Genomic DNA, 56,826 nt, shown 5'->3' with positions numbered 1-56,826 from the left:
GCGGCCAGTGCCACATCCAGCGCAACCGCGATCACCAGCAACGCCGCCAGGACAGCGAAAGCCGTTGCGGGCCAAGGGGAGAGCGCGACCGGCAGGGTGCAGACCAGGGCGACCAGGCCGGCGCGACCGGTGAGGATCACTAGCGTGGTACCGGGACTGACGCCAGGATGCCGTCGAGCACACCGTCCGGATTCGCACCTTCGAGTTCGGCCTCGGGCCGCAGCGAGATCCGGTGCCGCAGCGTGGAGCGCGCCATCGCCTTGACGTCGTCGGGGGTGACGTAGTTGCGTCCCGACAACCACGCCCAGGACCGGGCCGTGGCCAGCAGCGCGGTCGCACCACGCGGTGACACACCCAGCTGCAGCGACGGTGAATGCCTTGTGGCGCCGACGATGTCGACGATGTAGCCGAGCACTTCGTCGGCGACCAACACCTGACGGACGGCCTCCCGTCCGGCGGCGAGCTCCGCCGCACCGGCAACGGCCGCCACCGCCGACAGGTCGCGGGGATCGAAGCCGCGGGCGTGCCGGTCCAAGATCGCGATCTCCTGCTCCCGCGGCGGCAGCGGCACATTGAGTTTCAGCAGGAACCGGTCGAGCTGCGCTTCGGGCAGCTGATAGGTGCCCTCGTACTCGATCGGGTTCTGCGTTGCGGCGACGATGAACGGGTCGGGCAGCGGTCGCGGCTGGCCTTCGACACTGACCTGACGCTCCTCCATCGCCTCCAGCAGCGCCGCCTGCGTTTTGGGTGGGGTCCGGTTGATCTCGTCGGCCAGCAAGAGATTGGTGAACACGGGGCCTGAGCGAAACTCGAACTCCGCGGTATGGGCGTCATACACCAGTGACCCCGTGACGTCGCCCGGCATCAGGTCGGGCGTGAACTGCACCCGTTTGAACTCGAGCTGCAACGCCGCCGCCAGCGTGCGCACCAGCAGCGTCTTGGCGACGCCCGGCACGCCTTCGAGCAGCACGTGGCCGCGGCACAGTAGCGCGATCACCAGACCGCTGACCACCGCATCCTGACCGACCACCACCTTGGAAATCTCGCCTCGCAAGGCCAGCAACGCATTTCGGGCCGTGTCGGTTGTCTGTGTCGCTGGTCCAGTCACGACTGTGCGACCTGCCTTTCGATGTTGTCGAGTTCGTGCGCAAGGTTTACCAGGTCGGAATCGGTGGCCGGTGGCGGACCGAACAGAATGTGACCGACCGCGGCGGGATCGCGCCCGGCGCGTTCGGCGACCGCCTGCGCCACCGCGGGCGGCTGCGCATTGGGCGCCAAACCCAGCCGGGGCAGCAGCCGCTGCAGCGTGGCGGTACGCAAGGCGTCGGCCGCACGGTCGCGGGCGCGGTGCGACCGGTACAGCCGGCCACGGCCCTCGACGGTTTCGGAGGCCCGCACCACCACCGGCAGCCGCTCGGCGACCAGCGGACCGAGGCGTCGGCCTTTCCAGATGGCGAACAGCAGCACCGCCAGCACCAGCTGCCACACGATCCATATCGCACGGTCGGGTATCAGATCGGAAAGTGTTGCCGTGCCTTCGAATCCGGCTTCCTCGCGTTGCGGGGCATACCAGACGACATGTGGCCGGGTGCCGGCGAGGTTCATCGCCAGCGCCGCGTTGCCCTGCTTGAGCAGGCCGGAGTTCGTCATGAAATCAGCTGTGCCGACGACGGTGACGGTGCGGCGGTCATCGGTGTAGCGCACCACGGCGCCCTCGTAGCAACTGGTGACCGGTACTTCGGCCGTCACCTCGTACGTGTCGCTCGCACCGAGCTGGACTTCGCCCGCCCGGTTGGCCTCCCGCATGTCGCAATCCGGTTGTGCGCCAAAGGTAGCGGTCCCGGCGACACTGACTTCGGGGGCCAGGGCTTCGCGGGTCTTGGCGACCGGTTCGACCAGCAGCAGGTCCGCGGGCAGCGCGGCCAGGCGCTGCAGCTGTTCGTCGTCGACCAGATAGAACGTCTGGGCGATAACCACCAGACTGTCTGCGGTCGCGGCCTTCTCGACGTCCTCGAGGCTGTCGGCGACGGTCACGTCGACGCCGTAGTCGCGCAGCAGGGAGACGAGCGCGCGAGCGCCGTCGGCGGACGTCGCGTCGGCATCCATCCGGCCGCCGTCCCGGGGCGCGGTGAGATAGACACTGAGGGCACCGACCAGGGTGATGACGATGAGGGCCAACACCACCCAGCGCGCGGTTCGCCACCGCTGCCTGATCGTCGTGCCGACAACAGAACCGCTCATCGCACTTCCGCCCAGCCATCGGTGACCGCGGGCGCGGTGTCGGTGATGCGCGCCGCTGTGTGGAACCGCAGGTGGTCATCGAGGTCGGCGATCATCCGGTAGGCGTCCGACGTGCCCGGCCGGTCACCGTAGGTGACGTCGTTGAATGTGTTTGCCGCCGTGAGCAATTCCGCTGCGAGTTGGGGCAGGGCTGTGCCCGCGTCACGGGCCAGCTCGGTGGCCGTACGGCCCGGGACCGGGTTCAGCACACCGGTCTCCTCCAGTTGGCGCGCGACGGCTCGGAGCCGATGCCGGATCGCGGCGGCCCAATCACCCGCTGCCGCGGACTGTTCGGCGACCGCGCGGTGCTCGGCGGCGCTGAGCTCGCGCCCGTCGAACAACGAGTAGTCGGTGCCGCGGTCGGTTCGCATGGCACGGCGGGCGATCCGGATTGCCACCACCACGGCGACCGTGAGCAGGATCAGCAACACCGAGATGGTGAACCAGCCGCCGGGCAGGCTGGCCCCCTCGGCGGCCAGTCGGTACAGCAACTCGTCGAGCCAGTTGCTGAAGCGTTCAGTCAGGGAAGCCTTGGGATAGATCGGTTTTGAGAGCTCACGCTGCGCGGCCTCGTGGGCGGCATCCCGGTCGATGTCTACTGTCGGCACGTCAGGGATATCTGGTCAGCCACAGGTGGTCAGTGGAATCGGCGGGTCCGGGTGACGACGCGCCGGTCTGCAGCACCAGGTCGAACGCCTCGGCCCGGATCCGGCGATCAGTGTAGAGCAGCACCACGACACCGGCGGAGAACGGTGCGGTGATGATCTGGCCGATTGCGCTGCCGACGGCGGTGAGGATCAGTGCGAACACCGCGCCGGCCGTGGATCCCGCGGCGGCCAAGAGGATTTGGCCGCCGAAACTGAACGGCACCGACACCGCACCGGCGATCACGGCGGCGACGAGTCCGCCGAGCAGCCGGATGCCGAGCACCCGCCAAAAGTCGTTGCGCACCAAGGCGAACGACCGCGCGATCGCCGGGAACACACCGAGCCGCTCCAACACGATCAGCGGCGGCGTAAAGCTGAGCATGGTGACCAGGTAGATCAACAGCGCGATCAGCAAGAGCACCAGCGGGATACCGAGGACGGCCGCCACCGCACCGCCGGCGGCGGCCGCGATACCGATGATGATCAGCACGACGATTGCGACCAAGGCAATCGCGCCGAGCCCTTCGAGGACGGTGAAGCCGATCAGCGCCCAGAGTCTGCCCTTGAGCCGCTGCCAGGCTTCCCCGATGGTGATGCCGGCCCCGAACACGGCGCGCCCGATGACGACGGTGAGCAACCCGCTGAGCAGGATCGCCGACAACCCGGTGGCGATAGCGCCCGCCAGGCTCGACGCCGACGAGCCGACCAGCGCCGCCGTCGACGCCTCCTCGCCGCGCAGGGCCGGTTCGAGTTGGCCGGTGGCAGCGAGCGGGACGACCTGCAGGATGAGCGTGATGATCTGGGCGGCCACCACGACGATGGTGGTCAGGCCGAGCGTGGCCTTGGGGTTGGCGCGGATGTAGGCGACCGCGCCGTTGAAGATGTCGGCGAGGGTCAGCGGCCGCAGCGGGATGACACCGGGTTTGAGCGCCGGCGGCGGCGGGGGCGGCGGGTAGCCCCGGTAACCGGTCGGCGGATAGCCCGGCGGAGGGCCATAGCCGGGTGGAGGCATGTAGCCCGGCGGGGGCGCGTATCCAGGTGGTGGGTAGCCGGGAGGCGGCGCGTAGCCCGGTGGCGGCGCGTATCCGGGTTGGTATCCCGGCGGTGGATATCCCTGATAGCTGGGAGGTGCATAGCCGGCGGACGGCTGGCCCGGCGGCGGCGGGCTCGTCGGACCGAACCCGTCGGCGTCGTTGCTCATGGCCACCATCCTGTCGATCACCACACGAATTGACAACGTGTCCCGTCGTGTCGGTGGGCAACGTTACGGTGGCCGCATGTCGACCGAGATCACCGTGCGCGGGTCCTTCAAATCGTTCGAGGCGCCCGAACGCGGCACCGTGCACGCGACCATTTCCTACGAGGGACCGGAGATGGCACCTGTATACGAGCGGACGGCGCGTGATCTCGAGACGGTGAAGGAGTCAATCACGCCGCTGCACAACACAACTGACGGGCCGATCACGTGGTGGTCGGCGCAGAACATGCGCACCTGGTCGAATCGGCCGTGGAACCAAGACGGTAAGCAGCTGCCGCTTGTGCACCACGCCAGCGTCACCGTCGAGGTGAAGTTCGCCGACTTCACCGCGCTGTCGCGCTGGGTGGGTGGGCACACCGCGTCCACCGAGGGATTCCGGGTGTCACATGTGGAATGGGCGCTCACCGAGAAACGGCGTGACGAGCTGGCTCGCCAGGTTCGCACCCACGCCGTCGAAGATGCCGTCACCCGCGCGCAGCAGTACGCCGATGCGCTCGGGCTGGGCCAGGTTCGGCCCGTGGCCGTGGCCGACGCCGGAATGCTGGGCAACCGTCCCGAGGGCGGGTCCGGCGGCGGCTCCTACCTGGCAGCGGCGCCGATGGACCGCGGCGTCCCCGACGTCGAGCTGCTGCCTGAAGACATCGAGGTCTCGGCGACGGTGGACGCCCGCTTCGTCGTGGACACCGCGGCCCCGGCGTAGCGTTTTGAACCATGGCGGAACTCAAGGACCGACTGCGGGCTGACCTGACGGCCGCGATGAAGGCGCAGGACAAGCTGCGCACCGCGACGCTGCGGCTGTTGTTGTCGGCGATCCAGACCGAGGAAGTGTCGGGTAAGCAGGCGCGCGAACTCACCGACGCCGAGGTGCTCAAGATCTTGGCCAGGGAATCGAAGAAGCGCGGTGAATCCGCCGAGATCTACACCCAGAACGGGCGCGGCGAGCTGGCCGCGGAGGAGCACGCCGAGGCGCGCATCATCGACGAGTATCTGCCCACACCGCTGACCGACGCCGAGTTGGCCGACGTCGCCGACACCGCGATCGCCCAAGTCGCCGAGGACCTCGGTGAGCGGCCCAGCATGCGTCAGATGGGCCAGGTGATGAAGGCCGCCACCGCGATCGCGGCGGGCAAGGCCGACGGCGCCCGGCTCTCGGCGGCGGTCAGGGCGCGCTTGTAGCCGTTTCGGTGTGATGCGCTCGGGTACCCGGTGGGCATGACGCGTTTTGGCTACACCCTGATGACCGAACAGAGCGGGCCTAAAGAGCTTGTCCGCTATGCCGTCTCGGCGGAGGACGCCGGTTTCGATTTCGAGGTGTCCAGTGATCACTACTCGCCGTGGCTGGCCGCCCAAGGTCATTCGCCCAATGCGTGGACGGTGCTGGGCGCCGTCGCGCACGCCACCGAGCGGGTCGAGCTGTTCACGTACGTGACGTGCCCGACGATGCGCTATCACCCGGCGATCGTCGCTCAGCAGGCTGCGACGTTGCAGATCCTCGCCGACGGACGGTTCACCCTCGGGGTGGGCAGCGGCGAGAACCTCAATGAGCACGTGGTCGGCATGGGCTGGCCGACGGTGGCGCGGCGACACGACATGCTGCGCGAGGCCATTCAGATCATTCGCGAGCTGTTCACCGGTGAGGTCGTCGACTGGAAGGGCGAGTACTACGAAATCGACTCCGGCAGGTTGTGGGATCTTCCCGACGTGCCGGTCGCGATCGCGGCGGCGGTGTCGGGGGAGCGCTCCGTCGACATGTTCGCCCCGCTGGCCGACCATCTGATCGCGGTGGAGCCCAATAGGGATCTCGTCGACGCCTGGCATGACGCGCGGCGCGCGACGGGGCTGGCCGAACAGGCGCGGGTGATCGGCCAGATTCCGATCTGCTGGGATCCCGACCGGGACAAGGCCGTCGAACGCGCCCACGACCAGTTCCGCTGGTTCGCCGGCGGCTGGGCGGTCAACTCCGACCTGCCGACGACGGCCGGATTCGCCGGTGCGACGCAATTCGTCCGGCCGGAGGACACCGCCGGCGCCATCCCGTGCGGACCCGATCTCGATGCCATCGTCGAGGCGGTCAGCAAATACTGGGAGGCCGGATTCACCGACATCGCGCTGGTGCAGATCGGCGACGAGGCTCAGGAGCTGTTCTTCAAGGAAGCCGCCGAGCCGCTTCTCGCCGCGTTGCGCGCGGCGGCGAATTAGGCGGAAGCGAGTTCGCGGTCGCCGTCTCGCAGCCGTGCCAGCTCACTGGCCACCCGTCGCTCGACGAGCAGTGGCACGAAGTCGCGGATCACACTGTCTTCGAAGCGGGCATGAGCATCCTCGACTGCGGCGGCAACACGTTGCGGGGGCACCGCGGTGAACTTCGCCACAAGGCGACGCTCGACCTCGGCGATCAACTCGGGTTCAGTTTTCTTTGCCATGCTAACAAGTGTCGAATGCCCCGATACGCTGCGTCAACGAGGTCTTCGTCACAAGAGTTGACGGGTGTCAACCAGCGCCACAGCGTGGCGGCGGTTGAACCGATGCCAGGCGGGGAACCCCCGTCGTGACGAAAGGTGGACACCATGCCGCGTGGAAAGGCCATCAGCGACGACGAAGACGGTGACGAGCCCAAGGGCGGTCGTCCGGGCCCCACAGACGAGGGTCGTGACGGCGGCATGGCGACCCGCGAAGTGGCGCCCGACGTCGCCACTCCCGACGCCAACGCGGAACCTCCCGATTAAGGCCTCGATTAAAGCCCTGCCGAAAGTCGGTTTCAGCGGCGGCAATTCGGGGCACTATTCACCGCAGCGCTGTGACAACACAGCGACGGACGTCGAAAGGCCGATGTGACAGCCGCATACACCGACCTGCGCGATCGTTCGGTCGCAGCGGAGGGCGTACGTGCCGTATATGCCCCACAGCAAGATTCGCACCTCCTCATCGATGCGATGCGGACAACCGAGTTGGCGCTGGGCCGCCGCGTCGTTGACTTGTGCACCGGCAGCGGCGTGGTGGCGATCGAGGCAGCGGTGATGGGCGCGGCTCAGGTGACCGCTTTCGACATCTGTCCACGCGCGGTGCGCTGTGCCCGGGCCAACGCGCTGGCGACGGTCGTGGACGTCGATGTGCATCTCGGATCATGGACGCGCGCAATCGAATTCGGGCCGTTCGACCTCGTGGTGTGCAATCCGCCGTACGTGCCGCATGCCTCCGACGCCGATGCCGAGGCGATTCTCGGTCCGGCGTGGGCGTGGAACGCGGGCGAGGACGGCCGCCTGGTGCTCGACCCGTTGTGTGCCTCTGCGCCTGAACTCCTGGCTGATGGCGCCGCCATGTTGATCGTGCAATCCGAATTCGCCGGGATCGAGCATTCGCTGACCGCGCTGCGAACCGTCGGCCTCGATGCGGAAGTGATTGCCCGGCAGCGAATTCCGTTCGGCCCGGTGTTGTCGGCGCGAGCAGCGTGGCTGGAGCGCACCGGCCGGTTGGAAGCGGGGCGTCGTGACGAGGAGCTCGTGGTGATCAGGGCGGACAAACGGTGAACTACAACGAATTCCGTGTGGTCCGGCGGGTGCCGAACGGACCCCTGATGGTGGAAGGCCCGGTCCGCATCGAGATGCCCGACGGCAGCGTCGTTGAATCCGATCGCTTCATGGTCGCGATCTGTATGTGCCGGCGCAGCAAGAACTTTCCGCTGTGCGACACCAGCCACCGGCTCCGGCGCCGAACCGACGAACCGTCAGGACAGCGGTCGGCGTAGCGACGAACGGCCCGACGTCCAGCAGTCCATGAGATGTGCAGCCAGTCGGTCCTCGACCACGTCACGCGCCCGGATCCCGAACACCACATCGCGATCGAGCTGCGGTTCCCGCGCGACCAGATCGCCGACCACATCGGTGCGGACCACCTGCTCGTGCACCGCGTCGGCCTCGATGTGCTCGCGGTAGAAGCCGATGCACGGCTCCGGTGCATCCAGCCGCTCAAGCGCCTCCACCAACCGCCGCGAGCCCGGCGACGACGTGATCTCGGTCGACGCGAAATGCCCGATCGCCGCGCCGCGCAGGTCGCGGTGCAAACCGAACATCGACATCAGGTTCACCACCGAAAGTGCCTCTGCTGGAACGTCGTTGAGATAACGCAAATACGTCGAATCCAGCCCGGCGGCTTCCATCAGATCGGCGAACAGCTGTTGATGGAGCTGGTTTCCGCGACCGCCGCCGTACTCGTCGAACTCGACCGCCACGAACGACGCCTTGGCCTGGCCGATCAGCCGGGGGATGGCCCAGGCGTGCGGATCGCCTTCCTTGAGGTGATACAGCGACCGGTGCACGAAGTACTCCCGCATCTGCTCCCAGGTGCCGGTGTCGCGCAGATAGTAGGACGGCCCGGAGCCGTCGACGGGCTCCACCGACAGCCGGTCCGTCTCGTCGGCGGCGCGCGCGTCCGGCTCGATGTCGCCGACGTCGCGGCGCACCGCGGTCAAGAACTCGGCCTCCAGCTGATTGCGCAGGTGCAGCAGCCCGGGGTTCCATTCCCACCCGGGATCGACGCCGGCAAAGCCGCGGTAGTGCAGTTCGTAGCAGACATACAGCGCCAGCTGCAGGTCGAGGCCGTAGGGGTCGGCGTCGCCGAGCGAGGCTTCGACGCGGGTGAGATGGCTGCGCGGAGCGCGCTCGGTGAGCAGCTCGAGTACGGCCATCGACAGCGGGCCGCGGGCGTTGGGCAGCCGGGGTTCCACCAGAATCGGTGCGGATGTCACGGGTAGATCTTTACCCAGAATCCGGGCGGTCGAACCTACAAACGCCAGAGTGCTTCCTGGGTCATGCTGGCGATCAGCGAGCCGTCCGCGTCGTAGAGGGAGCCGACGACGAGACCGCGCGAGTCGCTGTTGTTGCGTGAGTCGACCTCGTAGCGATGCCAGCGATCGGGTTGGAACGGCCTGTGGAACCACACGGAGTGGTCGAGGCTCGCGGCCATCCCGACACCGACCTTCAGGGGTGTGCCGGGCGGGCGCGCCACGGGCACCGGACCGAGATCGGACATGTAGGTCAGCGTGCACGCGCGGATCAGCGGATCGTTCTCGATCGGGTGGCGCGTCTTGATCCAGAACGGTGGCACCGCGAACACGGAGGTGTCGCCGGGGTTGACGCGGATGTCGAACCATTCGGCTGATTCGATGCCGGGCCGCTTTTCGATGGCGTCGGTGAGCTCGACGCCCGGCGTGCGGTGCGGGTGCCAGTCGGCGCCGGGCTCCGGGCGATGGAAAGAGGCGATCATCTCGAGGATGACGTCGTCTCGCTGTGTCGCGGTGACGCGTCGGGTGTCGAAGGACCGGCCGTCACGGGTGCGTTCGACGTGCAGTTCGACGTCGACGCCGTAGTCGCCGCCGCGCACGAAGTAGGCGTGCAGCGACTGCGGGTGTTTGTCGGGTTCGACGGTCGCGCCGGCGGCGCCGAGCGCCTGGGCCGCGATGAGCCCGCCGAACAGGCGATTGCCCGGGCCGGTGGACTGCGGGGCGATGAACGTGTCACCGTCGCGGTCGAATTGCAGCAGCTGTGCCATCCAGCTTTGCCCTTCGGTTCCCGCGCCGTCGGCGGCGGCATCTTTGACAGCGGTCATCGATAGCCAGCCTATCCACCGCTTGGTTGGGAACGGTGCTCAGGTCTGCTTGGCGAAATAGCGCTGGCCGTCGGAGGCCAGCCGGCCGAACGCGGCCTTGACCACCGGCGCGAGGACCCTGAACGGGACCTTGAACGCCGGCTTGGGTTCGATGGCGACGGTCCAGGTGAACAACGTGCCGACGCCGCCGTCGGGTTCGACGGTGTAGTCCTCGGCCATGCGGCGAAACATCGGGGCATTGGCCTTGGTGACCTCGAAGGAGTAGCCGCGGCCCTCGTCCCACCGGAAGAAGCGCTCCTGCACCCGGGGTCCGCCGACGAGGGCCACCTCGCGGGTGGTGCCGACGCCGAACGGGCGCGGTGAGGTCCATTTCACCTCTTTGACCGACGGGCCCCACGCCGACAGCGAAGCGTCCGAGGCCAGCGACTCCCACACTTTCTCGGGTGGGGCGGAGAACCGTTTGTGAAAGCGGAAGATGTGCGGGGCCGAGGCCAGGAAGTCGGCGTCGGCCGATTCGACGGGAAACCAGCGCGTCATGGTGTGAGCATGCCAAACGATCGCTGGCCGCGGTGTTGGGTACTCGGCGCGCGCTGCCCGCGACTTGTCGCTCGGGGCGTTGAGATTGCGGGCACGGCTGTTGTTTTCGCGTGGGCACAAACCTTCATTGCGATCTCAAGCTCACTCGGCCACTAGAAGGATTGAGCCGTGGCCGGCCGCGCGGAGCTAGCGTCACCGCGGTTCGTCTTCGTCGGACACGCTGATCTCGATCCGCGTGCTGCTCTAGACCCATTGCCCGTCGTCAGGGTCCCAGCTCATGTCTGTGAGATCGTGGGTGAACGCGGCTCCGCGAACGCGATCACGTCGGTGAGAAGGTCGCCGAATTGGGCGGACAGCCCCTCACGGTTCTGCCGGCGCCGCCACGCCACCTCGCCTGCGCCAGTTCGGCATATCCGTCAAGGACGTGACTGAGTGGACGATGGGATCGCCGACGTTGACATCGACGTGAAACCTGTTCCGTGACGTCGCTATGTTGGCGTTCGAGCTAGAAAGGCCCAGCCGGATCGACCGGCCAGGCCCTCTGAAATGCTCGCGAGTCGGGGTACTCGGCGTTGTGCGCCTACGACCCATTCCATCGCCTCGGGCGAGCGAGCAAGCTCGCTTGCCTCTCTGATGCTGTCGGGGTGGCGGGATTTGAACCCACGACCTCTTCGTCCCGAACGAAGCGCGCTACCAAGCTGCGCCACACCCCGCGTGAAGCCATGACAGGGTATCGCACTGCGAGGCCGCGAAGCCAAACGGCTTTTCCCGCGATTTCTGCACCAGGGCTGTGATCCACGCCGGGAACGAACGACCCTGATGCAGAAATCGGCGAAGGGTGCGAAGGAGAGGTCAGCGGCGGGTATCGCGCAGCACGGCCAGGCGCTCGCGGTACTCGGACTCGTTGACCTCGCCCTTGGCGTACGCATCGCGCAGTGTGCGGATGCCGTGGCTGCCGCGGAACCGCCGGACGGCATAGACGATGCCGACGATCACCAGCGTCCAGAACGTCAGCGGGATGAGCAGGAACCACGGGTTCCAGTCGTGCTCGGCGAACCGGCCGCCGTGCTCTGCAAGGAAAGTGGTTGCAGCTGGGGTGATTTCGTAAATGTTCATGTCTCAAGCCTGCCGCCGGCCACCTAGAACCACATCGGCCCGCAGACGTCAATTCCGATACGCGCCCACGCGTACTCACTCCTGCCACCCGGGCCGCACCAGTCCGCTTTCGTACGCCACCACCACCAACTGCGTACGGTCCCGCGCGCCCAGTTTGGTCAAGATCCGGCTCACATGCGTGCGCGCGGTGGCCGGGCTCATGAACAGCCGCTCGCCGATCTCCGCGTTCGTCAGGCCCTCGGCCACCAGCGCCATCACTTCACGTTCGCGCGAGGTCAATTCCGATAACGCGGGTCCGGTGGCTGGTTTGGCCCGCGCGGCGAACTCCGCCACCAGTCGACGCGTCACCGACGGGGACAGCAGCGCATCGCCGTCGGCCACCACCCGCACCGCCCGCACCAGTTCGGCCGGCTCGGTGTGCTTGACCAGAAAACCGCTCGCACCGGCGCGCATCGCCTCGAATACGTACTCGTCGAGCTCGAACGTCGTCAACACCACCACGCGCACGCCGGCCAGCGCCGGATCCGCGACGATCGCCCGGGTCGCCGCCAGGCCGTCCATTTCCGGCATCCGGATGTCCATCAACACCACGTCCGGGTGCAGCTGTTGCGCTGACGCCAGTGCCCGCGTCCCGGTGGACGCCTCGTCCACTACCTCGATACCGTCCTGCGCGTCCAGTAGCGCGACGAAGCCCGCCCGCACCAGCGCCTGATCGTCGGCGACCAAAACCCGAATTGTCATGAGCCATCACCGCTTAACGGAAATGACGCCCGCACACTGAAACCACCGCCGGGATGTCGTCGCACCGACAAGTCGCCGCCCAACGCGCGGGCCCGTTCGCGCATCCCGGTGATACCGCTGCCCCCGGACGACGGGCTGGAGTTCAGCGGCCGACCGTCATTGTCAACGGCCACAACAAGTTCCGACGACCCGTAGGTCACCGTGACGGTGGCCTGATCAGCTGTCGAATGGCGCACCACATTGGTCAACGACTCCTGCACGATGCGCGCGGCCGCGACGTCGACGACGGCCGGCAGCGTCCGCGGCGAGCCCTCGATCGACGTCTTCACCGTCAACCCCGTCGCCCGAGCCGCGCTCACCAGACTGTCCAGGTCGGCGATCCCCGGAGTCGGCGCGGTCGGTTCTCCGGCATCGGTGCGCAGCGCGGACACCAGCGAATGCACATCCGAAATCGCTTGTCTACTAGCATCTTTGATGGCGGCCAGTGCGGGAGCCGCACGCTCCGGATGCTCGGACAGCAACTCCAACGCCACCGACGATTGCACGTTGATCATCGACAAACTGTGCGCCAGCACGTCGTGCAGCTCCCGCGCGATCGACAGCCGCGCCTGCGTGGCCTGCCGCTCCTGCTCCGAGGCGGCTTCCCGGGCCATCGCGGCCCTGCGCTGACGCCGCGCGACGATCACCGCCCGGCGCTGCCGGATGCCCTCGGCGACGGCGATCAACACCAGCAGCCACGCCGCGAGGCCGGTGCTGACGGCCACCGGCGGCCCCGGCTCGCCGCGCAGCCACGGCAGCAGCCACACCACCGCGGCCCAGCCCAGCACCGGCAGCGGGTACGTCCACCACCGCGAGCCGACACAGGCGGCGGTCAGGAACGCAACCACCAACGACAAGAAGACCGGCCCATACCCGAATCCCGCAGCAACGTAGACGAACGTGATCACCAGGACGACGAGCAACACCGCGTAGGGGTAGACGGTTCGCAGCAGCAGTGCGATCGGTCCGGCCACCAGCAGCAGATAGCCGAACCAGTTCAGCGGCACCCAGTCGATGTCCGGACCCCCACCGGGACCATGGCGCGGCCCGACGCTTCCCGCCAGCTGGATCGCGGCCACCACCAGCGGCACCAGCCACACCACGGGGCGGCGCAGCGCAGCTCGTACCGCGTCCATATCCGCACGGTAGTAGGCGCCGGCCCACGTTGACGTCCGCCGGGAGGCGTACGTCACGACACGCCGCGGGATGGATGTGGGTTGTCGGTGGCGTTATGCACACTGACGGCATAAGACGATGAAACGAGGCACGCGATGACCGGGTTAGGGGCGTCGATCTACCTGGGATTCTTCGCCCTGGCCGCGTTGTGGTTGTTCCTGACCTCCGACGGACCGCTGACCGGCGACTCCGACGACGATCAGGGCCAGCGCCCGGAGCGCTCGAATTCGACCAACACCTCGGCGAACGAGGAGGGGTCCAGCCCCTGGCTGGTCAGCCACTCGTCGCAGAAGTAGGTGTCGGCGTAGCGGTCGCCGCTGTCGGCCAGCAGTGTGACCACCGAGCCGCTGCGTCCGTCGGCAATCATCTCGGCGAGCAGGCCGAACGCCCCCCACAGATTCGTTCCGGTGGACGGACCGACGCGTCGGCCCAGCACCTCGCTGACGTGCCGCGCGGCCGCGATCGACGCCGCGTCCGGCACCGCCACCATGCGGTCTACCACGTCGGGCAGAAACGACGGCTCCACCCGCGGGCGCCCGATGCCCTCGATCCGTGACGACGCCCCCGTGACGATGTCGCGGCGGCCCTGGGCGTAGCCGGGGAAGAACGCGGAGTTCTCCGGGTCGACGACACACAGCCGGGTGGCGTGGCGGCGGTAGCGGATGAACCGGCCGATCGTCGCGCTGGTGCCACCGGTGCCCGCGCCGACGACGATCCACTCCGGGATGGGGTGGGCCTCGTCGCGCATCTGCTCGTAGATCGATTCGGCGATGTTGTTGTTGCCGCGCCAGTCAGTGGCGCGCTCGGCGTTGGTGAACTGGTCGAGGTAGTGCCCGCCCGTCTCGGCGGCCAGCCGCTCCGCCTCGGCGTACACCTGCGACGACTCCGCCACGAAATGGCAACGGCCGCCTTGTGATTCGATCAGCTCGATCTTTGCGGCGCTGGTCGAGGCCGGCATCACCGCGATGAACGGCAGACCCAGCAGCGCCGCGAAGTACGCCTCCGACACCGCCGTCGAACCCGACGACGCCTCGATGACGGTGGTGTTCTCGCCGATCCAGCCGTTGCACAACCCGTAGAGGAACAGCGACCGGGCCAACCGATGCTTGAGGCTGCCGGTGATGTGCGTCGACTCGTCCTTGAGGTACAGCGCAACGTCGACGCCATCGCACCAGGCCGTCGGCAGCGGGTAGCGCAGCAGATGGGTGTCGGCGCTGCGCCGCGCGTCGGCCTCGATCAACCGGACCGCGTTGTCCACCCAGTCACGCGGCTGGCTGCGGCTGGCGGTCGTCGACACTCGACGCGGCTACCGAACGGAGACGCTCGGGTGGGACAACCCCGCCCGCGCGCCGACGTGCCCGCCGCCGGTGGGCGCGGCCACCAGGGTGAGCAGCGTCGCCTCGGGGCGGCAGCAGAACCGTAGTGGCGCGAACGGCGACGTGCCAATGCCCGCCGACACGTGTAGCTGCATGCGCGCGCCCCAGCGTGAGGCGCCCTTGGCCCGTGACCGGTCCAGGTCGCAGTTGGTGACGATGGCGCCGTAGAACGGTAGGCACAGCTGCCCGCCGTGGGTGTGGCCTGCCATCACCAGCTGGTAGCCGTCGGCGGCGAAGCGGTCCAGCACCCGGGGCTCGGGCGAATGCGTCAGGCCCAGTGTCAGATTCGCGACCGGGCTGGCCGGCCCGGCGATGGTCTCGTAGCGGTCGCGGGACAGGTGCGGATCGTCCACCCCCGCCGCCTGGATGACCAGCCCGGCGACCTCGAACTCGCGGCGGGTGTGCGTCATGTCCAGCCAGCCGCGCTCGGTGAACGCCGCCCGCAGGTCCTGCCACGGCAGCGGCTGACCATGCACCCGATGCCCGGGGTTGGTCAGGTAGTTGGCGGGGTTCTTCAGCCGCGGGCCGAAGTAGTCATTGCTGCCGAACACGAACACGCCTGGCACCGACAGCAGGTCACCCAGCGTCTGCACGACGGCCGGCACCGCTTTCGGATGCGCGAGGTTGTCGCCGGTGTTGACCACCAGATCGGGCTCCCAGCGGGCCAGCTCGCGCAGCCAGGCCTGCTTGCGCCGCTGCTGGGGCCGCATATGGATATCGCTGAGGTGCAGCACCCGCAGCGGCGTCGATCCCGGCGTGAGCACGGGCATGGTCACTTCGCGCACCACGAATGCGTTGCGTTCGATCAGCGACGCATAGCCGACTCCGGCGGCGACCGACCCGAGGGCCACCGCGGCGCTGTTCTTCAGGATCGTTGAAGCGGCGGGCATGGGGGCAGCCTACTGCCAGTCGGCTGCGGCCACGGGGCCTCACCCGCTNCACCGCGGCGCTGTTCTTCAGGATCGTTGAAGCGGCGGGCATGGGGGCAGCCTACTGCCAGTCGGCTGCGGCCACGGGGCCTCACCCGCTCAGCGTGCGCAACTACACAATTACGGAGGCGGGGGTGCCGGCGGTGGCGGGCCCAGCACCGGCACGGTGATCGGCGGCAGACCGGGGATCTGCACCACCGTCTGGCCGACCTCGACCGGCGGTCCGCCCGGCATCGGGATCGACACGGGCGGTGGCGGCGGTGGCGCGGGCGCCACGCCATTGCTGACCAGGATCGTCACGATCGAACCCGGGATGGTCTGACCGCTGGGCGATGTGCCCACCACGGTGCCGTACCGCGAGCTGCTGTTCACCGAACTCGTGCCGTCGGCCACCTGGAACCCGGCATCGCGCAGTCGTTGCCGCGCGACGTCCTCGGACAGCCCGGACACGCTGGGCACCTGCGAACCCGGGCCGCCGTCGACGAAGCGGGGGTCGGTGGGCGGCAGGGCGACGGGTCCGAAATTGTTGGCGATCGGCTTCATCGCGGTGAACCACGTACGGGCAGGTTCGTTGCCGCCGTACAGGTTCCCGTCATAGCACTGGCGCAGCGGATAGGAGCACAGCTCGCCGGGGTCCGCCGAGTCGTCGTAGATGTAGTTGGCCGCGGCGTACTGATTGGTGAAGCCCAGGAAGCCCGACGACCGGTGCGCCTCCGTCGTCCCGGTCTTACCGGACATCGGCAGATCCCAGCCCACCGAGCCGGCCGCGCCCGCCGCCGTGCCGGCGCCCTTGTCGTCCTTGCTCAGTGCGTTGGCCAGGGTGTTCGCCAACCCTTCGGGCACCACCTGTTCGCAGGTCTCGGTCGTCACCGACACTTCTTCGCCGTGCCGGTCGAAGACCTTGTCGATGGGATTCGGCGGGCACCACACGCCGCCAGAGGCCAACGTGGCGGCCACATTGGACAGCTCCAGGGCGTTGAGTTCGAACGGGCCGAGCGTGAACGAGCCGATGTTCTGGCGCTTGATGAAGTCGGCGAGGCTCTCGTTGCTTTCGGGGTCATAGTCGCGCGCGGTGCCGGGCAGCGCGTAGGACCGCAAGCCCAACCGGACCGCCATGTCCACGGCCCGTGGCACACCGATCTGCGAAATCAGTTTGGCGAACGCGGTATTGGGTGAGGTGGCCAGCGCGTCGGTGACGTTCATCGAGCCGCGGTAACCGCCCGCCGCGTTCTTCACGCACCAGGTCGCCGGCGGGCAGCCCGGGGTGTCGCTGCTGCCCAGACCCTTGGCCTGGAAGAACGCGGGCACCTGCAACTGAGCGTTGATGCCCATACCCATCTCCATCGCCGCGGCGACGGTGAAGATCTTGAAGATGGAGCCCGCGCCGTCGCCGACGAGGGAGAACGGCTGCGGGTGCATCGTCTCGTGGGCATCGAGGTTCAGCCCGTAGGTGCGGTTGCTGGCCATCGCCAGCACCGGGTGAGATTCTTTACCCGGCCTGATCACGCTCATCACACTGGCGACGCCCGGCACGGTTGGGCCCGCGATGCTGTCGATCGCCGACTTGACCGGAGCCTGCACGTCGGGATCCAGCGTGGTCTTGATCAAGTAACCGCCGCGGGCCACCTGCTCCTTGCTGATGCCCGCACGGGCCAGGTACTCCAACGCGTAGTCGCAGAAGAACGCGCGGTCGCCCGCGGCGATGCAACCGCGAGGCAGCTCATTGGGCGTCGGCAGTATGCCCAGCGGCTCCTCCTTGGCCGCCCGCAGCTCCTCGGCATGCTCGGGCAGGTTCTCGATCATGGTGTCCAACACCAGGTTTCGACGGGCCAGCGCGCCGTCGGGATTGGTGTATGGATTGAGCGTGCTGGTCGACTGGACCAGCCCGGCCAGCAGTGCGGCCTGCTGCCAGTTCAGCTCCGACGCATTCACACCGAAGTACGTCTGCGCGGCGTCCTGAACACCGAAAGCGCCGTTGCCGAACGACACCAGATTCAAGTAGCGCGTGAGGATTTCGGGTTTGGTGAAGGTTTTGTCCAGCGTGAGCGCCATCCGGATCTCGCGCAGCTTGCGGGCAGGAGTGGTTTCGATGGCGGCGCGGCGCTCGGCGTCGGTCTGGGCGACGACGAGCAGCTGGTAGTTCTTGACGTACTGCTGTTCGATGGTGGAGCCGCCGCGGGTGTCGAGGTCCCCGCGCATGTAGCCGGCCAGGCCGGTGAGGGTGCCCTGCCAGTCCACACCGTTGTGCTCGGCGAACCGTTTGTCCTCGATCGAGACGATCGCCAGCTTCATGGTGTTGGCGATCTGCTCGCTGGGCACCTCGAAGCGGCGCTGCGAGTACAGCCACGCGATGGTGTTGCCCTTGGCGTCCACCATCGTCGACACCTGCGGCACCTCGCCCTCGACCAGCGCCGCGGATCCGTTGGCAACCACGTCGGAGGCGCGGTTGGACATCAGACCGAGCCCGCCGACCACCGGAAACATGAGCGCCGCAGCAAGTACGGCGGCCAACAGGCAGCACCAGGCGAGCTTGATGACCGTGACCGTCCGCGGCGGTTGCGCGGGCGGTTGCGGCGGCGGGCTCTCCGGCATGCCCTACAGAGTAACGACGCCGTCGACCTCCGCGGAGCGGCGTGATTGCCGGGCTCAGCTGGGGCACTGACCCGCGGATGCGTCAATTTTTGGCGATGACGGCACGGTCGTCCCAAAAAAGTGGGCGGCAAACTGTTGCGTAAATGGCCCCTGACCACCTAGCTTGGACACACAGTGCGATGCAGGTCACACTCGACCCCCGCAATGTGGCGTAGATCGCATCAGCGTTCTACACCGGAGGACTGTGCCGTCGCTGACGGCTGGAACGAAGGGATCGCTGGTGTCAGGTACACGGCCCGCCGCTCGCAGGACAAGCACTAACTCCCCGGCGCACAGTTTGGTCCACGGCGCGGACGCCGAAGCCCGTATCGCCTGGGTTTCCCAGGCCCGGTGTCGGCAGGCCGACCCCGACGAACTGTTCGTCCGCGGCGCCGCGCAGCGCAAAGCCGCGGTGATCTGCCGCCACTGTCCGGTGATCCTCGAGTGCGGCGCCGACGCCCTGGACAACCGCGTCGAATTCGGCGTGTGGGGCGGCATGACCGAGCGGCAGCGCCGCGCGCTGTTGAAACAGCATCCAGAAGTGGTGTCCTGGGCCGACTTCTTCGCCTCCCAGCGCAAACACCGCAGCGCGGTGTAGCTAAGCAGCTTCTGCTCGATTAGCCGCTACGCGGCGGAAGCGACGCCGGTGATCTGGTCGGCGATCGCGCGCAGCGCTTCCAGATCCGACACATCGAACGGCAGTGACGGCACCCCGACGATCGCGACATGCGGGTTCGCGCCGGTGAACCGCGACAGCAGCCGAATCTCCCGCTTGGCGGTCTGCGCCCGGTCGGCGTGAATTTGCAGCACCGCCGCGGCCACCGAATCCGGTTCGTCCTTGCCGAGTTCCTCGGCGGCCTCCTCGGCCTTGTCCGCGTGCAGATCGCACAGCGTGGGATGAGTGCGGTTGAGGATCAGCCCGGCCAGCGGCATATGTTCTTCGGAGAGCCGGTCGACGAAGAACGTCGCCTCCCGCAGCGCGTCGGGCTCGGCCGTCGCCACCACCACGAACTGGGTGCCGCGCCGCTTGAGCAGATCGTAGGTCCGCTCCGCCTTCTCGCGGAAGCCGCCGAACGTTGCGTCCAGCGACTGCACGAAAGCCGCTGCGTCGGAAAGCATCTGCGAACCCAGCACGGTGGACAGCGCCTTCATCGCAAGTCCTACGGCGCCCGTCACCAGTTTGCCGAAGCCCCGGCCGGGGGCCAAGAGCAACCGCCACAGCCGGCTGTCCATGAAGCTGCCCAACCGTTTCGGCGCGTCGAGGAAGTCCAGCGCGTTGCGCGACGGCGGGGTATCCACCACGACCAAGTCCCACTTGTCTTGGGCCAGGAGCTGGCCCAGTTTCTCCATGGCCATGTACTCCTGTGTGCCGGACAGCGACGTGGCGACGGTCTGATAGAACTGGTTGTCCAGAATCGCCTCGGCCCGTTCGGGTCCGGAGTACTGCACCACCATCTCGTCGAACGTGCGGCGCATGTCGAGCATCATCGCGTGCAGTTCGCCGGACACCTCCGGCGCCAGCGGCACCCGTTGCGGGGTATTGCCGAGGTCGTTGATGCCCAGTGCCTGAGCCAGTCGCTTGGCCGGGTCGATGGTCAGCACGACGACCGTGCGGCCGTATTCGGCTGCGCGCAACGCCATCGCCGCTGCGGTGGTGGTCTTGCCCACGCCGCCGGCACCGCAGCACACCACGACGCGGTTCGCCGTATCGGCGAGGATGGCCTCCATATCCAGCGCGGGCGGAGTAGTACTCACTAGCGGGGCTCCATTCGCTTCTTCACTGCGTTCATCAGCGGGGCTCCATTCGCTTCTTCACTGCGTGCATCAGCGGACCCCCTGTCGTTCAAGCGCTTCCGCCAGCTCATACAGGCTGCCCAGGTCGACGCCGTCGGGCAGCGCGGGCAGCTCCAGTCTCGGCACATCGATCTCTTCGAGCTGCTCGGCGCTTTCGGCGCGTGCAGTAATCCGGGTGGCGTGCTGGATCGCCTCGGTGAGCAATCCAGCAAAGTCTGTGTCGGACAACGTGATTCCCGCTTTAGCCAGGCCGGCCCGCACCGCGTCGGCGTCGATGTCGCCTTCGGCGGCCTTGGCCAGATCCTCGGCACTCAGGTAGGCCGGGATGTTGCGGTTGACGATGACGCTGCCGATCGGCAGGCCCAGTTCGGTGAGTTCGTCGATCGCCTCGACGGTTTCCTGCATCGGCAGCGCCTCCAGTAGCGTCACCAGATGGATCGCCGTCTGATCCGAGTGCAGCAGCTTGACCACACCCTCGGCCTGCGAATGCACCGGGCCGCCCTTGGCCAGATCCGACACCGCCTTGGTGACGTCGAGGAAGCGGGAGATCCGCCCGGTCGGCGGCGAATCGACCACGACGGCGTCGTACGCCTGGCGCTTGTCCTTCTTGTCGCGCGTGACGATCTCTTTGATCTTGCCGGTGAGCAGGACGTCACGCAGGCCCGGCGCGATCGTGGTGGCGAACTCGATGGCGCCGATGCGCCGCATCGCCCGGCCGGCCAGGCCGAGGTTGTAGAACATGTCGAGGTATTCCAGGAACGCCGCTTCGATGTCGATAGCCAGCGCGTTGACCTGTCCGCCGCCGTCCGCGGTGGCGATCTTGACTTCCTCATAGGGCAGCGGCGGCACATCGAAAAGCTGCGCAATCCCTTGGCGCCCTTCGACTTCCACGAGCAGCACCTTGCGTCCACCGGCCGCCAGGGCGAGTGCCAGCGAGGCAGCAATGGTCGATTTTCCGGTGCCGCCTTTGCCGGTGACGAAGTGCAGCCGCGCCTTGGTCAGACGCGACGGCCAGCCGACCGGTTTGGGGCCGTTGGGTTCGGGAGCCACCAGTGCATGCTAGCCAAGTCATATCAGCCGCCCGATAAGCTCAGCCATATGAGCGAACCGACCCGGTGGGAGTACGCCACGGTCCCATTGCTGACGCACGCGACCAAACAGATCCTCGATCAGTGGGGCGAAGACGGCTGGGAGCTGGTGTCGGTGCTGCCGGGGCCGACGGGTGAGCAGCACGTCGCGTATCTCAAGCGCCCGAAATGACCGCATCGCAGCGCCTCGCCGAACTCGGCATCGAGCTGCCTCAGGTCGTTCCACCGCTGGCGGCCTACGTGCCCGCGGTGCGCACCGGGAACCTGGTCTACACCGCCGGGCAGTTACCGATGGTGGCCGGTGAGCTGGCCCAGACCGGCAAGGTGGGCGCGGACGTCAGCCCCGAGCAGGGCAAGGCGCTGGCGCGTACGTGCGCCCTCAACGCGCTGGCCGCGGTGCACGCGCTGGTCGGCATCGACGCCGTTACCCGCGTGGTCAAGGTGGTCGGGTTCGTCGCCTCGACCCCCGGCTTTCACGGCCAGCCCGGCGTGGTCAACGGCGCGTCGGAATTACTGGGTGAGATCTTCGGCGACGCCGGCACGCACGCCCGGTCGGCCGTCGGGGTATCGGAGCTGCCGCTGGACGCACCGGTGGAGGTCGAGTTGATCGTCGAGGTTTCGTGACGGCTTCCCAGCACCCCGCCTACGGGTTGCTGCGGCCGGTGACCGACACGGCCTCGGTGCTGCTGTGCAACAACCCCGGATTGATGACGCTGGACGGCACCAACACCTGGGTGCTGCGCGGGCCGGGCAGCGACGAGATGGTGGTCCTCGATCCGGGCCCCGATGACGACGAGCACATCGCCAAGCTGGCCGAGCTGGGCACGATCTGCTTGGTGTTGATCAGCCACAAACATGGCGACCACACCGATGGCATCGACATGCTCGTCGATCGCACCGGAGCCGTCGTCCGCTCTGTGGGCAGCGGGTTTTTGCGCGGCCTCGGTGGCCCGCTGACCGACGGCGAGGTGATCGACGCGGCCGGCTTGCGCATCACCGTGATGGCCACGCCCGGGCACACCGCCGACTCGCTGTCGTTTGTGCTCGACGATGCCGTGCTCACCGCGGACACCGTGCTGGGCCGCGGCACCACCGTCATCGACAGCGAGGACGGCAGCCTGCGCGACTACATGGAATCGCTGCGTCGGCTACACGGTCTGGGCCAGCGCAGGGTGCTGCCCGGGCACGGGCCGGAACTCGACGACCTCGAGGCCGTCACCGCGATGTATCTGGCCCACCGCGAGGAGCGACTGGATCAGGTGCGCGGGGCGCTGCGAGAGCTCGGCGAGGACGCCACCGCACGCCAGATCGTCGAACACGTCTACACCGACGTCGACGAGAAACTCTGGGATGCGGCCGAGTGGAGTGTGCAAGCCCAGCTCGACTACTTGCGCAGTTGAGCCGCCGCGAGACTGTAGTTATCGGGCTCGCTTCTCGAACTTTCGCTCGCTAACGACAGTCTCGCGACCGATGGCTGTGAATCGGGCGTCAGCGGGCGCGACGGGCCAGGCGCTCCGAATCGGAGATGAGCACGCTCTTGCCCTCAAGGCGGATCCAGCCGCGGTGGGCGAAGTCGGCCAGCGCCTTGTTGACGGTCTCGCGCGACGCGCCGACGAGCTGCGCGATCTCCTCCTGGGTCAGGTCATGGGTGACGCGCAGCGCGCCGCCCTCCTGCGTGCCGAACCGCTGCGCCAGTTGCAGCAGCTGCTTGGCGACACGGCCGGGCACGTCGGTGAAGATCAGGTCGGCCAGGTTGTTGTTGGTGCGGCGCAGCCGGCGGGCGAGCACCCGCAACAGCTGCTCGGCGATCTCCGGCCGGTCGGCGATCCAGGCGCGCAGCGCGTCGCGGTCCATCGAGACGGCCCGCACCTCGGTGATCGTGGTGGCGCTCGACGTCCGCGGGCCCGGGTCGAAGATCGACAGCTCGCCGAACATGTCCGACGGGCCCATGATCGTCAGCAGATTCTCGCGGCCATCGGGTGACCGGCGGCCGATCTTGACCTTCCCGGAAATGATGATGTACAGCCGGTCGCCGGGTTCTCCCTCGGCGAACACGGTGTGCCCGCGGGGGAAGTCGACGGGCTGCAACTGCTTGGTCAGCGCGGATACGGCGCTGGGTTCGACCCCCTGGAAGATTCCGGCCCTGGCCAGGATCTCGTCCACGTTGCCCCTCTTAAGCTGGTGGGTGATATGACATGCGCAAGCCGACCTCTTACTGGTTAGCGAGATCAGTCTAGAGGTAGGCCTCCGCCGACGCCGTCGGCAACATGCCTGAAGCGCGACAGCTCACGCTACACAGAATTGACATGCCGAGTCGGCTGAAATTGCGGATTGGGCCGGTGGTGCACATATCCCCGGGTAGGCAAACTGAGCACCGGCTCGGGCTCGGGTAACCGCCGGCGCACGCCATCGACGCTGGCTGCCGTGGCCTGTTGCAGGAGCTCATCCACGTCTTTGGGCGAAACGGCGTCGCGGGTGAGCCCTGCTTCGAGCCGCTCCAGCCCGAACGTTGCCAACATCAGCAACCCGGGTATGAACGCCACGAGCAACCAAGACACAAGGCTGAAGTAAACACGGCGAAGGTCTCAGCGGGATCACGAATTGTCACCGGTCTGCGCGTGGGCCGGCCCGTGGTTGTCGCAGGTCGTCAGTACGCTGGCATCCGTGACAGTGCGGGCCCGCGCGCGGAAATGGGACACCGAAACCCACCTCGGTCTGGTTCGGCGTGCCCGGCGGATGAATCGTGCACTGGCGCAAGCGTTTCCACACGTGTACTGCGAGCTGGATTTCACCAATCCGCTGGAACTGACGGTGGCCACCATCCTGTCCGCGCAGAGCACCGACAAGCGGGTTAACTTGACCACGCCCGCGCTGTTCAAGAAGTACCGCACCGCGCTGGATTACGCCCAGGCCGATCGCGCCGAACTCGAGGAGCTGATCCGGCCCACCGGGTTCTATCGCAACAAGGCCAATTCGCTGATCCGGCTGGGCCAGAAACTGGTGGAGCGTTTCGACGGCCGGGTGCCGGCCACCATGGAAGAGCTGGTGACGCTGCCCGGCATCGGCCGCAAAACCGCCAACGTCATCCTGGGCAATGCCTTCGGAATCCCCGGCATCACCGTCGACACCCACTTCGGCCGGCTGGTGCGGCGGTGGCGGTGGACCACCGAAGAGGACCCGGTCAAGGTCGAACACGCCGTCGGTGAACTCATCCCGCGCAGCGAGTGGACGGACCTGAGTCACCGGGTGATCTTCCACGGGCGACGGGTGTGCCACGCGCGCAAGCCCGCGTGCGGCGTGTGCGTACTGGCCAAGGATTGCCCCTCGTTCGGCACCGGGCCCACCGACCCGCCGACCGCGGCGGCGCTGGTCAAGGGGCCCGAAACCGAGCATCTGCTGGCCCTCGCAGGGTTGTGAGCACCTCAACTCGCTGGACCGTCGCGGTGCTGGTCGTCGCCGTGGCGCTGGTTACCGCGCTGTGGCTGCAACTGGGTGACGACGGGGCGTCGACCGGCCCCCGCGGGCCGGGTGTGGCCCGCGAACACCGCGCCGCCGACACCCCCGAAGCGCTGGCCGGTCCGCGGGCACGCGCCGATTTGCACCCGTGCCCACCGGCGTGGCCGGCGCCCGGCCCGGAGGCGCTGCGCGGGATCGACGTCGAATGCGCCGGGGACGGCTCGCGCGTCGACGTCGCCGCTGCGGTGGCGGGTCGCGCGGTGGTGCTGAATCTGTGGGCGTATTGGTGCGCGCCGTGCGCGGAGGAACTGCCCGCCATGGCGGAGTATCAGCAGCGGGTCGGGCGAAAGGTGACGGTGCTGACGGTGCACCAGGACGAGAACGAGACCGCGGCGCTGCTGCGGCTGGCCGAACTCGGCGTGCGGCTGCCGACGCTGCAGGACGGCCGTCGGCTGATCGCCGCCGCGCTGAAGGTGCCCAATGTGATGCCTGCAACGGTGGTGCTGCGTCCGGACGGTAGCGTGGCCGAAATCCTGCCGCGATCATTCGCCAGCGCCGACGAGATCGCAGCGGCGGTGAACCCGAAGATAGGAGTGGCCGGGTGAGCTGGCTCAGCGCAGCGGGTCCGCTGACGCCCGACGCTGCGCCGCCCTGGCTCAAACCGCTCGTCGACAACGCCCACCATGTGCCACGCGCTTACCGGCGGCGGGTACCGCCGGATGTGTTGGCGATGGTGATGGCGGCCCATACGAAGGCGGCGATGACGGGCAGCGGCCGGGACGCCGCCGTGCTGGTGCTGTTCTCCGGCCCGCCCGACTCCCCGACGGGTGGCCTGCCCGATGACGCCGACCTGCTGTTGACGGTGCGGGCCTCGACCCTGCGTCACCACGCCGGCCAAGCCGCGTTCCCGGGCGGTGCGGCCGACCCCAGCGACCGCGGCCCGGTGCACACCGCGCTACGCGAAGCCAACGAAGAGACCGGCCTCGACACCGACCGGCTGCACCCGCTGACCACACTCGAGCGGATGTTCATCCCGCCGTCGGGCTTCCACGTCGTGCCGGTGCTCGCCTACTCGCCGGACCCCGGGCCGGTGGCCGTTGTCGACGAATCCGAAACCGCGATCGTGGCACGTGTTCCGGTGCGGGCGTTCATCAACCCGGAGAACCGGATCATGGTGTACCGCAAGGCGAACACCCGCCGGTTCGCCGGCCCGGCGTTTCTGCTCAACGAGATGCTGGTCTGGGGATTCACCGGCCAGGTGATCTCGGCGATGCTCGACGTCGCCGGGTGGGCCAAGCCGTGGGACACCGACGACGTGCGAGAACTTGACGACGCAATGGCCCTCGTCGGGCATGAAGACGGATACGGTGAGGCTCAACAATGACATCGTCTCAATGGGTCGACATCGCCGTGCTGGCCGTCGCGTTCGTCGCCGTCGTCTCGGGCTGGCGGTCCGGCGCGCTCGGCTCGCTGCTGGCGTTCGTCGGGGTGGTGCTCGGCCTGGTGGCGGGCGTGCTGCTGGCGCCGCACGTGGTGGACAACATCACCGGCCCGCGCACCAAACTGTTCGTCACGATTTTCCTGATCCTCGCCCTCGTCGTGATCGGGGAAATCGCGGGCGTGGTGCTCGGCCGCGCGGTGCGCGGCGCCATCCACAATCGCGGGCTGCGGGTCTTTGACTCGGTGATCGGGATGGCCCTGCTGCTGGTTGCGGTGCTGGTGGCCGCGTGGCTGCTGGGCAGCCTGCTGACGTCGTCGGATCAGCCGAACCTGGCCGCCACCGTGCGCGGCTCCAAGGTGCTCGCCCAGGTCGACGAGGTCGCACCGAGCTGGCTGAAGTCCGTGCCGGCGCGGCTCAAAGCGTTGGTCAACACCACCTCCGGGATACCCGAAGTGCTGGCGCCCTTTGGCCGCACACCGATCGCCGACGTCGAGGCGCCCGACGCCGCGCTGGCCGTCGACGCGGTGGTGGCCGCGACCCGGTCGAGCGTGGTGAAGATCCGCGGTGTCGCGCCCGGCTGCCAGAAAGTGTTGGAAGGCACCGGTTTTGTGGTCGCGCCCAATCGGGTGATGTCCAACGCGCACGTCGTCGCCGGATCCGACAGTGTCACCATCGAGGCCGACGGACAGACTTACGACGCCAGCGTGGTGTCCTACGACCCGGACGCCGACATCTCCATCCTCGACGTACCCAACCTGCCGTTGCAGCCGCTGACCTTCGTCGACTCACCGGCACCCAGCGGTACCGATGCCGTCGTGATGGGATACCCCGGCGGGGGTGACTTCGTTGCCACCCCGGCCCGCGTCCGCGAGATCATCGAACTCAAGGGCCCCGACATTTACCGCAGCACCACCGTCACCCGTGAGGTGTACACGATCAGAGGTACTGTGCGCCAAGGCAATTCGGGTGGCCCGATGATAAACCGCAGCGGCAAGGTGCTCGGCGTGGTGTTCGGCGCCGCCGTCGACGATGCCGATACCGGATTCGTGCTGACCGCCAACGAGGTTGCCCGGCAGATGGCCAAGGTCGGCAACACTCAGCGCGTCGCGACGGGGACCTGCGTCGGCTAGCGGTACGCCTGCTCGAGGAACCGGGACAGTTGTTCGTTGACCTCGTCAGGTGCTTCCTCGTGAGCGAAATGCCCTGCACCGCTGACGGATACGTAACGGCCGTGTGGTGCGTAGCGCTGCGTGCGATACACCGGGTCGGCGAGCACGTACGGGTCGGCGTCCCCGCGTAGGTGCAGCACCGGCACCCCGATCGGGCGTTTCATCGCCGTCATGAATCGTCGGCCTTCACCACGCAGTTGGCTGCGCACCGCCCAGCGCTGGTACTCCAACGCGCAGTGCGCGGCGCCGGGGATCTGGATGGCCAGGCGCATGTGCGCGATCGTTTCGGAGAAATCTTCGCTGGCTTGCCATTTCACGCTTGCGCGGCTGCGTACCACGCGTTCCAGCTCGTCGGCGTTGTTGCGGGTGAGGGCGCGTTCCGGCCAGATCGGCACCTGGTAGCGCAGCAGCCACGGAAGCAGCGCCAGGCCCTGGTCACGTCGGCTCAATGCCGAGGCGCGCAAGGCCACCGGATGCGGCGAGCTGACCACCGCGATGGCCTTGACGACACGCGGATGCAGCACCGACGTCGCCCAGCAGACCAGGCCGCCGTCGGCGTGGCCGACCAGCGTGGCGGTTTGGTGTCCGAGCGCGCGGACCAGGCCCGCGGTATCACCGGCCAGCGTCCAGCCGTCGTAGCCGCGGGGCGGTTTGTCGCTGCCGCCGTAGCCACGCAGGTCGACGGCGACCACCCGCGCCCCGGTCAGCCCCTTGAGCTGGTGTCGCCACGACCACCAGAACGAGCCGAATCCGTGCAGCAGGATGACCAGCGGCCGCTCGGTCTCCGGAGCCGCAGCGGCGGCGACATCGAACTTTGTGTCGGCGTCTTTCTGGATGGCCTCCACCACGTGGAAGCGAATCCCGTTGGCGTGTACCTCGAGATGTCGCCACGGACCGTCGATGCGGGTCACCGACGGATCAGGTGGCTGCACTACCAGCCTGACGGATCGGCGGTCGCGGCGCCGGGGCCGGTGAGCGCCTTCTCGTCGGCCTTGTCGTGGCCGGGCGTCAGCGCCTCGCGGGTTTCCTTCACCGACTCGATGGTCTGCTGCGGCCCGCGGATGCGGCGCACCTTGAGATAACCGAAGAGCGCCAGTGCCGCGGTGGTCAGCACCATGAATCCGAACACGATCAGAAACGCCACCCACCGCCACAGCCAGGTGTCGAGCAGCTCGGCGACGAAGAAGAAGAAAAAGAAGGTCGAGTAGAACAACACCACCAGCGCGGCGATGAAGAAGACGCTGCCGGTGAGCCCCTTCTTCACGTCACGGGTGATCTCGGCCCTGGCCAGCTCGACCTCGGCGCGCACCAGCGTCGACACCTGTGCAGTGGCGTCCTTGACCAGGTCGCCGATGGACGGGTCGGGCTTGGGTGCGTGCGGATCCACCAGCGGAATCGATGTCACGGTCGTCGGCACGCCACTCTTGCGCTCGCCAATGCTCACGGACGCTCCCTCCCGCTGTCGCTGTCGTCGCGGCTTCATGTTGCCATGCGAGCGTTTCCTAAACGATTCCGGTCGACGCTCTAGACTGATTACGTCTTGAATACGCGGGTCGGGCCACGTGATGGGGAGGCATCTTGACCGGATTCCGCCGGCACCTCGGGGTAGCGGCGGCGATCGTGGGCCTGGCCGTGGTGCTCGCTCCGAAGGCCGGCGCGGTGGAACCCGTGACGCTGGGCGGCGGCTCGGGCATCGTCGTCGACGGCGGCACGCTGTGCACACTGACCGCCATCGGACACGACAATCGCGGCAAGCTCGTCGGGTTCACCTCAGCTCACTGTGGCGGGCCCGGCGCTCCGGTGGCGGTCGAGGGCGCCGATGCGGCGGGCGTGGTGGGCGTGATGGTCGCGGGCAACGAGGCGCTCGACTACGCGGTCATCGAGTTCGACCCGCAGAAAGTCCGGCCGATCAACAATGTCAACGGGTTTCAGATCGACGGCCTCGGCCCGGATCCGGCGTTCGGCGATGTCGCGTGCAAGTTGGGCCGCACCACGGGGTATTCGTGCGGCGTGACGTGGGGGCCCGGTGAAGACCCCGGCACCATCGTCAACCAGGTGTGCGGTCAGCCGGGCGACTCCGGTGCGCCGGTCACCGTCAACAACCGACTGGTCGGCATGATCCACGGCGCGTTCACCGAAGAGCTGCCGACGTGCGTGGTGAAGTACATCCCGTTGCACACGCCCGCGGTCACGATGTCGATCAACACGCAGCTGGCCGACATCGTCGCCAAGAACCGTCCCGGTTCGGGCTTCGTCCCGATCGGCGCCCGCTAGTCGGGCTCTCGGAGAGCCTTATGCCTAGGATTTGAGGCCACCAGGTGGCTCGAATCCCAGGCATGAGCGACTACTTGCTGGCGCGGATGGCCTCGAACACGCTGGGATCCACCAGCGTTGACGTATCGCCGAGCTCGCGGCCCTCGGCCACGTCGCGCAGCAGCCGTCGCATGATCTTGCCGCTGCGGGTCTTCGGCAGCTCGGGCACGACGTGAATCTCCCTGGGGCGGGCGATCTTTCCGATCTCCTTGGCGACCTGCTCCCGCAGTTCCTCGACCATATCCGCGCCGCTGTCCTTGGCGTGCTTTTCCAGGATGACAAATGCGCAGATGCCCTGGCCCGTCGTCTCGTCGCTGGCGCCCACGACCGCGGCCTCGGCGACGCCGGCGTGTCCGACCAACGCCGACTCCACCTCCGTCGTCGAAATCCGGTGGCCTGAAACGTTCATCACGTCGTCGATGCGTCCGAGCAGCCAGATGGACCCGTCGGAGTCGACGCGCGCGCCGTCACCGGCGAAGTACCAGCCCTTCTCGGCATACCGCGACCAGTATGTCTCCTTGTACCGCTCCGGGTCGCCCCAGATGCCGCGCAGCATCGACGGCCACGGCTGATCGAGCACCAGGTAACCGGTCACATGCTCGTCTTCGTCGGCGCCGGGGACGAGCTCGTTGCCGTCCTCGTCGACAATCTTCGCCGAGATCCCGGGCAGCGGTGTCATCGCCGAACCCGGTTTGGCCACCGTCACACCGGGCAGCGGCGAGATCATTATCGCCCCGGTCTCGGTCTGCCACCAGGTGTCGACGACGGGAGTCCTGTTGCCGCCGAAGGCATCCCGGTACCACCGCCACGCCTCGGGGTTGATCGGCTCACCGACCGACCCGAGCAGCCGCAGGCTCGACAGGTCGTGGGCGTCGGGGTATTCCCGGCCCCACTTCATGAACATGCGGATCAGCGTCGGCGCGGTGTAATAGATTGTCACGCCGTACTTTTCGATGACCTGGAAGTGACGGTGCTCATCCGGTGACGCCGGGGTGCCCTCGTAGACCACCTGGGTCGCGCCGTTGGAAAGCGGGCCGTAGACGATGTACGTGTGGCCGGTGACCCAGCCGATATCGGCTGTGCACCAATACACGTCGGTTTCCGGTTTGATGTCGAAGACGTAGTAGTGCGTATAGGACGCCTGCGTGAGGTAGCCGCCGGAGGTGTGCATGATGCCCTTGGGCTTGCCGGTGGTACCGGAGGTGTAGAGCAGGAAGAGCGGATGCTCGGAGTCAAACGCCTCGGGTGTGTGCTCCTCGGACGCCTTCTCGACGGTGTCGTGCCACCACAGGTCGCGGTCCTCGCTCCACGGCGTGTCGATTCCCGTGCGCCGCACCACAAGTACGTGCTCGACGGACTTCTGCCCATCGCACGCCTCGTCGACGGACTCCTTGAGCGACACCGCCTGACCGCGCCGGAACTGCCCGTCGGCGGTGATCACCACCTTGGCCTCGGCGTCCTCGATGCGGGCCTTCAACGCCGTCGCCGAGAAACCGGCGAACACCACGCTGTGCAGCACGCCCAGCCGCGCGCAGGCCAGCATCGCGACTATCGCCTCGGGAATCATCGGCATGTAGATCGCGACGCGATCACCGGCGACCAACCCGAGGTCGGTCAGCGCATTGGCGGCCTTGCACACCTCGGCTTTGAGTTCGGCATAGGTGATCTGCCGACTGTCACCGAGCGGTTCGCCTTCCCAGTGGATGGCCACCCGGTCGCCGTTGCCGGCCTCGACGTGGCGGTCCACGCAGTTGTAGGCGACGTTGAGCTTGCCGCCCACGAACCATTTGGCGAAAGGTGCCTCCGACCAGTCGAGGACGTCGGTGAACGGCGTCTCCCACGAGAGCCGGTTGGCTTGCTTTGCCCAGAACGCCAGCCGGTCCTGCTCGGCCTCGCGGTACAGCTCGGCCGTCGCGTTGGCCTGCGCGGCGAAGTCGGGTGGCGGCGGGTAGGCGGACGGAACTTTAGTGTGCGTCTCGGACATGTTTGTGAGCGTAGTCACCTTACGTTGCATCGACGTTGGGACCTCACAATGCGCTGTGACCGGTATCCGCGGTGCGGCTCGCGGGCTCGACGGTCGACTAGCGTGTGCGCCATGACCGATCCGCTGGCCCCGTTGGCCGACCTGCCCGGTGTGGCGGCGGCCAGTGAGGAGGCCCGCGAGGCTTTAGGCCGCGTGCACCGACATCGCACGAACTTGCGTGGTTGGCCCACCACGGCCGCCGAAGCGGCGCTGCGCGCGGCACGGGCGTCAGCGGTCCTGGACGGCGGCCAGTTGCACCTTCCGGCGGGCAGGAGCGAAGCGACCCGGGAATCAACTCCGGCGGGCAGGAGCGAAGCGACCCGGGAATCAACTCCGGCGGGCAGGAGCGAAGCGACCCGGGAATCAACTCCGGCGGGCAGGAGCGAAGCGACCCGGGAATCAACTCCGGCGGGCAGGAGCGAAGCGACCCGGGAATCAACTCCGGCGGGCAGGAGCGAAGCGACCCGGGAATCAACTCCGGCGGGCAGGAGCGAAGCGACCCGGGAATCAACTCCGGCGGGCAGGAGCGAAGCGACCCGGGAATCAACTCCGGCGGGCAGGAGCGAAGCGACCCGGGAATCAACTCCGGCGGGCAGGAGCGAAGCGACCCGGGAATCAACTCCGGCGGGCAGGAGCGAAGCGACCCGGGAATCAACTCCGGCGGGCAGGAGCGAAGCGACCCGGGAATCAACTCCGGCGGGCAGGAGCGAAGCGACCCGGGAATCAACTCCGGCGGGCAGGAGCGAAGCGACCCGGGAATCAACTCCGGCGGGCAGGAGCGAAGCGACCCGGGAATCAACTCCGGCGGGCAGGAGCGAAGCGACCCGGGAATCAACTCCGGCGGGCAGGAGCGAAGCGACCCGGGAATCAACTCCGGCGGGCAGGAGCGAAGCGACCCGGGAATCAACTCCGGCGGGCAGGAGCGAAGCGACCCGGGAATCAACTCCGGCGGGCAGGAGCGAAGCGACCCGGGGATCAACTCCGGCGGGCAGGAGCGAAGCGACCCGGGGATCAACTCCGGCGGGCAGGAGCGAAGCGACCCGGGGATCAACTCCGGCGGCGGACGGCAAACCCGACCCGGTGTTGGCCGGCGCTCTGCGGGTATCCGAGGCGCTCGAAGGCGGCGCGACGAACTTGGTCGGGGTGTGGCAGCGGGCGCCGTTGCAGGCGCTGGCCCGGCTGCATGCGCTGGCGGCCGCCGACCTCACCGACGACGAGCATCTGGGCCGCCCCCGCACCGACACCGATGTGGGACGCCGGCTCGAACTGCTCGCCGAGATCGTCACCGGCGGCACGTCGGTGCCCGCGCCGGTGCTGGCCGCCGTCGCCCACGGTGAGCTGCTGACATTGGCGCCGTTCGGGACGGCCGACGGCGTCGTCGCCCGCGGGGTGTCGCGGCTCGTCACGATCGCCAGTGGGCTGGACCCGCACGGACTGGGTGTGCCGGAGGTGTATTGGATGCGCCAGTCCGGTGACTATCGGGCGGCAGCGCGAGGATTTGCTTCTGGTACGCCGGACGGTCTGACGGCGTGGCTGGTGCTCAGTTGCCGGGCGCTACATGCCGGCGCGCGCGAGGCGTTGCAGATCGCTGCTGCGGTCGCCAGCGGCGGCTCCCAGCAAACGAAAGCGGGCGACGCTCCGAACTGATTCGGCTCGCCGCCCGCTAGCACGGACTCCGGTTACCAAGCGTGCACTTGTGGGTTGCGTGGGTTGGCCTCGGCGTCCTTGCGATGCGCTCCGGCTGCAACCCCACCCAAAGGGTCGTCGTGGTCGTCCGCTTTTCGCAATTACGCAGGCCCGCAACACTTTTGCCTATTCCGCGGCATGAGCTCCGCGTGGGTGCCGGGATCCGTGCTGGGTAGCCCGATTCGGGAGATCTAGCCTTCTCTTCCGGCTAAACCTTGGCCTCTTCAGGCTTCCGTGGTTCCTTTGTACTACGTGACCACGGTCACAGCAAGGGCGAAAATCTGTGCGAGTCCGGATCGTTACGACGCTGCGCTAGCTACTACGCGGCGTAGCTTTCACAGGGCGAAGCGGCGGAGCAGCGAGTACGTCAGTGCGCCAGCCGCCAACGCGCTCACCCCGACCGCCGCGGTGGTGGCGACCGCGGCACCCGACGGCGCGGGGATGCGGTCTCGAAGCGACACCGGCTTGGAGAACGTCAGCACCGGCCATCCGCGCGCCGCGGCCTCTTTGCGCAGTGCGCGATCGGGATTCACCACGGTGGGATGACCGACGGCTTCGAGCATTGGGATGTCGGTCATCGAGTCGGAGTACGCATAGCAGTGCTCGAGCGCGTAACCCTCGCGCGCCGCCAGTGCCTTGATGGCCTGCACCTTGCCCTCGCCGTAGCAGTAGAACGCGATCTCGCCGGTGTACTTGCCGTCTTCGACGACCATCCGGGTGGCCATCGCGTGGGTCGCGCCGAGAGCACGGGCGATCGGCGCGACGATCTCCTCGCCGGACGCCGACACGATCACCACGTCCCGGCCGCACAGCTTGTGATCGGCGATGAGCTCGGCGGCCTCGGCGAACACCAGGGGGTTGACGATGTCGTGCAGCGTTTCGTTGACGATCGACTTCACCTGCTCGACGTCCCAGCCGGCGCACATGTTCGTCACATACGACCGCATCCGGTCCATCTGATCGTGATCCGCGCCGGACATCAGGAACAGGAATTGCGCGTAGGTGGACTTGAGTACCGCGCGACGATTGATTAGCCCTTGATCGAAAAAAGGTTTGCTGAAAGCCAACGTGCTCGACTTGGCGATCACCGTCTTGTCGAGGTCGAAGAAGGCGGCGGTGCGCAGGGGCCGACCAGTTGCCGATTCCGTTTGCGGCGCGATCAACTCCCCGGCACCCGGCTCGGATGCGGTCACAGCGCCAGCATAAGCGGCCGCTGCGTGACACGACGGCCCGGACTGTAGAAAGTGGCAGGCCACGCCAGGTTCGGGTAACCGCCCGCCGGGGCGCTGTCCAGTGGTTTCCCGAGCAAGCGCTTTCTTGCGCCCTCGCGCAGTCCCGTGTGTATAGTGAGGATTACTCGGCTTATGCCGGGTGTGCATCAGCCCGACCCCCCGGGGCTGATACACGACGACCTCCGCCTCCTCCCCCCCTGGCGGGGGTCGTCCCTTTTGTGGGGTCTTTTACGCAATCCGGATAGTGCGCGGACCGCCGTTTGGTTGCGGAACGTTGTTTTCGCTGCGTGGTTTCTCCCCGGGCTGTCCACAGTTGCGAGTCCATCCACAGGTTGCGGTTTGGCGCTGGTGCGGCGTCGGTGTCCGCCCGCAGGGTGGAGGCATGCCATCCACCCACGGTGTTCTCGCTCTGATCGATGACCCGGCGTTGCGCGAGGACGTCGACCGGGTCGGCGCGGCGGCGGGTGTGCCCGTCATCCATGCCGCCGAGCCGTCCAGTCGCAAGGTATGGACAGCGGCGGCCGCCGTGCTGCTCGACGTGCCCGCGGCGCGGCGTTGCACGGCACGCGCATTACCCCGCCGAGGTGAAGTCGTGCTGGTGGGACGCGCCGAGCCCCGGCAAGAGGAGTGGGAGGCCGCGGTCGCCGTCGGGGCCCAACGGGTGATCACCCTGCCGCGCCAAGATGGCGAACTGGTTGCCCACCTGTCCGACGCCGCCGAGTCGACGCGCGAGGAGAGTCGACACGGCACGGTCGCGGCGGTGATCGGCGGCCGCGGGGGCGCGGGCGCGTCGCTGTTCGCCATTGCGCTCGCCGACGCCGCGCCTGACGCGCTGCTCGTCGACGTCGACCCATGGGGCGGCGGAATCGATTTGGCGCTGGGCGGCGAGGCCGACGTCGGACTGCGTTGGCCCGATCTCGCGATTCAGGGCGGCCGGCTGAGCCATTCGGCGCTGCGGGCCGCGCTACCCAGCCGCCACGGGGTGAGCGTGTTGTCGTGCGGTCGCAGCGGCACCGAGATCGACGCAGGACCGCTGGCGGCGGTGATCGATGCGGGCTGCCGCGGTGGCGCGACCGTCATCTGTGATCTACCCCGGCGGCCCGGCGCTGCGGTTGAAACAGCCTTGGAGACAGCTGATCTCGTTGTTCTTGTCACCAGCGCAGATGTGCGCTCGTGTGCGGCCGCGGCGGTGATCGGGGCGTGGGTGTCGGCGATCAACCCCAACGTCGGCCTGGTGGTGCGGGGGCCCGCTCCCAGCGGATTGCGGGCGGCCGAAGTATCCGACGCCGTGGGGCTGCCGGTGCTGGCGGCGATGCGCCCCCAACCCCGGGTGGCCGACATGTTGGAGCGCGACGGGCTCCGGCCGGGCCGACATTCACCGCTGGCGAAGGCGGCTCGTCAGGTGCTGGCCGTGTTGCAGCAGCGGCCGTCGGCGGAGAGGGCGCTCGAGGTATGAGCACACTCATTGATCGGGTGCGTGAGCGGCTCGCGGTCGAATCCTCGTCACTGCGTCCGAACGTGGTCGCGGCGGCGATACGTGCCGAATCGGGCGGGGTGCTCGGCGACACCGAGGTGCTGAGCAACCTACGGATGTTGCAGACCGAACTGACCGGTGCGGGCATTCTCGAGCCGCTGCTGTGTGCCGAGAGTACCACCGACGTCCTCGTCACCGCGCCCGACGCGGTGTGGGTGGACGACGGAAACGGGCTGCGCCGCAGTCCGATTCGGTTCGCCGACGATGCCGCGGTGCGTCGGCTCGCGCAGCGGCTGGCGCTGAGCGCCGGGCGCCGCCTCGACGACGCGCAGCCGTGGGTCGACGGTCAGCTGACCGGTCTGGGCACCGGTCAGTTCACCGTGCGACTGCACGCCGTGCTGCCGCCCATCGCAGCGGGCGGCACCTGTTTGTCGCTGCGCGTGCTTCGGCCCGCCACCCAGGATCTCGAGGCGCTGAAACAGGCGGGCACGATCGCACCGCAAGCCGCCGACCTGCTCGACGAAATCATTTGCGCCCGATTGGCTTTCCTTATCTCCGGCGGCACCGGCGCCGGCAAGACCACACTGTTGTCGGCGATGCTGGGCGCCGTCCCGTCCGGCGAACGGATCATCTCTGTCGAGGACGCCGCCGAACTCGCGCCCCGACACCCACATCTGGTCAAGCTCGTCGCCCGGTGCGCAAATGTCGAAGGGGTCGGCGAGGTGACGGTGCGAGACCTAGTGAGGCAGGCGCTGCGGATGCGGCCCGACCGCATCGTGGTCGGCGAGGTGCGCGGCGGCGAAGTCGTCGACCTACTCGCCGCCCTAAACACCGGGCACGACGGCGGCGCGGGCACCGTGCACGCGAACAACCCGGCCGAGGTGCCGGCCCGACTGGAGGCGCTGGCCGCCGTGGGCGGGCTGGATCGTGCGGCATTGCACAGTCAACTCGCCGCCGCGGTGCAGGTGCTGCTGCACGTCGGGCGCGACCGCGACGGGCGGCGGCGGCTCACCGAGATCGCGGTGCTGCGGTGTGCGACCGACGCCCGCGTCGAGGCGATCACGGCGTGGCACGCCGACAGTGGATTCGGTTGCGGTGCGGACCATTTACGTCAACTCGTGCGGGAGCGGCGATGAGCGCCGCGGCGCTGGCATTGGCGCTGGCCCTGCTGGTGGCCCCATCCTCTCCGCGACGCCGACTGATCGCGGCAGCCCACGTCGACACCGGCCGACACCGACTTGCGATCGTCGGAGGCGCGGGGGTTGCGGTTATGGCGGTCGCGTTTGTCGTTCCCGTCACCGTCACCATCGCGGGTGTCGTTACGGGTGCCACGCTGGTGCTACGGCGTCGGCGTCGTCTTATGCAACGCCGCCGGTCCGAGGAAACCGCGGCCCTGCAAGCGGCGCTGGACGTCCTGGTCGGCGAGCTGCGGGTGGGCGCGCATCCGGTGACGGCGTTGCGCACCGCCGCCGACGAAGTTGACGGTGCGGTGGCAGCGTCGCTGCGTGAGGTGGCGGCGCGCGCAGGGCTCGGCGCCGACGTGCCGGCGGGTCTGCGCGGCGTCGCGCGGGGCTCGACACTGTCTGCGCACTGGGAGCGGCTGGCGGTGTGCTGGCAGCTGGCCGAGACACACGGCTTGGCGGTCGCCACACTGATTCGGACCGCTGCACGCGACATCGTTGAGCGCGAACGGTTCACCGCGCGGGTGCACGCCGCGATGGCCGGCGCCCGGACCACCGCGGCGGTGTTGGCCGGCCTCCCGCTGCTGGGGGTGGGGCTCGGTCAGCTGATCGGGGCGGATCCACTGCGCTTCTTGCTGTCCGGCGGCGGGGGTGGGTGGCTGCTGGTAGTTGGCGTGGTGCTGGCGTGCGCTGGATTGACGTGGTCGGACCGCATCACCCGTGAGGTGTCGACATGACGTGGGCCGCCGTCCTTTTGGCCGCTGCAGTGCTGGTGTCGGGTGGCCGAACCCCGGTGCGCAGGCATGCGGGTCTGGTCGAATCTGCGCGACGGCGCCAGGCGAGCCGGCAACCCGCCGCCGATCCGCTGGCCGCGGCATCGGCGTTCGATGTGCTGGCGGCGTGTCTGTCGGCGGGGATGGCGGTGGCGAGCGCGGCGGCCGCGACCGCACCGTCGGCGCCGCCGCAGTTGTCGCAGGTGCTGACCCGCGCGGCCGATCTGCTGGCGTTGGGTGCCGACCCCGCGACGGCATGGTCGAATCCCACTGCGCCGCTGGACAGTCACGCCGAGGCCCTGCTTCGGCTGGCACGACGTTCGGCCGCGTCGGGCGCCGCGTTGGCGCAGGCCGTCGGGGAACTGGCCGATCAGTCGCGGCGCGCTGCGGCCGATGCCGCGACGGCGGCCGCGGAGCGGGCGTCGGTGCTGATCGCTGGGCCGCTCGGGCTGTGCTATCTGCCGGCGTTTCTCTGTCTGGGCATCGTGCCGGTGGTGGCCGGGCTCGCCGGTGACGTGCTGCAGGCCGGATTTCTGTGATGGCAATCGAATGATGAGGAGGAAAACAGATGGTGGCAAACATGATTCGGACCACGCGGGCCCGAATGACGCTGCTGATGGTCGACGAGGCCGGCATGTCTACCGTCGAATACGCGATCGGGACCGTTGCGGCGGCCGCGTTCGGGGCGATCTTGTACGCGGTGGTCACCGGGGACTCGATCGTCAGCGCGCTGACCAACATCATCAGCCGGGCGCTCAACACCAACGTTTAGGTGATGCGGGAGCCGTCACGGTCGAGGCGGCCTTCGCGATCGCCGCGCTGGTGGTTGCGCTGGTGCTGTGCATGTCCGGCCTCGCCGTGGTGTCGATGCAGGTGCGGTGTGTCGACGCGGCCCGCGAAGCCGCGCGGTTGGCGGCCCGTGGCGACGGCGGCGCGGCGACGGGCGCCGCCCGCGGCATCGCGCCGCACGGTGCGTCGGTGGAGCTGCGACGAGACGGTGACATGGTGGTCGCGCGGGTCGTGGCGCGCTCGAACCTGTTGCCGGGGCTGGCGATCACGGCTCAAGCCGTGGCCGCGGTCGAGCCCGGTATGTGACGAAGGCGGTTCGGCGACACTGATCGCCGCCGCGATGATCGCGGTACTGGTGACGGTGACCGTCGGCGGGAGTTACGTCGGGGCTGCGGTGATCGCCCGCCACCGGGCCCAGGCAGCGGCGGATCTGGCGGCGCTGGCGGCGGCCGGGCACCTGGCGACGGGTGACGACGCGGCATGCGGGCAGGCGTCGCGGATCGCCGAGGCGATGCACACCCGGGTCGTGGGCTGTGTGGTGGACGGACTCGACGTCGTCGTCACCGTGGACGCCCGGGTCGCGCTGGGCCGATGGGGCGTGGGTCCGGCACGCGCCGGGGCACGGGCCGGCCCGGCCGAAGGCTAGGTCTTCGCCGCTTTCACTTTCGCGCGCTTGGCTTTTCGCAGCACCTTGGCAGGCGTAGCGGCTACGGCCTCATCGGCTCGCGGTGCCGACTCGTCGAGCCACCGGTAGCGCTGAGCGCTCAACCGCTATCGTGAACCTAAACTAAATCGGGGATACTCGCGCGGGTTGGTTCGCTGAGGTTGATGGGTGGAAACCAAAGCGCTCCGCGCAGAGGGCGGTAGTCGGCGACGGCGAAAGCGGTTGCAGCTGCGGACATTAGCGCGCCGAAAACGGCGGGCTGGTGGGTGGCGTGTTCGGGCAAATCGATCACCAGCCACACGAGTAGCAACATTGATGTGGTGTTAAGTAAGTCGATTAGGTCTCGGCGACACGCGCCGGCGTGCAGAACGTTCCCTGGCCGCTGCGATCGAAGCGCGCGAGTCTCCGCGACAAAACAATCACGCAACAAGGTTCTATGACTTGAGCGGCGATGCGCCAGCAGTCTGCGGTTAAGCCATGCCTCAAGCCGAGCGGGCGTGTTACCGATTCGCGTTCGTTGTCGCCGGTCGCTGAAAGGACTTCACGGCGTTTTCCCTCGCGCTTGGCTTTCGGGTGACCTTGGGCCGGCACGCCTCAGTCGCCACGTTCACGGATCGCTCGTCGAGCACCTCGAGCGGCGCTAGGGGCGACCGGATATCGACGCATCGCCACAGGCCCACGTCGTCGTTCGCTTCGACTGTGCGGTCACCGCGTCGAGTGTGCCCCTACTGTGAGGATTTTCGAGAATTACCGCAGCTGGCGCACACTCGACGCAGTGAGTTCACACTCGGCGCTCTCCCCAAAAGGCGGCTAGGTCTTCGCCGCTTTCACTTTCGCGCGCTTGGCTTTTCGCAGCACCTTGGCAGGCGTAGCGGATGCGGCCTCATCGACGTCGAGGTCGGCGGCGGCGACCTCTTCGTCGGTCGCCAGTCGCAGCGCCACCAATCCGGCGTACGTGTCGTCCTCGAGTTCGATGCGGTTGACGGTCATGTGCACCGGCGTCCAGCCGTCACCGGAGCGCAGCCGAAGCACCCCCGACGTGGCCCCGTCGGCGAATTCGATTGTCATTCTTGCCATATGGCGGGCGTCGGCGGGGTGCACCATCGGCTCGCCTGCCTCACGGGCCCGCCAGTCGAAGAACGGTGCCGGCTCGTCGAGCCACCGCAGCAGCTTCCAGTTGTCGAGATCGACCAGCGCGCGATGGACTCCGGATTGGGCCAGCCCGTTGATGATTCGCTGGGCCAGGTGATCCGGCGCCACGACCGGTCCGTCCTGCTCACTGCGCCAGTTCATGGCGCGGCAGATCAGCCGCTCGGTGCCGTCATCCTGGGCCTCCAACAGGGTGCGCGCCACGAACCCCACCGTGATCAACTCGCCGTTCTGATCGGCGACATTCCAGGTGCTGCACAGCGCCTTGCCCGGTTCGGGCTTGACCGCCATCGACAGCACCTTGGTTTCACTCTCGTTGAGGTCGCGCGTCGGCAGATCGTCGGCGAAAGCCCGGCCGTGCGTGGCTTCCGTCTCGGGATTCTTACCGCTGTTGTACAGCGACTCCGGGGTGTCGGTGGCGACGCCCCGCGTCAGATCCCACATCAACGCACCGGGGATGGGACGCTCCGGCGGCGCCATATCGGGTGGGCCGATCCACAGGTGCACGCCGTGGATCTTGCCGTCCGACATTTGGACCACCTCGGTACGGATCACGCGGTCGTTCTTCGGGGTGATGCTGCTCAGGCCCTGCCCGGCGCGCACCGTTTCGGCGATGGCCGTCTGAATCGCCATCAAGTGCGGATTACGTCGCAGAAACGCGCTGATCGGGACGAGGTTCTTGGTTTGCCGACCTCTGGCGACCACGGCGGGCTCGCTGCCAAGCGTCTCCACGAGCAGCCAGTCGTGGGTCATAGCGGCATTTTACCGGCCGGCGGGCCGCAGCATCGCCGTTGAAGCAACCTACGGAATCCGTAGTTTCCGGTCCCGAAAGAGCGTCGGAGAGGCAGCTCTGAAGTTGCAGGAAGCGCTGGAGACAAGGTATTTTGCGACTGCGCCCGCTTGCCGGGATTGGAAACGGATCGCGTTGTCCGACCGTTGTCGCAATCGTCTGTGTGTTCGGCGTGTTCGAACAGCGAACCTGCCGCTGATCCGTGGGGGGCGACCGTCGAGGGGTCGGTCGTCACCTACGGGTGGCTCATCGGCCCAGATGACCCGCCAGCTCGCCGAGCACCAGACGCAACACCCTCACCGCCCCGGATTTGTCGAGCGGATCATTGCCGTTGCCGCACTTCGGCGACTGCACACACGACGGACATCCCGACGGGCACTCGCACGCCGCGATGGCCGCTGCGGTGGCGCCCCACCAGGTGTTGATCTGGCGGTAACCGCGATCGGCGAAGCCGGCCCCGCCGGGATAGCCGTCGTAAACAAAGATGGTCGGCAATCCATCCACCGGGCCCACCGCCATCGAGACCCCGCCGATGTCGCCGCGGTCACAGCTGGCCACCAGCGGCAGCAGGCCGATCGCCGCGTGCTCGGCCGCATGCAGCGCGCCTGGCACCCGAAGCGGTTCAACTCCGTTGTCCTGCAGCGCTTCCGGCGTGATGGTGCACATCACCGCCGTGGTGTCCAGGGTGCGCGTCGGCATATCGAGTTCGACGTAGTCGATCACCTCACCGTCCAGTCGGCGGCGCAGATAGCCGATCACCGTGTTGGACACCGACACCGGTACCAGCCCGATGGTGATGGGCCCGAACGTCTTTCGCTCACCCGAACCGGTGACGGCCACGTCGGTCAGTTCCCGCGCGAAGGTGGTGTAGCCCGGGTCGCCCGCGTGCACGAACGCGACGCCGGCCTCGAAGTCCAGCGAATCCACGATGAAGCTCTCGCCCTGATGTAGATAGACCGCACCGGGGTGAACCGACGCCGGCGCCTGACCCACCCCGGCGCTGCCCAGCAACCGCCCCGTCTCGCCCTCGAGGATCGCGATCTGCCCGCCCGACGAGCCGCGGATGTCCACCGCCGGATGCGGGTCGAGGCCCGGGGCGGGGAAGTAGCCGTTGGCGCGTCGACGCAGTAGTCCGTCGTCGACCAGAGAGTGTGCCACCGCCTCGGCGTTCCACATCCGCACCTCGGCATCGGTGAGCGGTAACTCGGTTGCCGCGCAGAGCAGTTGCGGCCCAAGCACATACGGGTTGGCAGGGTCGATGACCACGCGTTCGATCGGCTTGTCCAGCAACGCCGACGGATGATGCACCAGGTAGGTGTCCAGCGGGTCGTCGCGAGCGATCAGCACGATCAGCGCGCCCTGACCGCGACGCCCGGACCGGCCCGCCTGCTGCCAGAACGAGGTGACGGTGCCCGGAAACCCCGCCATCACCACCGCGTCCAGCCCCGCGATGTCGACGCCTAGCTCCAACGCGTTCGTCGTCGCCAGTCCGCGCAATTCCCCCTCGGCGAGTGCGCGCTCCAACGCCCGTCGGTCCTCGGCCAGATAACCGGCGCGGTAGGACGCCACCCGCTCCGCCAGCTCCGGCGCCACGTCTTCGAGGCGCGCTCGTGCCCCCAGCGCGGTGAGCTCGGCGCCGCGACGGGACCGGACGAACGTCAACGTGCGCGCGCCCTCGGCGATCAGGTCGGCCATCACGCGGGCCGCCTCGGCGCCGGCGGAACGCCTTACCGGAGCGCCGTTTTCACCCACCAGGTCGGTGCGCAACGCCGGCTCCCACAGCGCGATGGTGCGGGCACCCTGCGGTGAGCCGTCCTCGGTGACCTCGACGACCGTCTGCCCGATCAACTCCGAAGCGGTGGCCGCCGGCGCGGCGGTGGTGGCGCTGGCGAAGATCACCGTCGGGCCCGAAGACCCCCCCGAGTAGCGGGCGCAAAGCCGGAGCAGCCGCCGCAGCACCAGCGCCACGTTCGAGCCGAAAATCCCGCGATAGTAATGGCATTCGTCGACGACGATGTAGCGCAGATTGCGCAGAAACACCGCCCAGCGTGCGTGGTTGCGCAGCAGCGACAGGTGGATCATGTCCGGGTTGGAGAAGATCCAGCGCGACCGTTCACGGGCAAATCGCCGCACCTCGCCGGGACTGTCGCCGTCGTAGGAGCTGGGCGCGACGTCGTTACACCGCGCGATGGCATCGGTCAACGCCTGCGCCGTCCGCAATTGGTCGTGCCCGAGCGCTTTGGTCGGTGAGAGGTACAACGCCCGCGCACGCGGATTGCCCGCCAGCGCGCACAGGATCGGCAGCTGATATCCCAGGGACTTGCCCGAGGCCGTGCCGGTGCTCAGCACCACGTGCCTGCCCGCGTGCGCCAGATCGGCGGCGGCAAGTTGATGCGACCACGGTCCGGTGATGCCCCGATCAACGAACGCAGACACCACGTCTGAGTCGGCCCATTGCGGCCACGGCTGCGGGTCCCCCCGGCGGGGCGGCAGCTCGGCCACGTGGCGTAGCGGGTGCTCGTCGGGATCGGTGCCTTCGACCGCGCAAGCCAGCAGCTCGCGGCCGAATTCGGTCATCAAAACTCCTTCCGGGGCGGTGCTTGCTGGGTGGTCTGCCGGGCCCGTAGGTGAATTCTTCCCCAACCGAAGCGCGCCATGACTGTCGCAGCTGGCCAGAACGTGATTGACTTACGGCGGTCGCAGCTTCTGTGTTCGTGTATTTGCACTCGCAGGATCGACGTTGCGATCGCGGTTCCTGCGAGAGTTGTAGGTCGGGTCAAGTTCCGACGACTCCACGAGGTATGGCGGTCGGAACGGGCCCGGTGTACCGAAACACGGTGGACCGCACCCGGTGAATAAGAGAAGGAAACAACAGGAAATGCCACAGGGAACTGTGAAGTGGTTCAACGCGGAGAAGGGCTTCGGCTTCATTGCCCCGGAGGACGGATCCGCCGACGTCTTCGTTCACTACACGGAGATTCAGGGCAGCGGCTTCCGCACCCTGGAAGAGAACCAGAAGGTTGAGTTCGAGGTCGGCCAAAGCCCCAAGGGGCCGCAAGCCACGGGTGTTCGGGCCGTCTGAAGCCAGGACCAGCAAGCCTGAGAAACGCCCCGCGTCGTCCATCCGGACGCGCGGGGCGTTTCTATTTCTGACGGGGCTGCCCGGCTGGCTTACTGTCGGTTTGTGAGCCAGCTGTCGTTCTTCTCGGCAGAGTCGGTACCGCCCGCGGTCGCCGACCTGACCGGGCTGCTCGCCGCGCCGGGTCAGGTGGTGCTGGTGGGCGGCGCGAGCGACCCCGCCGCGCGGCTTTCGGTGGTGGTGGATGCGCTGTGGCGGGCCGAGGCCATCGCCGAGATGATCCGCGATGCGGGTCTGCAGCCCGAGATCGGCCGCACCGACGAGAACACACCCCTGGTGCGCACCGCCGTCGACCCGCGGCTGCTGGCCATCGCCGCGGACTGGACCCGCGGCGCGGTCAAGACCGTCCCGCCGCAGTGGCTGCCCGGGCCGCGGGAGCTGCGAGCCTGGACGCTGGCCGCGGGCACCCCCGAAGCCGACCGCTACCTGCTGGGGCTGGATCCGCACGCCCCCGACACACACGCGCCGCTCGCCTCGGCCCTGATGCGGGTGGGCATCGCACCGACGCTGATCGGCACCCGCGGGGCCCGTCCGGCGTTGCGGATCAGTGGGCGGCGACGGCTATCGCGCCTGGTAGAGAACGTCGGGGAACCGCCCGACAATGCCGAAGCGTTGACGCAATGGCCACGTATATAGAGCCCCGCTGCGAGGGGGCCAGTTTGCGTAGGCTCGCGCGGGGTGCGAAATTGTCAGTTGCCTTGCACGCCGGTCCACCACCGACTCAGTACCCCGGCGCAGTACGGCAACTGAAGAAGTGGAGCGTAGGCAAAGGTGGCTGACCAGGACCGCGGCAGCGGCGGTAACGGAAGCGTGCGGCGACTCGTCATAGTCGAGTCGCCCACCAAGGCGCGCAAAATCGCCAGCTTCCTCGGCTCCAATTACATCGTCGAGTCGTCACGCGGGCACATTCGGGATTTGCCGAGGAACGCCGCCGACGTCCCCGCCAAGTACAAGTCCGAGCCGTGGGCGCGGCTCGGGGTGAATGTCGAGCACAACTTCGAGCCGCTCTACATCATCAGCCCCGACAAGAAGAGCACTGTCAACGAGCTCAAAAGCCTGCTCAAGGATGTCGACGAGCTGTATCTGGCGACGGACCCCGACCGCGAGGGCGAGGCCATCGCGTGGCATCTGCTGGAGACGCTGAAGCCCAACATTCCGGTCAAGCGGATGGTGTTCCACGAGATCAGCGAGCCGGCCATCCGCGCGGCCGCCGAAGAACCGCGCGATCTGGACAATGACCTGGTCGACGCGCAGGAAACCCGCCGCATCCTGGACCGGCTGTACGGCTACGAGGTCAGCCCGGTGCTGTGGAAAAAGGTGGCGCCGAAGCTGTCGGCGGGCCGGGTGCAGTCGGTGGCGACGCGCATCATCGTGCAGCGCGAACGCGAGCGGATGGCGTTCCGCAGCGCCACCTATTGGGACGTCACCGCCGAGCTCGACGCCAGCGTTTCGGACGCCGCCGCTTCCCCTCCTAGGTTCACCGCCAAGCTGAACTCCGTCGACGGGCTGCGGGTGGCCACCGGCCGCGATTTCGATTCGCTGGGTGAGCTCCGCAAGCCCGACGAGGTGCTGGTGCTCGACGAGGCCGCCGCGTCGGCGCTGGCCGCCGCGCTGCGCGGCGCATCGCTGACCGTTTCCTCCGTCGAGCAGAAGCCCTATACCCGTCGGCCGTATCCGCCGTTCATGACCTCGACGCTGCAGCAGGAGGCCGGGCGCAAGCTGCGGTTCAGCTCGGAGCGCACGATGAGCATTGCGCAGCGGCTCTACGAGAACGGCTACATCACTTATATGCGCACCGACTCGACGACGCTGTCGCAGTCGGCGATCGACGCCGCACGCAACCAGGCGCGTCAGCTCTACGGCGAGGAGTACGTCCATCCGACGCCGCGCCAGTACACCCGCAAGGTCAAGAACGCCCAGGAGGCGCACGAGGCCATCCGGCCGGCCGGCGACGTGTTCCAAACGCCGGGCCAGCTGCATGCGGCGCTGGACACCGACGAGTTCCGGCTCTACGAGCTGATCTGGCAGCGCACGGTGGCCTCGCAGATGGCCGATGCGCGCGGGACGACGCTGTCGCTGCGCATCTCCGGGTCCGCCGCCGACGGGCGCGAGGTCGTGTTCAGCGCGAGCGGGCGCACCATCACGTTCCCGGGCTTCCTGAAGGCCTACGTGGAGAGCATCGACGAGCTGGCCGGCGGTGAATCCGACGACGCGGAGAGCCGGCTGCCTTCGCTGGAGCAGGGCCAGCATGTCGACGCCACTGAGCTGACCCCCGACGGGCACACCACCAACCCGCCGGCCCGATACACCGAGGCCTCGCTGATCAAGGCGCTGGAAGACCTCGGCATCGGCCGGCCCTCGACATACTCGTCGATCATCAAGACCATCCAGGACCGCGGCTACGTGGTGAAAAAGGGCAGCGCGCTGGTGCCGTCATGGGTGGCGTTCGCGGTCACCGGCCTGCTGGAGCAGCACTTCGGCCGACTGGTGGACTACGGCTTCACCGCGGCCATGGAGGACGAGCTCGACGAGATTGCCGCCGGCCACGAGCAACGAACGGTGTGGCTCAACAACTTCTACTTCGGTGGCGAGCACGGCGTGCCGGAGTCGATCGCCCGTTCGGGCGGGCTGAAAAAGCTGGTCGGCGTGAATCTCGAGGGCATCGACGCCCGAGAAGTCAACTCCATCAAGCTGTTTGACGACGCCGAAGGGCGCCCGGTGTATGTCCGCGTGGGCAAGAACGGCCCGTATCTCGAGCGAATGATCACCGGCGAGGACGGTGAGCCGACGCCGCAGCGGGCGAACCTGAACGATTCGCTGACGCCCGACGAGCTGACGCTGGAGCTGGCCGAAAAGCTTTTCGCCACACCGCAAGAAGGCCGATCGCTGGGTGTCGACCCGGAAACCGGGCACGAGATCGTCGCCAAGGACGGCCGCTACGGCCCGTACGTGACAGAGGTGCTGCCGGAGCCTGACGAGCCTGAGGATGGCGCGCCCGCGAAGAAGGGCAAGAAGCCGACGGGTCCCAAGCCGCGGACGGGTTCGCTGCTGCGGTCGATGGACCTGGAGACGGTCACGCTCGACGATGCGTTGAAGCTGTTGTCGCTGCCGCGGGTCGTTGGCGTCGACCCGAATACCGGTGAGGAGATCACCGCGCAGAACGGCCGCTACGGCCCGTATCTCAAGCGCGGCAGTGATTCTCGGTCACTGGCCACCGAGGAGCAGATCTTCACCATCACCCTCGACGAGGCGCTCAAGATCTATGCGGAGCCGAAACGCCGTGGGCGCCAAGGCGCGGCGGCGCCGCCGCTGCGGGAACTGGGTACCGATCCGGTGTCCGGTAAGCAGATGGTGGTCAAGGACGGGCGCTTCGGTCCGTACGTCACCGACGGCGAGACCAACGCCAGCCTGCGCAAGGGCGATGACGTGATGTCGATCACCGACGAGCGGGCCTCCGAGCTGCTGGCCGACCGTCGCGCGCGTGGTCCGGTGAAGCGCAAGGCCGCGAAGAAGACGGCGAAGAAGAGCCCGGCGAAGAAGGCCGCCAAGAAGGTTTAGCGCGGACCGCGTTGAGATTGCACTCAGGGTCGTGATCGCGCGGAATCGGCAGCCCTGGATGCAATCTCAACGCGTTAGCCGGTGACGTCGGTCGACACGTCATTGGCGGCCTCTCGCGGAGACACCAGATTCAGCGGGCGGGCCAACTGCGTGGGCACGGTGCGGCCGCGCAGTTCGACGATCTCGCCGACGTCCCAGCACAGCGCCTCGGCATCGAGCGCGCCGCTGACGGCGATCGCCGACGCGAGCACGTGGCCTTCCTCCAGCTTGGCCAGCTCGGTGAGGCGGGCGGCCTCGTTGACCGGATCGCCGATGACGGTGTACTCGAAGCGGGCCTGCGCGCCGATGTGCCCGGCGATGGCCCGCCCGGCTGACACGCCGATGCCGAATTCGGTGTCGGTGCCGAGCACTTCGATCAGTTCGTCGTGCAGCTCACGCGAGGCCGCGAGCGCGGCGCCGCAGGCGTCGGGGTGCTCGATCGGGGCGCCAAAGATGGCAAGTGCGGCGTCGCCCTGAAACTTGTTGACGAAGCCGCCGTGGCGGTTGACTGTGTCGACCACGACGCGGAAGAACTCGTTGAGCAAATTGACGACCTGCGCGGCGGGAATGGTGGACGCGAGCCGCGTCGACCCCACCAGGTCGACGAAAAGCACTGCGACGTCGCGTTCTTGGCCGCCGAGCTCGGTGCCGCGCTCCAGGGCGCGACGGGCGACGTCCTCGCCGACGTAGCGGCCGAACAGGTCGCGCAGCCGTTGCCGCTCGGCCAGGTCGCGCACCATGTCGTTGAATCCGGCTTGCAGCAAGCCCAATTCGCTGGCGTCGTAGATCTGCATGTGCGCGTTGTAGTTGCCGCGCTGCACTTCGCCCAGGGCCCAGCGCAATTGGCGCAGAGGGTCGGCGATGGACATCGCGACCAGCACGGTGCCGGCCAGGCCGATCACCAGCGCGGCGACGGCCAGGATCAGGATCGGCGTGGTGAGCCGCGACGCCGGCGCGGAGAGCAGCTCGAACTTGCTGGCCACCAACGCCAGGATGATCGCCAGCAGCGGCACGCCGGTGGAGAGCACCCAGGTGAGCACCTGGCGCAGGATGACGCCGGGGGCGCGGAAGTTCTCCGGCACGCCGCCGCGCAGCGCGGCCACGGCCACTGGACGCAGCACCCGCTCCGATTGCAGGTAGCCGATGATCGCCGTCGCGGTGGCGCCCAGGCCGGTGGCGACGGCGACGACAGGGGCGGAGTTGCTCGCGACCGGCCAGCTGGCCGCGATGAAGACGATGGAGCCCAGGAACCAGTTGGTGACGCTGATCAGGGTGCGGTAGAAGGGCATCTTCAGCGCGCGGGCGCGGGCCAGCTCGGTGCTGGCCGGGTCGGTGTCGCCGAGCAGCATGTCGCGCCGCTGCCAGCGCATGACCGGCGTGAGCATGCGCAGGGTCAGATACGAGGCGATGGTGAACGACACGAACAAATAGCCCAGGAAGATGGCCAGGTTGAAGACCGGCAGATCCTGCAACTGAAGGCGGTCCTCGGGCGGCAGGCCGAAACGCAGAAAGCCCAGGACGAACAGGGCGCCGATGATGTCGGCCTGCAGCATGCCAAGGGTGAACACCGGCCATGGGGTGCGCGCGACCCAGCGCACGAACGCGCTGATTCGCCCGATCGGTATCGCCTCCATGGTCACGCAACAACCGTATCGGGCCGGGCTGACCTGTTAGAGCGCTGTGAGACAGACGTGTCGGTTTGCAGCACTACTGTTATTCGCGATGGCCGGTGTTTTTTCGCGTCTTGTGGGGCAGGACGCCGTGGAAGCCGAGTTGGTGGCCGCGGCGCAGGCCGCGCGCGGTGACGCAGCTCATAGTGGGGTTGCGACCGGAACGATGACACATGCGTGGCTGATCACCGGGCCGCCGGGCTCGGGTCGGTCGGTGGCGGCGCTGTGTTTCGCGGCGGCGCTGCAGTGCACATCCGACGGGGTGCCGGGCTGCGGTGAGTGTCGGGCCTGCACCACGACGATGGCCGGGACGCACGCCGACGTGCGGCGCATCATCCCCGAAGGGCTGTCGATCGGCGTGGATGAGATGCGCAACATCGTGCAGATCGCGTCGCGGCGCCCGGGCACGGGGCGATGGCAGATCGTGGTGATCGAGGACGCGGACCGGCTGACCGAGGGCGCGGCGAATGCGCTGCTGAAGGTGGTGGAGGAGCCGCCGCCGTCGACGGTGTTCCTGCTGTGCGCGCCGTCGGTGGATCCGGAGGACATCGCGATCACGCTGCGGTCGCGGTGCCGGCACGTCGCGCTGGTGACGCCAAAGGCGGAGGCGATCGAGCGGGTGCTGATCGAGACCGACGGGCTGCCTGCGGAGGACGCCCGGTGGGCGGCGTCGGTCAGCGGCGGGCACGTGGGCCGGGCGCGCCGGCTGGCAGTTGACGGGGAGGCGCGGGAGCGCCGGCAGCGGGCGTTGGGGCTGGCGCGGGACGCGGCGACGCCGTCGCGGGCGTATGCGGCGGCGGAGGAGTTGGTGGCGGCGGCGGAGGCCGAGGCGTTGGCGTTGACGGTCGACCGCAATGAGTCGGAGACGGAGGAGCTGCGCACGGCGTTGGGTGCCGGCGGCACCGGTAAGGGCACGGCGGGGGCGCTGCGTGGCGCGACGGGGGCGATCAGAGACCTTGAGCGACGGCAGAAGTCGCGTCAGACGCGGGCGTCGCGTGATGCGCTGGACCGGGCGTTGATCGACCTGGCGACGTACTTCCGGGATGCGTTGTTGGTGGCGTCGGGCGCGGAGACGATCGCGGCGAACCATCCGGATATGGCGGAGCGGGTGGCGGCGATGGCGGCGGTGGTGCCGCCGGAGAGGCTGCTGCGGTGCATCGAGGCGGTGCTGGAGTGCCGGGAGGCGCTGGCGGTCAATGTGAAGCCGAAGTTCGCGGTCGACGCGATGGTCGCCACCGTGGGGCAAGCACTGCGCGCGGACCTGTAAACTCACGTGGGCCCGAAGGGGCACGCCACCTTAGCTCAGTCGGTAGAGCGATTCACTCGTAATGAATAGGTCAGGGGTTCGATTCCCCTAGGTGGCTCCAGTTTGTATGTCAGCGGGTTGGCGGCGGCGAGCGGACGCTGGTGAGCCAAGCGTTCGACGGCCTAGCGGTGGGCTGGGATTCTGGGTCAGCTACCCTTGGCACTGGCGTACCAGTCCACAAAACCCGATATATCCAGCCCTCGCGTGTAAAGGTAATCGCGTTGACTCTGGTAGTAGTCCTCCAGGCCTGCATTGCGCTGCTGAACGATCTCGTCAGGCGTCAGAAGTCTTCGACCCTCGACGTAATCCAATATTTGTCCCTCAATAGGAGTTTCGGCGACAGGGACACAAGCCGATGCCATCGCATATAGGATGTCGTCCATCGCTTGATGACTGTTTTTGGTCGGGATATTTGCAGAACTGGCAGCCGCCGCGGCGAGGCCAGACAGCGTGGCAGCCGTTTGAATCGCTTTTGCACCGCTGCTGGTCGACTGCTCTTGACCGGTGCAGGCTTGTCGGGCTGCATCAGCGGCGACACCCGCGGCACGTTCGTATGCGCTGTCTATGAACTGAGTGCCTGCATCTCTACCGGTAGCGATCACAACGAAAACGTCGCGGCTAGCAGCCAAATCGCCAAGAGGCTTAAACCCGTCGACCGCGTCATCATCCGCCATCGAGACCTGGTAGGGGGTGAGCGCTGAAGCGTACGCCGAGACTAGATCCGGATTGATCTCACCGACCGAAGAATGTTGGAGCCCCAAGAACCCATGCGAGATCCCTTCTAAGTCATTGCGGTTGTCGGCGAGAAACGATGCGATGACATGCGCCGTCTCGCCGGCGCGGACGGCAGTTCGACCATCGCCAGACGTTGCATCCCGTTTAATCCACATGAAGTATCCGGCAGCTTTCGCGCCGTTGTCTGGCCAGTCGTATTTGCTGATCTCAGCGAGGAACTGCACGCCATCCGACCCGACCAGGAGCTCGTGGACGGTCGCAGGGTCGTTGTTCGACGGTAGCTCGGGCGTTTGGCGAGAACAGGCCGCCGCGAACCCGGCAATGGCGACCACAAGTGCCAAGCAGAAACGTGGCGCTCGTAACTGATGTGCGGAAGTCATCTGGCTACTCGATACCTGCGATGTCAAACTTGGCGAAATCGCGCACACATCCATCGACGGCTCTCGTCACTTCTTTACACCTCGTTCGACACCCGTGCCCTCATCGAACTCGGTATCAAAGGAATTGAAGACTGTCTCCCACTGGCTCGTGTTTGCAACGTAATCATATAGCGCCTGGTAATAATCCTGAATAGCCCCAGGGTTACTCTGCATCACCTGTTCTGGAGTCTGAAGGTGACCGCCGGGGGCAAACTGGCTGAGCGATTCATTGGGCGGGATTGTTCCTGTCGCATCATACAAAGCGGATGCTACGACCCACCGATTTAGATCCTGAACCTGCGTCAGGCTGTATGTCGACTCGGCGCCAGTTTTTTGTGGCAGTAGTTTTTCCGTAAGGAGGTCGCTACCAAAGCTTCCGACAATAGGTAGCTTGCCCACCGTCTCGTCTAGGGCCATCTTAATCGCTGACTTTCGAATGTCGTACCCTGTGTCTGTTCCCGCCTTATCTGCTGCTTCATTGAGAACGCCCAACATCCGCCCAGCGTGACCTAAATCGTTACCATTTGGTGGCGTTCCGCTGGACACCATCTGAGCTGTAGCATCTTGATAGGCGAGAATCTTCTCGTACGCTTCAGAGTTGAAGTACTTGGCGGCGTCGGGGTCGCCATTGAGGATCTCGAAGACGTTCCTCGCGTGCGAAAAATCCTTCTCGTTTTGTCCGTCAAGGGGCTCGAAGCCGGGGGTTGGGTCGCGTCGGTCACCGATCATTGACTCCTGAAACGGCGCAAGCGCCTCTGCGTAACCCCTTACAAGGTCGGGATTCTCCTCCCCAAGCGTGTTTACTCCGGCGACCAACTTGTCCCGGTTGTCACCGAGGTAGTCTGCCAGGGCGTAGGCGGTTTCACCCGCCTTTCTGTCCATCACGGGGTCGCTTCCGTTTGCGGCATCGTCGATCCAATCCGTGAGGGTTCTCGCCGCGTCACCATTGTCGGTCCACGGATGGTCCGCGATGTCATCGAGGAACTCTCGGCCATTTTCGCCGGTCAAGAACTTGTGGTCGATGACTGCGTCTCGACCTGCCGAATTAAAGATGTCCTGAACCACGCTGTCGACCTCTGTGCTCCTACCTCCGCCGTCAAGGATTTCAGCGGCTCGAGTCATTAAGCCGTCATCGAGCTGGGTGCCCTGTTGGAATCGGGCGTCTCCGTCCGCAACAAAACCAGCGATGGTCTTCAGTTCATTCTCTGTCGGGAGCTCGAAGAGGTCGTAACCCTCCGAATTGGGGATGTCCTTGAAGGCCGGAGAATTCAATACATCTTGGAGACTTGTCGGCAGCATTTCTTTATTTCCCGAAACAACCTCTTGCGGGACCTCAGGGAATAGTTCCGTCGTGTTGTCCGTCTTTGGGAACTTGACATCTGGATCGCTCATTAACTGCCAGGAGTTGGCCAGGATGCCCTTCTTGTCGCCGAGTTTGTCGCGGATCTCCGAAAGTTCGTTTAGCGACTTATTGTGCGTCTGATATTGCATCTGGCTAAGGATCTGTTGCTGTTCGGCGTTCAATGGTTCCCTGCCGGCGATCTGCGCATCACTGAAAGAATTGATGACGCGGTCTACCTCGGCCGCTGCCGCTGGGTTGCCATTCAGGGCGTTCTCTACGGTTGCCTTGGCCCAGTCCTTCGTTTCCTCCTCGTCCGGCTTCTCATCGCCGACTGCGTTCTGTACGTCACCTTCTTTGCTTGTCTTGGCGAACCTCTGACCACTGCGCAGCGCCTCGAACTCGCCCTGGAGCTTGCGCATTTCAGCCGCGATCACGTTCGATTCGCCGTTGGATCGTTGGACGATCTCCTGCAGCTGCGTCAGCCCCTTCTGCGCGAGCGCCATCCGCATCTGCTCACCGGACTTGCCCGGCGGAATGCTCGCCTCCATGTCCGCCACCCATTTGCGCAGGTTCTCCAGATCACGACGGCCCGCGGAAACCACCTCCGCAGACTGATCGACCTGCGTCTTCAGTTTCTGGTCCAGCGTGGCGAGCTCGCCGATGACCCGACGGTGTTCGGTGTTGGCCGCGTCATAGTTCGTCGCAGCTGAGCCACTCCATCGTGAGCCCGGCGCGGCGGCTTCCAGCCCCGACTCCAGCTGTCGCAGCTTGCTGCTGTTGTCGAACTTCTCACCCGTTTCGGGCGTGCCTTGGCCATAGGTCTGGCGTGCGTTGTCCCACGTCGTGTAGAACGCCCCGAGCACACTCATTTGCTCAGTATCTCAGGCCCCCAGCTACCTCGGTGCCACAAATCCGACCGCCGCCGGCGAGATGCACCACTCACGCTGGCGCGCACCGAGGTAACTATCGCGTCGACGACTCGGGCCGCGATGTCGGGCTCCGGCAGTTTAGGGCGCGGTGCTGGCGAGTTCGGGTCGCCCAGGCAGCAGTGCGACCTTGTGATTGGTCGTATCCTCTCGCTTCGCCATCCACTGCAGATTCAGCGGGTCTCTGGGCGCGGGACGCAGGGCAGGCTGCGGGCTGTCCCGGGCAAATGGCCTTGCAGGACAAGGATTATCGGCCCGACGAAATTCGCACCTCTTGGCGTCAGGCTAAGCCTGCCCTTGTAGGTCCTGGAGGAGGTTGGCAAGGTCCTGGTCACCGCGGCCGCGCAGCAGCTTTGTTACGTCGGCGGGCCGGCAATCGAGGCTCGCGGCCATTGCCGCGACAGGGTTGTGCAAGGGACAACCGAGCAACTGTCGTAGCCGCTGTATCCCGGTGGCCTCTGGATCGATCCGCGCGACCTCTAACGAGGCCTCGTCGAGTCTGAAGGTCAGCACGAGGGTGTTGGTCAGTGCTGCAGCGGTTGCTATGGCCAGTTGCCGCAGGGACCCGATGTTGGGTCCGTTGGTTGATGACAGTCGCCACGTGACGGCCACAGGACCTTGTGGGCTGGTGAATAGCCGCCGTTGTCCCGGGTTGATCCCGAGCGCGGTGGCTACTGCGGGATGGATCGGCCGGCTGGACCCGCGCACCACCTCGGTTGTCACCGTGACTGCCAACCGTAATTCGTTGTGCCCGTTGCGGAATGCGCCACGCGCAGTATGAAGGGGTCCGACAGGAGGCCATTCGTCGGCGTCGGTGCGCAGACGGACCATCTCCGCTTCGGTGATGAACGCGAGGGTATTGAGATACACGCGGATGGAGGACTCGGCCACGTCGGGAAACCTGGACACCAGGTCGTGGACTAGCTCGCTGACACGTACTTGCCCGCCGGAAGCTTCGATGCGGGCGGTGATCTCGTCGTAGATGCCGGAGTATTCGTCGAGTCCCCACTCGCGCAAAGCCCACGTCTGCCGGCTGGCGCGGGTGAACCGGTAATCGGCGTACAACGCGTCTTGAACCGCGCGTAAGGAGGTGTCGCCAATAGTTGCAGCGATGTCGTCCGGGGCGGCAGGAGTGCCGCGTGCGTGCAGCACCGAAGCGACCTTGTCGGCAGTCGAGCCGCTCCACCGCACCCAGAGTTCACCGAATCGCCGTAACGCCACCTGGTCATCGAGGTAGGCGTCGGCAACGTCGGGTGCCATGCCTACACCTGCCAGAGCCTGGGCGAGGGATGCGCCCGATGGTGCGGCGCACCGGTCGAACACGGAGTCAACGGCAGCTGAAACTTGTTGGTGTCCGCCACTTGTCGTGTTCTCCAACCAGCCGCCGCGACGCACATAGGGGCCCGCCAGGTACAGCAGCACCTGGGCAGCCTCGCTCGCCGGATCAATGTCGAGGCGACACAGTTCCGCGGCGACGGTGTCCGCGGGTACATACGGGCCTAGCCGGCGACTCAACTCGGCCGCGTGGTTGGCGACCTCGCGATGGGTCGGCGCGGCGATCAACTCAGCGAACCGGGCCTCGGCGCGGGGCTGGTTTCGGTGAATCCACACCGTGTGGACACCGAGCCGTTCAGCGACCGTGGCCAGCGATTGCGGCGTCGCCGTCCACACTCGGGCCGACAGCAGAATCCTGTCGCGCGCGTCGAGCTCGTCGAGAAGTCGCTGCACCGAAGTGGCAGCTCCGACGGGCTCGCATGTTGCTGCGGCGTCGCACTCGGCGACTGCATCCCTAGCCGCCCCCAGCAGGGCCCGCACGGTCGCCTTGCCCGCCTTCGGCCGGCCCAGCAGAGAACTTGGGGTCTCCCCGGCGATGTCCGACCAACACGTGAAATCCGCTGAATAGACGCTACGAGCCCGTCGGGGCAGCCGCGCATAGGGAATCGCGAAACCGCCGACCCTGACCAGGCCGGGGACAAGTTCACTGACTGGCGTATGCGCCATCGCAGGGGATAGCGCTTGGTCGCACCAATCGTCTTGGGACGGATCCATAGATGTGGTGGCGGCCGGCCGATGTCCGCGCGACAAGCTCAAAGTCCCTTCCTTGAGTGTGGCCAGAAGACCATCCAACGAAGTCAACTCGCGACCCGAAACTTTTGCGCAACCAGGCGACGACCAGTTCAGTAGCATACGTGGACGTCACTGATGAGGGCGTGTTTCCGATACTCGTGTGCGCCGGGTGCCTCCCGTCGTCTACGTGCTGGCCAGAGGCTAAAGAAAGGTGCTAGGCGTCGGTTCTGGCTCGGGTGTTGACCGGCACTCAGGATGAGCATGATGGCGGC

At 67.3% G+C, this 56,826-nt stretch carries 55 protein-coding genes, 2 tRNA genes and 2 pseudogenes (1 of these 59 only partly in view); 29 read left to right on the top strand and 30 right to left on the bottom strand.

The features are described from left to right. The 5 genes in view from CWS39_RS20935 to CWS39_RS20915 are tightly spaced (at most 1 nt apart) and all read right to left on the bottom strand, a layout consistent with a single transcriptional unit that may run on beyond the window. On the bottom strand, positions 1–140 hold the 5' portion of the coding sequence (locus tag CWS39_RS20935) for a DUF58 domain-containing protein (protein ID WP_102144833.1). It extends 1,183 nt beyond the left edge of the window; 140 of the gene's 1,323 nt are visible here — the first part of the coding sequence; it begins with the start codon at positions 138–140; its stop codon lies beyond the left edge, outside the window. Next, positions 140–1,108: an AAA family ATPase gene (locus CWS39_RS20930; RefSeq protein ID WP_102144832.1), complete on the bottom strand. Its 969-nt coding sequence runs from the start codon at positions 1,106–1,108 to the stop codon at positions 140–142. Before CWS39_RS20930 ends, CWS39_RS20935 begins: the two co-directional genes overlap by 1 nt. Further along, positions 1,105–2,241 carry a DUF4350 domain-containing protein gene (locus CWS39_RS20925; protein ID WP_102144831.1) on the bottom strand — a complete coding sequence of 379 codons (1,137 nt, stop codon included), beginning with the start codon at positions 2,239–2,241 and terminating at the stop codon, positions 1,105–1,107. Before CWS39_RS20925 ends, CWS39_RS20930 begins: the two co-directional genes overlap by 4 nt. Continuing rightward, the gene (locus CWS39_RS20920; protein ID WP_102144830.1) at positions 2,238–2,888 is read right to left on the bottom strand and encodes a DUF4129 domain-containing protein; all 651 of its coding nucleotides are present in this window, start codon (positions 2,886–2,888) and stop codon (positions 2,238–2,240) included. Before CWS39_RS20920 ends, CWS39_RS20925 begins: the two co-directional genes overlap by 4 nt. Before the next feature lies 1 nt (position 2,889). Beyond that, positions 2,890–4,137, bottom strand: a complete 1,248-nt coding sequence (locus tag CWS39_RS20915; protein WP_431306157.1) for a DUF7847 domain-containing protein — start codon at positions 4,135–4,137, stop codon at positions 2,890–2,892. Positions 4,138–4,204: 67 nt separating this feature from the next. Between CWS39_RS20915 and CWS39_RS20910 the strand changes: the two genes are divergently transcribed. The 3 genes from CWS39_RS20910 to CWS39_RS20900 are packed head-to-tail and all read left to right on the top strand — an operon-like array spanning position 4,205 to position 6,384. Further along, entirely contained in the window at positions 4,205–4,885 is a 681-nt protein-coding gene (locus tag CWS39_RS20910) for an SIMPL domain-containing protein (RefSeq protein ID WP_102144841.1), read from the top strand. A gap of 11 nt (positions 4,886–4,896) precedes the next feature. Continuing rightward, a complete protein-coding gene (locus tag CWS39_RS20905; protein ID WP_102144829.1) occupies positions 4,897–5,361 on the top strand; it encodes a GatB/YqeY domain-containing protein in 465 nt (154 codons plus the stop codon). Positions 5,362–5,397: 36 nt separating this feature from the next. Next, entirely contained in the window at positions 5,398–6,384 is a 987-nt protein-coding gene (locus tag CWS39_RS20900; RefSeq protein ID WP_102144828.1) for an LLM class F420-dependent oxidoreductase, read from the top strand. On the opposite strand, the gene CWS39_RS20895 is transcribed toward CWS39_RS20900, so the two are convergent. Then, a complete protein-coding gene (locus CWS39_RS20895) occupies positions 6,381–6,605 on the bottom strand; it encodes a three-helix bundle dimerization domain-containing protein (RefSeq protein WP_102144827.1) in 225 nt (74 codons plus the stop codon). The genes CWS39_RS20900 and CWS39_RS20895 overlap by 4 nt on opposite strands. Before the next feature lie 144 nt (positions 6,606–6,749). Here CWS39_RS20895 and CWS39_RS29265 point away from each other — a divergent pair, with 144 nt between their 5' ends. From CWS39_RS29265 to CWS39_RS20885, 3 genes are all read left to right on the top strand, one after another. Beyond that, positions 6,750–6,908 (top strand): hypothetical protein, encoded by a 159-nt coding sequence (locus CWS39_RS29265; protein WP_199178228.1) that lies wholly within the window; start codon positions 6,750–6,752, stop codon positions 6,906–6,908. A gap of 105 nt (positions 6,909–7,013) precedes the next feature. Beyond that, positions 7,014–7,709, top strand: a complete 696-nt coding sequence (locus tag CWS39_RS20890; RefSeq protein WP_102144826.1) for a HemK2/MTQ2 family protein methyltransferase — start codon at positions 7,014–7,016, stop codon at positions 7,707–7,709. A gap of 47 nt (positions 7,710–7,756) precedes the next feature. Then, positions 7,757–7,927: a CDGSH iron-sulfur domain-containing protein gene (locus CWS39_RS20885; protein WP_102144840.1), complete on the top strand. Its 171-nt coding sequence runs from the start codon at positions 7,757–7,759 to the stop codon at positions 7,925–7,927. Here the strand turns inward: CWS39_RS20885 and CWS39_RS20880 are convergent. From CWS39_RS20880 to ponA2, 10 genes are all read right to left on the bottom strand, one after another. Next, complete coding sequence (locus CWS39_RS20880; protein WP_102144825.1) at positions 7,907–8,926, bottom strand: iron-containing redox enzyme family protein; 1,020 nt, start codon at positions 8,924–8,926, stop codon at positions 7,907–7,909. The genes CWS39_RS20885 and CWS39_RS20880 overlap by 21 nt on opposite strands. 35 nt (positions 8,927–8,961) lie before the next feature. Next, positions 8,962–9,786, bottom strand: a complete 825-nt coding sequence (locus CWS39_RS20875) for an acyl-CoA thioesterase (protein WP_102144824.1) — start codon at positions 9,784–9,786, stop codon at positions 8,962–8,964. Between the two features lie 39 nt (positions 9,787–9,825). Continuing rightward, a complete protein-coding gene (locus CWS39_RS20870; protein WP_102144823.1) occupies positions 9,826–10,323 on the bottom strand; it encodes an SRPBCC family protein in 498 nt (165 codons plus the stop codon). A gap of 639 nt (positions 10,324–10,962) precedes the next feature. Continuing rightward, positions 10,963–11,036, bottom strand: a tRNA-Pro gene (locus tag CWS39_RS20865). Between the two features lie 139 nt (positions 11,037–11,175). Next, the gene (locus CWS39_RS20860) at positions 11,176–11,439 is read right to left on the bottom strand and encodes an SHOCT domain-containing protein (protein WP_102144822.1); all 264 of its coding nucleotides are present in this window, start codon (positions 11,437–11,439) and stop codon (positions 11,176–11,178) included. Positions 11,440–11,514: 75 nt separating this feature from the next. Further along, positions 11,515–12,180 carry a response regulator transcription factor gene (locus CWS39_RS20855; RefSeq protein WP_102144821.1) on the bottom strand — a complete coding sequence of 222 codons (666 nt, stop codon included), beginning with the start codon at positions 12,178–12,180 and terminating at the stop codon, positions 11,515–11,517. Beyond that, positions 12,177–13,355, bottom strand: coding sequence for a sensor histidine kinase (locus CWS39_RS20850; protein ID WP_102144820.1), 1,179 nt, complete (start codon positions 13,353–13,355; stop codon positions 12,177–12,179). The genes CWS39_RS20855 and CWS39_RS20850 overlap by 4 nt, the downstream gene beginning before the upstream one ends. A gap of 239 nt (positions 13,356–13,594) precedes the next feature. Next, complete coding sequence (gene cds1, locus CWS39_RS20840; protein WP_102144818.1) at positions 13,595–14,692, bottom strand: L-cysteine desulfhydrase Cds1; 1,098 nt, start codon at positions 14,690–14,692, stop codon at positions 13,595–13,597. 9 nt (positions 14,693–14,701) lie between these two features. Beyond that, complete coding sequence (locus CWS39_RS20835) at positions 14,702–15,661, bottom strand: metallophosphoesterase (RefSeq protein WP_102144817.1); 960 nt, start codon at positions 15,659–15,661, stop codon at positions 14,702–14,704. A gap of 159 nt (positions 15,662–15,820) precedes the next feature. Further along, complete coding sequence (gene ponA2 / locus CWS39_RS20830) at positions 15,821–18,292, bottom strand: transglycosylase/D,D-transpeptidase PonA2 (RefSeq protein WP_102144816.1); 2,472 nt, start codon at positions 18,290–18,292, stop codon at positions 15,821–15,823. Positions 18,293–18,572: 280 nt separating this feature from the next. Between ponA2 and CWS39_RS20825 the strand changes: the two genes are divergently transcribed. Next, on the top strand, positions 18,573–18,929 hold the full coding sequence (locus tag CWS39_RS20825) for a WhiB family transcriptional regulator (protein ID WP_102144839.1): 357 nt from the start codon (positions 18,573–18,575) through the stop codon (positions 18,927–18,929). Between the two features lie 26 nt (positions 18,930–18,955). On the opposite strand, the gene bagB is transcribed toward CWS39_RS20825, so the two are convergent. Together bagB and bagA are read right to left on the bottom strand one after the other, a co-directional pair. Continuing rightward, positions 18,956–20,086 (bottom strand): ATPase BagB, encoded by a 1,131-nt coding sequence (gene bagB / locus CWS39_RS20820; protein ID WP_102144815.1) that lies wholly within the window; start codon positions 20,084–20,086, stop codon positions 18,956–18,958. A 69-nt stretch (positions 20,087–20,155) separates the two neighbouring features. Then, positions 20,156–21,175, bottom strand: coding sequence for an ATPase BagA (gene bagA / locus CWS39_RS20815; protein ID WP_102144814.1), 1,020 nt, complete (start codon positions 21,173–21,175; stop codon positions 20,156–20,158). A 48-nt stretch (positions 21,176–21,223) separates the two neighbouring features. Between bagA and sp36 the strand changes: the two genes are divergently transcribed. From sp36 to CWS39_RS20800, 3 genes are read left to right on the top strand one after another with little or no spacing between them, the layout of a single operon-like run. Continuing rightward, entirely contained in the window at positions 21,224–21,385 is a 162-nt protein-coding gene (gene sp36 / locus CWS39_RS20810) for a Sp36 family protein (RefSeq protein WP_014817956.1), read from the top strand. Continuing rightward, on the top strand, positions 21,382–21,837 hold the full coding sequence (locus CWS39_RS20805) for a RidA family protein (protein ID WP_102144813.1): 456 nt from the start codon (positions 21,382–21,384) through the stop codon (positions 21,835–21,837). Before sp36 ends, CWS39_RS20805 begins: the two co-directional genes overlap by 4 nt. Next, positions 21,834–22,613, top strand: a complete 780-nt coding sequence (locus CWS39_RS20800; RefSeq protein WP_102144812.1) for an MBL fold metallo-hydrolase — start codon at positions 21,834–21,836, stop codon at positions 22,611–22,613. Before CWS39_RS20805 ends, CWS39_RS20800 begins: the two co-directional genes overlap by 4 nt. An 88-nt stretch (positions 22,614–22,701) precedes the next feature. Here CWS39_RS20800 and crp read toward each other — a convergent pair whose 3' ends face one another. Further along, on the bottom strand, positions 22,702–23,376 hold the full coding sequence (gene crp, locus CWS39_RS20795; RefSeq protein WP_005138643.1) for a cAMP-activated global transcriptional regulator CRP: 675 nt from the start codon (positions 23,374–23,376) through the stop codon (positions 22,702–22,704). Positions 23,377–23,504: 128 nt separating this feature from the next. After that, positions 23,505–23,732, bottom strand: a complete 228-nt coding sequence (locus CWS39_RS20790; protein ID WP_233213608.1) for a hypothetical protein — start codon at positions 23,730–23,732, stop codon at positions 23,505–23,507. Positions 23,733–23,949: 217 nt separating this feature from the next. On the opposite strand from CWS39_RS20790, the gene nth reads away from it, so the two are divergent. Genes nth through marP form a run of 4 tightly spaced genes read left to right on the top strand, consistent with a single transcriptional unit; the run spans position 23,950 to position 27,240 of the window. Next, positions 23,950–24,630: an endonuclease III gene (gene nth, locus CWS39_RS20785; RefSeq protein WP_199178230.1), complete on the top strand. Its 681-nt coding sequence runs from the start codon at positions 23,950–23,952 to the stop codon at positions 24,628–24,630. Next, complete coding sequence (locus CWS39_RS20780; protein WP_102144810.1) at positions 24,627–25,274, top strand: TlpA family protein disulfide reductase; 648 nt, start codon at positions 24,627–24,629, stop codon at positions 25,272–25,274. Before nth ends, CWS39_RS20780 begins: the two co-directional genes overlap by 4 nt. Then, positions 25,271–26,053: an NUDIX hydrolase gene (locus tag CWS39_RS20775; protein WP_102144809.1), complete on the top strand. Its 783-nt coding sequence runs from the start codon at positions 25,271–25,273 to the stop codon at positions 26,051–26,053. The genes CWS39_RS20780 and CWS39_RS20775 overlap by 4 nt, the downstream gene beginning before the upstream one ends. Beyond that, the gene (gene marP, locus CWS39_RS20770) at positions 26,050–27,240 is read left to right on the top strand and encodes an acid resistance serine protease MarP (protein WP_102144808.1); all 1,191 of its coding nucleotides are present in this window, start codon (positions 26,050–26,052) and stop codon (positions 27,238–27,240) included. Before CWS39_RS20775 ends, marP begins: the two co-directional genes overlap by 4 nt. On the opposite strand, the gene CWS39_RS20765 is transcribed toward marP, so the two are convergent. Both CWS39_RS20765 and CWS39_RS20760 read right to left on the bottom strand, forming a co-directional pair. Beyond that, complete coding sequence (locus CWS39_RS20765; RefSeq protein WP_102144807.1) at positions 27,237–28,211, bottom strand: alpha/beta fold hydrolase; 975 nt, start codon at positions 28,209–28,211, stop codon at positions 27,237–27,239. The genes marP and CWS39_RS20765 overlap by 4 nt on opposite strands. Continuing rightward, positions 28,211–28,723 carry a phage holin family protein gene (locus CWS39_RS20760; protein ID WP_102144806.1) on the bottom strand — a complete coding sequence of 171 codons (513 nt, stop codon included), beginning with the start codon at positions 28,721–28,723 and terminating at the stop codon, positions 28,211–28,213. The genes CWS39_RS20765 and CWS39_RS20760 overlap by 1 nt, the downstream gene beginning before the upstream one ends. Before the next feature lie 131 nt (positions 28,724–28,854). On the opposite strand from CWS39_RS20760, the gene CWS39_RS20755 reads away from it, so the two are divergent. Further along, entirely contained in the window at positions 28,855–29,553 is a 699-nt protein-coding gene (locus CWS39_RS20755; protein WP_102144805.1) for a chymotrypsin family serine protease, read from the top strand. A gap of 70 nt (positions 29,554–29,623) precedes the next feature. Here CWS39_RS20755 and acs read toward each other — a convergent pair whose 3' ends face one another. Then, positions 29,624–31,576, bottom strand: coding sequence for an acetate--CoA ligase (acs, locus tag CWS39_RS20750; protein ID WP_199178227.1), 1,953 nt, complete (start codon positions 31,574–31,576; stop codon positions 29,624–29,626). A 111-nt stretch (positions 31,577–31,687) separates the two neighbouring features. On the opposite strand from acs, the pseudogene CWS39_RS20745 reads away from it, so the two are divergent. Then, a pseudogene (locus CWS39_RS20745) lies at positions 31,688–31,876 on the top strand (oxidoreductase); the annotation flags it as partial. A 798-nt stretch (positions 31,877–32,674) separates the two neighbouring features. Continuing rightward, a pseudogene (locus CWS39_RS29260) lies at positions 32,675–33,262 on the top strand (Fic family protein); the annotation flags it as partial. Positions 33,263–33,636: 374 nt separating this feature from the next. Here the strand turns inward: CWS39_RS29260 and CWS39_RS20730 are convergent. Beyond that, a complete protein-coding gene (locus CWS39_RS20730) occupies positions 33,637–34,494 on the bottom strand; it encodes an HAD-IB family hydrolase (protein WP_102144803.1) in 858 nt (285 codons plus the stop codon). A gap of 421 nt (positions 34,495–34,915) precedes the next feature. On the opposite strand from CWS39_RS20730, the gene ssd reads away from it, so the two are divergent. From ssd to CWS39_RS29695, 7 genes are all read left to right on the top strand, one after another. Next, positions 34,916–35,989: a septum site-determining protein Ssd gene (gene ssd / locus CWS39_RS20725; protein WP_102144802.1), complete on the top strand. Its 1,074-nt coding sequence runs from the start codon at positions 34,916–34,918 to the stop codon at positions 35,987–35,989. Next, positions 35,986–37,143, top strand: coding sequence for a TadA family conjugal transfer-associated ATPase (locus CWS39_RS20720; RefSeq protein ID WP_102144801.1), 1,158 nt, complete (start codon positions 35,986–35,988; stop codon positions 37,141–37,143). The genes ssd and CWS39_RS20720 overlap by 4 nt, the downstream gene beginning before the upstream one ends. After that, positions 37,140–37,925, top strand: a complete 786-nt coding sequence (locus CWS39_RS20715; RefSeq protein WP_102144800.1) for a type II secretion system F family protein — start codon at positions 37,140–37,142, stop codon at positions 37,923–37,925. The genes CWS39_RS20720 and CWS39_RS20715 overlap by 4 nt, the downstream gene beginning before the upstream one ends. Further along, the gene (locus tag CWS39_RS20710; RefSeq protein ID WP_102144799.1) at positions 37,922–38,500 is read left to right on the top strand and encodes a type II secretion system F family protein; all 579 of its coding nucleotides are present in this window, start codon (positions 37,922–37,924) and stop codon (positions 38,498–38,500) included. The genes CWS39_RS20715 and CWS39_RS20710 overlap by 4 nt, the downstream gene beginning before the upstream one ends. Before the next feature lie 29 nt (positions 38,501–38,529). Then, positions 38,530–38,733, top strand: coding sequence for a DUF4244 domain-containing protein (locus tag CWS39_RS20705; RefSeq protein WP_102144798.1), 204 nt, complete (start codon positions 38,530–38,532; stop codon positions 38,731–38,733). A 71-nt stretch (positions 38,734–38,804) separates the two neighbouring features. After that, on the top strand, positions 38,805–39,056 hold the full coding sequence (locus CWS39_RS29700; RefSeq protein WP_233213603.1) for a TadE family type IV pilus minor pilin: 252 nt from the start codon (positions 38,805–38,807) through the stop codon (positions 39,054–39,056). Next, complete coding sequence (locus CWS39_RS29695; RefSeq protein ID WP_255413039.1) at positions 38,959–39,396, top strand: Rv3654c family TadE-like protein; 438 nt, start codon at positions 38,959–38,961, stop codon at positions 39,394–39,396. Before CWS39_RS29700 ends, CWS39_RS29695 begins: the two co-directional genes overlap by 98 nt. Before the next feature lie 828 nt (positions 39,397–40,224). Here the strand turns inward: CWS39_RS29695 and CWS39_RS20690 are convergent. Both CWS39_RS20690 and CWS39_RS20685 read right to left on the bottom strand, forming a co-directional pair. Continuing rightward, a complete protein-coding gene (locus CWS39_RS20690; RefSeq protein WP_158240385.1) occupies positions 40,225–41,316 on the bottom strand; it encodes a PAS domain-containing protein in 1,092 nt (363 codons plus the stop codon). Positions 41,317–41,599: 283 nt separating this feature from the next. After that, positions 41,600–43,930, bottom strand: a complete 2,331-nt coding sequence (locus tag CWS39_RS20685) for a DEAD/DEAH box helicase (protein WP_102144796.1) — start codon at positions 43,928–43,930, stop codon at positions 41,600–41,602. Positions 43,931–44,231: 301 nt separating this feature from the next. On the opposite strand from CWS39_RS20685, the gene CWS39_RS20680 reads away from it, so the two are divergent. The 3 genes from CWS39_RS20680 (at position 44,232) to topA (ending at position 48,050) form a co-directional block, all read left to right on the top strand. Further along, the gene (locus tag CWS39_RS20680) at positions 44,232–44,435 is read left to right on the top strand and encodes a cold-shock protein (RefSeq protein ID WP_006243848.1); all 204 of its coding nucleotides are present in this window, start codon (positions 44,232–44,234) and stop codon (positions 44,433–44,435) included. Between the two features lie 102 nt (positions 44,436–44,537). Beyond that, positions 44,538–45,128 (top strand): hypothetical protein, encoded by a 591-nt coding sequence (locus CWS39_RS20675; protein ID WP_102144795.1) that lies wholly within the window; start codon positions 44,538–44,540, stop codon positions 45,126–45,128. Positions 45,129–45,263: 135 nt separating this feature from the next. Continuing rightward, positions 45,264–48,050 (top strand): type I DNA topoisomerase, encoded by a 2,787-nt coding sequence (gene topA / locus CWS39_RS20670; protein ID WP_102144794.1) that lies wholly within the window; start codon positions 45,264–45,266, stop codon positions 48,048–48,050. A 74-nt stretch (positions 48,051–48,124) separates the two neighbouring features. Here the strand turns inward: topA and CWS39_RS20665 are convergent, their stop codons facing one another. Then, positions 48,125–49,723, bottom strand: a complete 1,599-nt coding sequence (locus CWS39_RS20665) for an adenylate/guanylate cyclase domain-containing protein (protein ID WP_233213605.1) — start codon at positions 49,721–49,723, stop codon at positions 48,125–48,127. Positions 49,724–49,811: 88 nt separating this feature from the next. Here CWS39_RS20665 and CWS39_RS20660 point away from each other — a divergent pair, with 88 nt between their 5' ends. Together CWS39_RS20660 and CWS39_RS20655 are read left to right on the top strand one after the other, a co-directional pair. Further along, positions 49,812–51,026: a DNA polymerase III subunit delta' gene (locus CWS39_RS20660; RefSeq protein WP_102144792.1), complete on the top strand. Its 1,215-nt coding sequence runs from the start codon at positions 49,812–49,814 to the stop codon at positions 51,024–51,026. A 24-nt stretch (positions 51,027–51,050) separates the two neighbouring features. After that, positions 51,051–51,126: transfer RNA gene (locus tag CWS39_RS20655), tRNA-Thr, on the top strand. A gap of 85 nt (positions 51,127–51,211) precedes the next feature. Here CWS39_RS20655 and CWS39_RS20650 read toward each other — a convergent pair. The 3 genes from CWS39_RS20650 to CWS39_RS20640 form a co-directional block, all read right to left on the bottom strand. Next, the gene (locus CWS39_RS20650; protein ID WP_142386897.1) at positions 51,212–52,141 is read right to left on the bottom strand and encodes a hypothetical protein; all 930 of its coding nucleotides are present in this window, start codon (positions 52,139–52,141) and stop codon (positions 51,212–51,214) included. A 105-nt stretch (positions 52,142–52,246) separates the two neighbouring features. Then, positions 52,247–54,430 carry a TPR repeat domain-containing protein gene (locus CWS39_RS29255; RefSeq protein WP_199178226.1) on the bottom strand — a complete coding sequence of 728 codons (2,184 nt, stop codon included), beginning with the start codon at positions 54,428–54,430 and terminating at the stop codon, positions 52,247–52,249. 342 nt (positions 54,431–54,772) lie between these two features. Next, complete coding sequence (locus tag CWS39_RS20640; RefSeq protein ID WP_233213602.1) at positions 54,773–56,215, bottom strand: hypothetical protein; 1,443 nt, start codon at positions 56,213–56,215, stop codon at positions 54,773–54,775. Between the last annotated feature and the right edge of the window lie 611 nt (positions 56,216–56,826).

This window comes from Mycobacterium hubeiense, assembly GCF_002838065.1.
GTDB classification, from domain to species: Bacteria; Actinomycetota; Actinomycetes; order Mycobacteriales; family Mycobacteriaceae; genus Mycobacterium; species Mycobacterium hubeiense.
The sequence above is the reverse complement of the archived record's forward strand: the minus strand, read 5'-3'. Positions and strand labels throughout refer to the sequence as shown.

Bases quoted from the DNA above. Each gene is read 5' to 3' on its own strand.
- CWS39_RS20925 (WP_102144831.1), bottom strand. From the start codon at position 2,241: ATGAGCGGTTCTGTTGTCGGCACGACGATCAGGCAGCGGTGGCGAACC.
- CWS39_RS20915 (WP_431306157.1), bottom strand. From the start codon at position 4,137: ATGGTGGCCATGAGCAACGACGCCGACGGGTTCGGTCCGACGAGCCCG.
- CWS39_RS20910 (WP_102144841.1), top strand. From the start codon at position 4,205: ATGTCGACCGAGATCACCGTGCGCGGGTCCTTCAAATCGTTCGAGGCG.
- CWS39_RS20905 (WP_102144829.1), top strand. From the start codon at position 4,897: ATGGCGGAACTCAAGGACCGACTGCGGGCTGACCTGACGGCCGCGATG.
- CWS39_RS20900 (WP_102144828.1), top strand. From the start codon at position 5,398: ATGACGCGTTTTGGCTACACCCTGATGACCGAACAGAGCGGGCCTAAA.
- CWS39_RS20895 (WP_102144827.1), bottom strand. From the start codon at position 6,605: ATGGCAAAGAAAACTGAACCCGAGTTGATCGCCGAGGTCGAGCGTCGC.
- CWS39_RS29265 (WP_199178228.1), top strand. From the start codon at position 6,750: ATGCCGCGTGGAAAGGCCATCAGCGACGACGAAGACGGTGACGAGCCC.
- CWS39_RS20885 (WP_102144840.1), top strand. From the start codon at position 7,757: ATGGTGGAAGGCCCGGTCCGCATCGAGATGCCCGACGGCAGCGTCGTT.
- CWS39_RS20875 (WP_102144824.1), bottom strand. From the start codon at position 9,786: ATGACCGCTGTCAAAGATGCCGCCGCCGACGGCGCGGGAACCGAAGGG.
- CWS39_RS20870 (WP_102144823.1), bottom strand. From the start codon at position 10,323: ATGACGCGCTGGTTTCCCGTCGAATCGGCCGACGCCGACTTCCTGGCC.
- CWS39_RS20860 (WP_102144822.1), bottom strand. From the start codon at position 11,439: ATGAACATTTACGAAATCACCCCAGCTGCAACCACTTTCCTTGCAGAG.
- CWS39_RS20855 (WP_102144821.1), bottom strand. From the start codon at position 12,180: ATGACAATTCGGGTTTTGGTCGCCGACGATCAGGCGCTGGTGCGGGCG.
- CWS39_RS20850 (WP_102144820.1), bottom strand. From the start codon at position 13,355: ATGGACGCGGTACGAGCTGCGCTGCGCCGCCCCGTGGTGTGGCTGGTG.
- CWS39_RS20835 (WP_102144817.1), bottom strand. From the start codon at position 15,661: ATGCCCGCCGCTTCAACGATCCTGAAGAACAGCGCCGCGGTGGCCCTC.
- ponA2 (WP_102144816.1), bottom strand. From the start codon at position 18,292: ATGCCGGAGAGCCCGCCGCCGCAACCGCCCGCGCAACCGCCGCGGACG.
- sp36 (WP_014817956.1), top strand. From the start codon at position 21,224: ATGAGCGAACCGACCCGGTGGGAGTACGCCACGGTCCCATTGCTGACG.
- CWS39_RS20805 (WP_102144813.1), top strand. From the start codon at position 21,382: ATGACCGCATCGCAGCGCCTCGCCGAACTCGGCATCGAGCTGCCTCAG.
- CWS39_RS20790 (WP_233213608.1), bottom strand. From the start codon at position 23,732: ATGTTGGCAACGTTCGGGCTGGAGCGGCTCGAAGCAGGGCTCACCCGC.
- nth (WP_199178230.1), top strand. From the start codon at position 23,950: ATGAATCGTGCACTGGCGCAAGCGTTTCCACACGTGTACTGCGAGCTG.
- marP (WP_102144808.1), top strand. From the start codon at position 26,050: ATGACATCGTCTCAATGGGTCGACATCGCCGTGCTGGCCGTCGCGTTC.
- acs (WP_199178227.1), bottom strand. From the start codon at position 31,576: ATGTCCGAGACGCACACTAAAGTTCCGTCCGCCTACCCGCCGCCACCC.
- ssd (WP_102144802.1), top strand. From the start codon at position 34,916: ATGCCATCCACCCACGGTGTTCTCGCTCTGATCGATGACCCGGCGTTG.
- CWS39_RS20720 (WP_102144801.1), top strand. From the start codon at position 35,986: ATGAGCACACTCATTGATCGGGTGCGTGAGCGGCTCGCGGTCGAATCC.
- CWS39_RS20715 (WP_102144800.1), top strand. From the start codon at position 37,140: ATGAGCGCCGCGGCGCTGGCATTGGCGCTGGCCCTGCTGGTGGCCCCA.
- CWS39_RS20710 (WP_102144799.1), top strand. From the start codon at position 37,922: ATGACGTGGGCCGCCGTCCTTTTGGCCGCTGCAGTGCTGGTGTCGGGT.
- CWS39_RS20705 (WP_102144798.1), top strand. From the start codon at position 38,530: ATGGTGGCAAACATGATTCGGACCACGCGGGCCCGAATGACGCTGCTG.
- CWS39_RS29700 (WP_233213603.1), top strand. From the start codon at position 38,805: ATGTCCGGCCTCGCCGTGGTGTCGATGCAGGTGCGGTGTGTCGACGCG.
- CWS39_RS20690 (WP_158240385.1), bottom strand. From the start codon at position 41,316: ATGACCCACGACTGGCTGCTCGTGGAGACGCTTGGCAGCGAGCCCGCC.
- CWS39_RS20685 (WP_102144796.1), bottom strand. From the start codon at position 43,930: ATGACCGAATTCGGCCGCGAGCTGCTGGCTTGCGCGGTCGAAGGCACC.
- CWS39_RS20680 (WP_006243848.1), top strand. From the start codon at position 44,232: ATGCCACAGGGAACTGTGAAGTGGTTCAACGCGGAGAAGGGCTTCGGC.
- CWS39_RS20665 (WP_233213605.1), bottom strand. From the start codon at position 49,723: ATGGAGGCGATACCGATCGGGCGAATCAGCGCGTTCGTGCGCTGGGTC.
- CWS39_RS20660 (WP_102144792.1), top strand. From the start codon at position 49,812: ATGGCCGGTGTTTTTTCGCGTCTTGTGGGGCAGGACGCCGTGGAAGCC.
- CWS39_RS29255 (WP_199178226.1), bottom strand. From the start codon at position 54,430: ATGAGTGTGCTCGGGGCGTTCTACACGACGTGGGACAACGCACGCCAG.